This is a genomic window from Paenarthrobacter sp. CCNWLY172 (genome assembly GCF_037402035.1).
GTDB lineage: Bacteria > Actinomycetota > Actinomycetes > Actinomycetales > Micrococcaceae > Arthrobacter.
In genome coordinates this window covers 287,425-345,095 of sequence record NZ_JBBEGB010000006.1, presented here as the reverse complement: position 1 = coordinate 345,095, position 57,671 = coordinate 287,425, and the positions used below count along the sequence as shown (strand labels likewise).

Genomic DNA, 57,671 nt, shown 5'->3' with positions numbered 1-57,671 from the left:
TGCGACCAGGAGGAGCGCGGTGTTGGTGAGGGGATCGGCAAACGTGAGGAGTTCGATGTTGATGGCGATCAACGCCACTACCCCGAACAACAGGATGGCCGAGGCCACGCTCACTGGAATGAGGAAACGGTTGGTCACGGCCGCCGGATGGCGGCGCAGATAGATGAAGGCGGCCACGGACACCAGGCCCTGCAAGGCAACGATTCCGACGATCCCCGGAGTGTTCACCCAGATCAGGAGCTGCTTGTATGGGTCGGCGCCGGCGATCGCACAAATGATGATGACGACAGCGGCCAGGATGGTCTGGATCTGGCCGGCACGGTGCGGGGACTTGTACCTGGGGTGGGTCCTGCCCAGGAACGCCGGGAGCACACCGTCTTCAGCGAGCATGTACACGTAGCGGTTGATGGCGTTGTGGAAAGCCAGTTGTGATGCATAGACGCTGGTCACGATCAGGACGTACATCACCACCTCGGCCCACGGCCCCACGTACTGGTTGATGGTGGCGAAGAACATTCCGTCGGCCAGTTCACCGGCTGCGGTGACCACGTTCCCGTCGCCGAAGGCCTGAATGACTGTCCAGACAATGAAGGCATAAAACACGGACATGAATCCAACGGCGATGTACGTTGCACGCGGGACGGACTTGTCCGGGTTGCGGGCCTCGCGCCTATACAGCACGGTGGATTCGAAGCCCATGAATGCCGCGAAGCAAATAGCCAGAATCGCCAGGACACCCGGCGTGAAAGCGTGCTCGGGGGAGAAGGAGGCGAAACTGATGCCGGCAGCTCCGCCGCGGGCAAGGATCGCTGCGCCCATGATCCCCAGGATGGCGGTTTCGGCGATGAGCAGGACTCCGAGGACCTTGGCGCCGACGTCAATGCCGCGGAATCCAAGTAGCCAGACGGCAGCGATGGCAACCAACGCCACAACGGGCCATGGCACGTCCAGGCCAACGAGCGAGCGGAGCATGGCCTGGGTTTGGACGGCGAACAAACCGTAGACGCCGATCTGCAGGCAGTTGTAGGACACAATCGCCAGGATGGCCGCGGCCAGCCCGACTGTCCTGCCCATGGCAAGGCTGATGTACGTATAGAAACCGCCGGCAGCTTTGACGTGTTTGGTCATGGCCATGAAGGAAATGGCGAAAACCAGCAGGACTGCCCCGGCAATGACGTATCCCATGGGGGCGCCAATGCCCCCGATGCCGATAGCCACAGGGGCTACGCCGGCCATCACTGTCAGGGGGGCTGCTGCGGAGATCACCAGGAAGGCGATGCCGCCGGTGCCGATGGCATTCCGTTTGAGCCCATTTCCGGCATTTGCTGCTGGAGGTCGGGTTTCGAGGTCAGACATGGGGATCCTCAGGGGTATTGGGGGGAAGGAATGTTCAAGTAGTGAAAATCATTAAGCGAAAGGCTTTCGTTTAGCGTAGGGCCTGGTGATCCAGAGCACAACACCTCGGTGCAAAGTTCTGGCTAGAGTCGTAACAACAACCTTGAATGGAGACACCCGTATGGCACGCCCGCTGGTCCCACTGATATCCATCGATGCCCTCGTCACCGCAGCCCTGGAGTTGGTGGACGAAGCCGGGGACTTCAGCCTGCCCAAACTGGCCAAGCGGATCGGCGTCAGCCAGTCCTCCATCTACAACCATGTGAGCGGACGGGAGGAAATTCTTGAGCTGATGCGTGGCAGGATCATCGGCGAGAGTCCTTATGTCCTGGAGGACGAGCAGGACTGGGAGGCGTCCCTTCGCGCCATTGTCCGGAGTTATCGCGATGCCTTCGCCCGTCATCCGAAACTCGCACCCCTGCTGGTGCTCCAAACAGTTCAAGACGATAAAGTGATGGCCCTCTACGAGAACCTTGCGGTTGCCCTTGGAGCCGCCGGGTTCCGGGGCCGGGACGTGATGTCAGCGATTTCCACCATTGACAGCTTCGCCCTGGGTTTCGCCTTGGACCTGGCAGCGCCGGACGTCGTCTGGGCTCCACCTGCGCACGGGTACCCCGCCCTGACCAATGCCCTGGCACAGGCTGGACCTGCTGTGGAGCGTGGCGAGGCAGCTTTCGACTTTGGCCTTGAGATCCTCATCGCCGGGCTGCATTCCCGCCTTCAGTCGACACGGCTGTGAGGCCGTCGGTGGAGGGCATCCGGAAGGCGCCATGACCCTCTTTCAAACGTGGTGGGACGCGGTGGTCCGCGGTTTCACCGAAACGCACACCACTGCGGTGCCACTACCGGCCTTGCTGGGCATCCTTGCGTGTGCCGTTGTCCTCAGCATTCCGCGTGTGACCTGGCGCTGGTTCGGCCTGTACGTCACGTTCGTCCACGAGCTCGGCCACGCCTATGCGGCACTGATGACAGGACGTTTTGTGCACGGGCTCCGGATCGGGCTCGACCATTCGGGACGCCTTGTCAGCAGTGGCCGGAGTGCTTTTGGTGCGGCCTGGTCCGGGTTTTGGGGATACCCCGCACCAGCAGTGGTTGGCCTCGGGCTGATCGCCGCGTTTGCGGCAGGCCGTTCCGGCGCGGCGATGTCCGTCGGGGCCTTGATCCTGCTGGTGTCGCTCATTTTCCTGAGGAACCTCACCGGGATTCTCGTGGCCGTCGTGAGCGCTGCGGTAGCCCAGTTGCTGATCCTGTTCGCTGCGCCGGCAACAATGAACTATGTGGTCCTTGCCCTTGGCGTCGCCCTGTCAGTGGGCAGTGTCCGCGACCTCTTCAAACTGGCCAGTGTGCACACCAGCCGCCGGGACCGGATTGGGGCCTCCGACGCCTTCATCCTGGGCCGCACCACAGGCCTGCCGGCCTTCGTGTGGTTGACGGGGTTTACTGTGGTGATCCTCGGATGCGCAGCAGCATCTGCCTGGTTGCTGTGGGGGATGCTCGCCCTGTAGTTCGTAGTTCTTACCGCCACCAAGGACCCGACGGCGGTTGGCCGGTTTTGCTGGCTGCCAGCCCTTGCCCTGTGGTCACCTCAGGGTGTCCAATCCTGTTTAACGTTCGAACAGGATGTGTTCGGACTCCGTGCCGGGATCCAACACCAGGAGGTGCCCATGTCCGCGAAGGGCACGCGCGAAACGCCAAGGGGAGCCGGGCCCGGCATGACTGAAGCCCGACGGAGTGACAACGGCCCGGCCTTGGCACCAAGGGACCCCTCCCGAATCCGGAATGTTGCACTCGTGGGGCATTCTGGAGCCGGCAAGTCGATGCTGGTGGAAGCGCTGCTCGCTGCCACCGGAGCCATCACCAGGATGGGATCCATCAGCGAAGGCACCACTGTCAGCGATTCCGATCCTTCCGCAGTCCATCAGCAACGCTCGGTGACCATGTCTGTCGCGCCAATTCTGGTGGGTGATATCAAGGTCAACCTGATCGACACCCCGGGCTACACCGACTTCACCGGCGAATTGCGCGCTGGTCTAAGGGCCGCCGACGCGGCCCTTTTTGTTGTCTCGTCTGCCGACGGCATTGACGCTGCCACCATTGCGCTGTGGGGCGAGTGCGAGAAAGTCCGCATGCCCCGGGCGGTGGTGCTCAGCAAACTGGACCATCCGCGCGGCGACTTCAGTGCCGCCGTCGTGCGATGCCAGGAAGCTTTTGGTGAGTCGGTGCTCCCCTTGTACGTTCCGGCGGTGGGCAATACCGGCCTGGTCAGCATCCTCAATGGGCCGGCTGATGGGGATCCGTCATCGATGCCGGATGGTGAGGAGGCGCGGGGCAACTTGATCGAAGGGATCATTGCCGAGAGCGAAGACGAAACACTCATGGACCGGTACCTCGGTGGCGAGGAATTACCACTGGCAGACCTCATCAAGGACCTGGAAACCGCTGTGGCCAGGGGGAGCTTCTTTCCGGTCATTCCGACGTCGGCGGAAACCGGGGTGGGCCTTCCCGAGCTCATGGCCTTGTTGACCGATGCCTTGCCATCGCCAGTGGAACGCATCACCCCCGCGGTGATGAAACTGGACGGTTCGCCCATGAAACCGTTGGAATGTGATCCTGCGGGGCGTCTGGCCGCAGAAGTGGTGCGGACCACCGTGGATCCATTCCTTGGCCGCGTGTGCCTGGTCCGTGTCTTTTCCGGGACGTTGCGGGAGGATTCCGCCATCCATGTGGGCGGCAGGGGACTGGCGGACAGGGGCCATGAGGACCACGACGCCGATGAACGCGTCACCCACCTTTATTCGCCGGTGGGCTCCAGCTTGAAGGCCGTTCCACAGTGTATTGCCGGGGACATTTGCGCCATCAGCAAGCTCGCCAGCGCCGAGACCGGCGATACCGTGTCCGACAGGGAAGCGCCGCTGCTGATCGAAACGTGGAACATGCCCGAGCCACTGATGCCCATCGCCATCGAAGGTGCTTCACGGAGTGATGAAGACGCGCTGGCAAAAAGCATCGGGAAGGTCGCGGCCGCAGACCCGACGCTTCGATTGGAACGCAACCAGGACACCCACCAGCTCATCCTCTGGTGCATGGGAGAAGCCCACGCCGAGGTAGTCCTGGACAGGTTGCGCGGCCAGGGCGTCAAACTGCAGACCGTGGACGTTATTACTCCGCTCAGGGAGACTTTCGCCGGCAAAGCTGTGGGACACGGACGGCACGTCAAGCAATCCGGGGGCCATGGGCAGTTCGCCATCTGTGACATCGAGGTGGAGCCCCTCGCCAGAGGTGAAGGTTTCGCCTTCACTGACAGGATCGTGGGCGGGGCGATCCCTGCAACGTTCGTTACCAGCGTGGAAAAGGGCGTCCGTTCCCAAATGCTCAAGGGCGTATCCGCAGGATTCCCGGTGGTGGACATCAAAGTGACGTTGGTGGGCGGAAAAACCCATAGCGTGGACTCATCGGATGCGGCCTTCCAGGCAGCCGGGGCGCTGGCCCTTCGTGAAGCTGCGGCAGCCACCAAAATCCAGTTGTTGGAACCTGTCTCATCGGTGATTATCAGTGTCCCTGACGAGTACGTAGGTGCCGTGATGAGTGATCTTTCGGGCCGGCGCGGCCGGGTTACCGGCACTACCGCGACCGACGCCGAGGGAACGGACATCACTGCCGAAGTGCCGGACCAGGAACTTGTGCGCTACGCCATTGAACTGCGTGCCCTCACCGCCGGAACCGGTCGTTTCCGCCGGTCCTACCTCCGCCACGAGCCCCTGCCAAAGTAGTGCCCAGGGGACAGGCTTAGGAGTTGGCCCGCAGGAACGCAGCCACCACGGGCGCCAGCGACGCCCCGGTCTCAGCCGCCCCGCGTTTGACACCCTTGACCGCGAACGAATGGTCACCGCCTTCGCTCCACTGGAGCGTCGCCGTCGGGCCTATCTTGCCCACCACGGCCTCCAACAGTTCCGGTGTTGCGAACGTATCCCGCGTGCCTTGGAGGAAGAGCATGGGCGTCGTAACTCCGTAGAGGTGTTCGTCGCGCAGTTTCTCCGGCTTGCCGGGCGCATGCAGGGGGTAGCCGAGGTACACCAATCCGCTGGCAGGCATGCCGTCGGCCACTGCCATGGACGCCATCCGACCGCCGAAGGACTTGCCCGCCGCCCAGAGGGGCTCACCATCGCTCAATTCAGCGGCCTTGTCCATGACGGCGCGCCACGTGGCGATGGCCAGGGGAGGGCGGTCGGGGAATCGCCGGCCTGCCTCGCGATAGGGAAAATTGAAGCGGAAGGTAGCCACTCCTTCGCCCGCCATCGCCGCGGCGAAACCCTGCAGGAACGGATGTTCCATTCCAGCTCCGGCGCCGTGCGCCACCACCAACGTGGCAAACGGGCTCTCCGGCCTGATATGGAGGGCGGAAATGTTGGATTCACCAACCGTGACGGTGACAGGTGTTTCAGTGTTGGGCATGTAACCATCATTGCCCATAGCACCGAAAACGCCGTGGGTGCTGACGCGCAAGCCCTTTACGGGGTAGCTTGTGCCCATGGCGAGCGAAGCAACCACTGTCACTGTTCCCGGTCCCGACGGCCCCCGGGAGGTCCGCATTTCCAGTCCAAGCCGGGTGATGTGGCCCGAGGCGGGACTGACAAAACTGGACCTCGCCAACTATCTCATCGACGTCGGAGACGCGTTTGTGGCCGCCAACGGAGGCCGGCCCGTCAGCCTTCAACGCTATTCAGGCAATATTGAGGGCGAGATGTTCTTCTCGAAAAATCCGCCCAAGGGCGCGCCGGAGTACGTCCGTTCCGTCCCGGTGACCTATCCCAGTGCCCGGTCCCATCCGCAGCTGGTCATCGACGAGCCTGCGGCTGCTGTGTGGGCAGCACAGATGAACACCGTGGTGTTTCACCCATGGGCCTCGCGTGCCGGCGATCCCGATAACCCCGATCAACTGAGGATCGACCTCGATCCCCAACCGGGCACCGATTTCGACGACGCCATCCCCGCTGCACAGGAGCTCCGGTCAGTGCTGGAGGAAGCCGGGTTGACGGCGTTCATCAAGACATCGGGCAACAGGGGACTCCATGTCTACGCGCCCATCCACCCCAAGCATGAGTTCCTCGACGTACGCCATGCTGTGATTGCCGCAGGACGCGAGTTGGAGCGACGGCAGCCGGACAAGGTCACTACAGCCTGGTGGAAGGAGGAACGCGGGACCAGGATCTTCGTGGACTTCAACCAGGCAAACCGGGACCGAACCATCGCCGGGGCTTACAGCCCCCGCGCCGTACCCACGGCACAGGTGTCCTGCCCTCTGACGTGGGACGAGCTGGAAAGCTCAGATCCCGCGAAGTACACCATCACCACAGTCCCGGACCGTCTGGCGAAGACAGGCGACCCGTGGGCATCCATGCACGATCACCCCGGCGATATCGATGTGCTGCTCGAATGGTGGGGGCGGGACGTCAAGAACGGCCAGGGCGAGATGCCCTTCCCGCCTGAATTCCCCAAGATGCCGGGTGAACCCATGCGCGTGCAACCCAGCCGGGCCCGCAAGCCCGAGGAGTAAACCGGGAGTCTGCTTGCCGCGACGCCCAGGTCAGGGGGTAACGAGCCTCGCACTTGCGTGCGGGTTGCTTCTTTGTGGGTGCACCCGCACGCCGGACCCCTTGCCGACTCAGGCCACTACGCCGGCACTGCCTCCGGTGACGGCAACGGTGGCACCAACGACGACGGCCCCTCCTTTGGTGCCGGCGGTCACCCCAACACCAATCGCGCTGCCCACGGAGACCACCTTAGTTTCGCCGGCCTTCCAGGAGCTCCGGGCCACCTTGGAGCTCTTCTCCCGGGAGAAACTGGAGGAAGGAGCCTCAGCGGTGCTCATCAAGGCAAAAGTTGGCCGGCAGGAGTGGACCAGCGCAGCGGGAGTAAGGAGCCGGGAAGCGCGCACTGCTGTGCAGCCCAGCGACACTTTCCCTGTGGGCGGGCAACTCCGGACCATGCTGGCAGTGTCCATCTTCAAGCTCGCCGATGAGGGACTGCTGACGCTGGACGACGCCGTCACCACGTACCTGCCGGGTTCCGTTGCTGCGGGTAGCCCCCTCACCATTCGCCAACTCCTGGGAATCACCGCAGCTCTCCCGGACGTATCGCCTGCCCAGGCCGATGCCTTGCTGGGACGGGTGGTGGAGCAACTCCGTGGTTCCCCGTTGGAGGCCGTCCTGCGGGCCGACATCCTGACGCCCCTGGACCTCGGGGCCACCCAGCTGTTGGCTCCGGGCTCCACCGTGCCGGATGACCTTGTCCACGGTTACATGCAGGAGGGCGGGGAAACCGTGGACGTGACGTTTCCCTCAGCCCCACCAGGGGTTGCACCAGGTGGCCTGGTGTCCAGCATCGGGGACATCAGCGCCTTCCAGGACGCCTTGCTCAGGGGGCGGTTGTTGGCGCCGGCAAGCCTCATCGCCATGAAGGGCACAGTGTTCGCCGAGTACGGCCTTGGCCTGGACCATTGGGACGACCGCTGTACGAACGGCTCCTACTACGGCCATGCCGGAGATGTTCCAGGCTACGGAAGCGTTGCCCTCAGCAGTGCCGACGGCAACCGACAGTTGGCCATTTTTGTGGCCTATCCTCCGCAGCCCCTTATGACGCAACCGTCCGCACTTTCCCTGGAGATGACGGGTGTTGCGCAAGTGGCCTTGAACTCAGGCTGCCGTTTCCAGTTCCGCTGAACGTGCCTTCCAGGCATCCGCGCGGCTATTCGAAGCGCGAAGCATCGCCCATTCCGCGACGCACAACCTCGGCCACTCCGCTGGAGAAGTCGATCACGGTAGTGGGCTCTGAGCCAGTATCGCCGGCGTCGATGACGCCATCCACCTGGTTGTCCAGGAGCTCCTTGATTTCCCATCCCTGGGTCAAAGGTTCTTCCTCATCCGGCAGCAGCAGGGTGCTGGACAGCAAAGGCTCGCCGAGTTCGGCCAACAGCGCCTGGACTACCCTGTGATCGGGAATGCGCACCCCCACGGTCTTCTTCTTGGGGTGGAGCAGCCGCTTGGGGACTTCACGCGTGGCCGGGAGGATGAAGGTGTAGCTGCCGGGAGTGACGGCCTTGATGCTCCTGAAGATGTCGTTGTCCAGCATCACGAACTGGCCCATCTGGGCAAAGTCCTTGCACACCAGGGTGAAGTGGTGTTTGTCGTCCAACTGCCGGATGGTCCTGATCCGGTCCAGCGCTTCCCTGTTCCCGATCTGGGCCCCCAGAGCGTAGCAGGAGTCGGTGGGGTAGGCGATCAAGCCGCCGCCTTGGAGCATGCTCACCACTTGGCCGATGGCGCGTGGTTGTGGATCTTCCGGGTGCACGTCAAAGAATCTGGCCATGGGAAGAGCCTACGACAAAGCTAAGACAAGACGTCCTTGTTTGAGAATTTGGCGTAGGCCAGCGCGCCGCACACTGCCATGTACCCGGCCTGGAGAAGCGCGTTGTCGCCGAACGATGTCCAGGAGATGGGCTGCCGCAGAAGATCCGCGAAACCCAGCCAATGATGGCTGAAGAGCCAAGGGTGCAGCCATTCAAGTTGGGGGAGGTTGTCCAGAACTTGCGAGACCACCGACAGGACGATCGTGGCCGCCATGGCCCCCACCGGTACGTCCGTGAACGTCGAAATGAGCAGGCCGATCGCCGACAATCCCAGCAGCGACACAGTGATGTAGGCAGCGATCAACAGCGATCTCATGGCCGACTCGCCGACGCTGATGGTGTCACCGGACAGCAGGGTCACAGGCCCCACGGGAAAAAGTACGACGCCGGCCAGGGCGCCGGAGGCCGCGACAGTCGCCGTTGCGGCGAAACAGAAGGCAACGGCCCCGGCATACTTCACCAACAACAGCCGGATCCGTCCTGCGGGAGCCAGTAGAAGGTACCGCAGAGTTCCAGTGTTGGCTTCTCCTGCAATGGTGTCTCCGGCCACCACGCCAACGGTCAGTGGCAGGAACAGTGGAACGCACACCACTAACGCAGTCACAGCCACGAAGAGTCCGTTCTGGGTGATGCGGTCCAGGAAAAGCGGTCCCCGCCCGGGCGTCGTGGGCCGGGACGACAACTTCACCGCCACGGCAATCAGCACGGGAACTGCAGCCAAGGCGATCAGCATGGCCCACGTGCGGAGCCGGCGGAACAGCACGGACAGCTCAGAACCCAGCAGTGCCCATCCGGCTCCGGGCCGGCCGGCGGCCGAGGTAGCGGGCGCCGCAGGTTCAGCCGACAACGTCGAACCCCTCTCCGGTCAGTGACACAAAGCGATCTTCGAGGCTCGCGTTTTCCACGGCGAAACCGCGGACCCGGACACCCTCGGCAACCAGTGCGGTCACGATCGTTTCGGGTTCCAGTCCATTGAGCCCAGTGCCCAACAACGCTGTGGTTCCCCAGGGGCTGCCGGTACCAGGAGCCTGGCCGGGAACCAGTCCCAGGCGGGCCAGGACGCCGGCGGCACGTTCGACGTCGGGGGTGTGGACCACAACGTGGGCCTGGCCGGCGGAACGCAGCTCTTCCAGAGGACCTTGAGCAACCAGACGGCCGGCACTCATCACGGCCACGTGGGTGCACATCTGTTCCACCTCAGCCAGCAAGTGGCTGGAAACGAACACGGTGGTCCCGCCTGCGGCCAGGGCCCGAACCAGGCCACGCACCTCACGCGTGCCCTGCGGATCCAGTCCATTGGTTGGTTCGTCGAGGACCAGCAGTTTTCGTGGCCTCAGCATGGCGTTGGCCAGGCCAAGGCGCTGTTTCATACCCAGCGAATATGCCCGGACCTTCTTGCCTGCGGCGTGGCCAAGCCCCACCCGCTCCAAAGCGTCGTGGACACGTTGCCGTCTGGTGGACGAGGCAGCATGGCGGTCGGCGGTGTCCAGGCGCATCAGGTTGCCCGTACCGGAGAGAAACGGATAGAAGCCCGGCCCCTCCACCAAGGCCCCGACGTCCGGCAGGACGGACGCCAGCGACTGGGGCATCTCTTGGCCGAGCACCCGGATGTCCCCACTGCTTGCCGATGCCAAGCCCAGCAGCACCCGGATGGTGGTGGTTTTGCCTGAACCGTTGGGCCCAAGGAAGCCGAAGACAGAACCCCGGGGGACCGCGAGGTCTATTCCATCAACGGCGGGTCGGTGACCGAAGAGTTTGACCAGGCCACGCGTTTCTATGGCGAAGTCGGAGGGTAAGGATCCGCTCACTGGGCGGCAGCGGCTGACTGTAGCCGCTCCAGTGGCACCATGCCCGCGTAAACGCGGCCGTCGTCGAGAATCAAGACACTGACCAGCGACGTCGTTAACGCACGGCCACCGTCGACAGGTTGCAGTGCCTGGGACAGCTGGGGGTTGGACGTCAGCCCGGCCGGGGCAGAGCCTGCCGGCAAAGCTACAACCGACTCCCAACCCTCACCAGTGACGGTGGGGCGTGGGCGGTTAGCCTCAGGCGCGACCTCCGGTGTGGGTGTGCCGGGAGCGGCCATGGTGGGTACCGGCTTGGCAGGGAGTGTCTTCTCCGTCACGGTGGCGCCCGGTGGCGGGGTGAACTCGAACAACGCAGAATCCGGAGTGGACAGGTTCAACTCAGTGAAGCCCAGTGAATACGCGGGGTCGGTCTGGCCCTTGGCCCGCACTTCGACACCCAGGGGCAGGCCGGTTTCCGCATCAACATCGATCGCCACCGACTCAACCAAGGTCGCAGTGTTGCGGGGATGCAGGCTGATCCGGTACGCACTTCGGCCGGCAACCGAGGAGGAGTCGCCAACGGACACCTCGGTGGTGTCGTCGATTGCCGCCAGGAAACGGCTGGCCATTGCCTCGGGCGTCGGCAAATCCCGTGAGGACATGTCCGGTGAAGGCCGTTCCGGTGTGGAGGTGGGCGGAAGCGACGGCCTGGGGCCCGCGAAGGACGGGACCTCGGCTGGAGATGGCTGCGGCGCAATTAACCGCGTGGCGCTGTTGTCGGCCGAGTTGTAGAACCAGGCGTCCCGCCCGTTGATCACCACGTCACGCTCCGCCATGCGGTCCATGATCTGCAACCGGGCCTGGGACGGACCGTCGAGGTAAACCCTTGCTGTGTGGGAGCCGGTCAACAACTCCATCGCCGAGGCAGCCCCGGGGGCAATACCCGGGCCCGCAACGGGGATTTCCGGCAATCCCAAAGCAGCAGTTTGTTCTACGGTGCCGGACAACGCCCGGGCCTCTGTGCGGGCAATCATCGCGAGGATTTCGTCAGCGGTCTTGGCCGGGAGGGAAACGGTGGCACTCGCTTGCACCGAGGCGAACATGGCAGCCATCGCTACAACAAGGGCGATCACGCCGACAGGCAGCCATCGCTGCTTGTACCGCGCCATTGTTACCAACCACCGATCGTGAAAGGCATGAACCCAGACTACTCCGGTTACCTGCGCGGATCACCTGTCCGGGCATCAGTCCCTTATGAGTTGGCGTGCCAGTTCCACCGCCCCGTGGACCGGGGCTTGGGAGAGGATCCGGATCGATGACGGATCTTCCAAGGAGACCTTCCGGGCAACCGAGCCAGCGAGCTGGCTGTGGTTCACCAGTAAGCTGCCGGCCATGACCAGTGGCAGCTCGAGGCCGAGCTCTCCCAGTACCTGCCTGGCCAAACTTGCCAAATGATGGGCGGCCTCCGCCTGAATCCGCATGGCTGCCGAGTCGCCTTCGGCGGCGAGTTCCAGGACCAGCGGGGCGAGAGTCGCCCAGTGATCCGGCTCCGGCTTGGCGTAGAAGGCATCCATGAGCTGCAAGGCGTCCACATTGGCCGTTGCGGCCATCAGCGAGCGGACCAGCGTCCCGGGTTCCAGGCCTGCATAGTACTCCCGGAGGGCTTCACGCACGGCGTCCCGCACCACGGAGTAGCCACCGCCCTCGTCGCCAAGCAAGTAGCCATAGCCACCGCTGCGGGCTTCCGCCCCGTCTGCGTTCCGGCCCCAAGCTACCGAACCGGTGCCGGCAACCAGCACAACTCCGGCATCCAGGCCTGCTGCGGCGAGGACGATGCGCGTGTCATGGACCACCTCAACGCGGGCGCCCGGAAAGTGCTCAGTCAGGAGCGCGGACAGCACAGCCCGGCTGGCTGGGGTGTCGGCGCCGGCCGCGCCGGCACATACGGCTTCGATTCCGCTGCCCACACTCGCGGCAATCCTTCGCAGAACTGCGTCGGCTCCTTGGTGGCCCACTGAGGAAAGATTGGCGCTCGCTTCGGTGATGTCGACGCCCCCTCCCTCCGCGTGGGTTCCGTCCCAGCGAACGGCATGCGTCTTGGAGCCGCCGATGTGCAGGCCGAGAACCGCCGGCGTCATCGCCGGGCCGCCGTTTCATCTGCCCCGGTCAACGGGGCGACGGTGGTATTGGAGCTGGCCCCGGACCTCTTCCCGCCGTTTTCACGGAACTTATTTATATCCTCCAACTGATGTCCCTTCGTTTCCTGGCTTTGTCAGGTCAGCGTGGTCCACATGAGCCCAGTTCACATTGGCATAGACCAATTCCGTTGTCTACAAGTAGGATGTCCAATATGCCCACAGACGTCGCGCCGGCAACGCCGAAGTACTACTTCCTCAAGACTGAGGTTCTGGGGCTCATCGCGGGCCTCCAGCCAGGAACGCTGATCCCCACCGAACGTGCACTGGCCGGGAAGTACGCCACGTCCCGTACTACTGTCAGGCAGGCAATCAGCGAGCTGGTGGCCGAAGGAAAACTGGGACGCATCCAGGGGCATGGAACCTTTGTGGCCCCGCCCAAGGTGACGCATGTCAGGCAACTGACGTCCTTCTCCGATGACGCCCGCAACCAGGGGCTGCGGCCGGATTCCCGGCTGCTGGCCCTGGATGTGGTCGGCTCCGATGCCGGCGTCGCAGACCAGTTGGGACTTGCGCAGGGCGAACCTGTGACCCGGCTCGAGCGCATCCGGTTGATTGAAGGGGAGCCTCTGGCGCACGAGGTCGCCTGGCTTCCCGGCAGGCTGCCGCGCTTCAAGTCCAATCTGGCCAAAGCCGGTTCGCTGTACGCAGTACTGGCCGATGTCTACGGCCTCCGCGTCGCCGACGTTGAGGACACTGTGGAGACGGCCCTGGCTGGGCCGGAGGATGTCAGACTGCTGGGGATCGAGATGGGCGCGCCATTGTTGGTGGTCCACCGGCTGGCCCGTGACGCCAACGGCGCCCCGCTGGAATGGACCCGCAGTGCGTTTCGCGGCGACAGGTTCCGGTTCGTATCCCGCGTGAAGTCGGGAGGTTGAGGTGGCCAACTCGTCCTCTGGAGAGTCAATCATCCGGCGTCTGGTCCGGCTGGTGGGAGCGTTCGACGACGCCCACCTCACCATGAGCGTCGCCACCCTGGCCAGGCGCTCCGGGCTTCCGGTGACAACCACCTACCGTCTGGTGGACGAACTCTTGAATGAAGGTTTGCTCGAGCGCGGAGCCAACGGCGAGGTGCGGATCGGCACCCGGCTGTGGGAGCTGGTGTCCAGGAGCTCACGCATGGTGGGCCTCCGCGAAGCGGCCTTGCCCTTCATGGAGGATGTGCAGTCAGTGGTCCAGCACTCCACTACTTTGGGAATCCTGGATTCGGACGAAGTCCTGTACATCGAACGGATCGGCTCCAGGGATTCCCTGGTGGACATCACCAAAGTTGCCGGCCGCCTTCCGGTTCATGGAACCTCGTCAGGGCTGGTGCTGCTCGCCTATTCGCCCCCTGCTTACCAGGACCTGTTCCTGGCCCGCACGCTGGAGAAGTTTACCGATGCAACCCTGACCCAGCCCACTGACCTGCGACGTCACCTGGCCAACATCCGGCAACAGGGGTTTACTTCCATGCCCGGAATCATCGTGCCGGAATCCAGCGGAATCGCAGTCCCTGTCTTTGGCCGTGCGAATACGGTGGTCGCCGCCCTGAGCGTCGTGGTCCCCAGAAATGAAGAAAACGTCGCGGCCCGGGTTCCGGTCCTGATGACTGCTGCGCGCGGCATTTCACGGGCGCTCGGCTGGCGGGGCGAGCTCAAGGGCGCTGTCCGGCAAAGCAACGGAAGTATCTGATTCCCGTTCATCGGTAACCCTGTGGTTACACTCACAACCTCGCTGGCAGAGTAAAACCCAGCAGGGCATCACCGCCCAAATCTCCACCTCATCAGGGCCCCTGGGGCTCTGTTCCGTGCTGCCCTGCGTCGTACCTGGGTTTCAGCAGCCGCAACGCCGCGGCAGGAGGAGTTGGTCATGGAAACAGCAAAGCAGGCTGGGCAGGAGTCCGTCAGCGGGAGGGTGGCCGGCAAGGTCGCCGTGGTGACAGGAGGCAGGGGAGACCTTGGCGGTGCCACAGCCCGTCTGCTCGCCCAGCACGGAGCAAGTGTTGCCAGCCTGGACCGGGCGGGAACATCCACCACAGCAAGGCACCCGGGGATCACTGAATACGACGTCGATGTCACCAATGAAGCCAGTGTCGCGCAGGCCGTGCAGCAACTGACCGCTGAGCTCGGCGCACCGGACATCCTGGTCAACGCGGCAGGAATCATCGGCCCGGCAGGTGCCAGCCACACTGCCAGCGTGGACCAGTTCAACCTCGTCTTCGACGTCAATGTCAAAGGCGTGTGGCTCCTGACCAAACACGTTGTCCCGGCCATGATCGCCAAGCAGTCCGGCAGCATCATCAACTTTTCCTCCATCCACGGACTAACCGGCGGGCGCAACGTTCCCCTGTACCACGCCACCAAAGGAGCCGTCCGGCTCTTGAGCAAGTCTGACGCAGCGGCCTATGGCACCTACGGAGTCAGGGTGAACTCCATCCATCCCGGATCCATGAACACGCGGATGAGCAGGCACTCTGCAGAACAGTCGGACATCGGAGCGGAGGCCTACTACCAGCAACTGGTGGGCGGAAACCCGCTCCCGCGCCAAGGTGAACCGGACGAGATCGCCTACGGAGTGCTCTATCTGGCCTCCGATGAGTCCCGTTTCACCACCGGCTCCGAGTTGGTCATCGACGGCGGCTACACGGCCGTCTGACAGCCCCCAATCCATCACGCCCCTTGAGAGGTACCACCATGAAATACCTGAACGGCACACCCTCCACTGCCTACGACGTCGTCGTCGTCGGCTCCGGTGCCGGCGCTTTAACTGCAGCCGCCACGGCCGCGCGTGCCGGCAAGTCCGTCGTCGTGCTTGAAAAGACCCACTTGCTGGGTGGAACAACCGCCGTCTCGGGAGGCATGCTGTGGGTTGCTGACAACCATCATGCCCGCGAAGCCGGGCTGAGCGACTCCAAGGAAGCGGCAGCCCGGTACGTCCGCGCCGTTGCCCGGGGACGGAGCCGCGAAGAACTTCTGGAAGCGGCCCTGACCTACGGCGACACGATGCTTCGCTTCACTGAAGACGAATGCGGAGTCCGGTTGATCTTCCTGGACAACTTCCCGGACTATCGGCAGGACCTGCCCGGTTCCGTGGAAGGCGGCAGGACAGTTGAACCCGAGCTGTTCAACATTCGTGAAGCGCTCGGCGGCCTCGCCGCCCATGTCCGGTCCGATGGCCGGGCCCCGTTCACCATGCAGGAGTACGAGACCTGGGGCGCATTCACCAAGTTCCCGTGGGCGCAACTGAAGCAGCGGCAGGAGCAGGGGCTGGTTGCCAAAGGCCAGGCTCTGGTCTCCATGCTGCTGGCCAGCCTGGTGCGGGATGACGCTGCGCTGGTGGTTGGCGCCCGCGGGCATCGACTGCTGAACGACGGCGGCAGGGTAGTGGGCGTGCAGCTCACGTCAGGCGAAACCTTCCATGCCAACGACGGCGTGGTCCTCGCCACGGGCGGCTTCGAATGGGACAGGGCGCTGGCTGACTCGCTGCTGGCCTCACGCCTGTACATCATGTGCTCGCCGCCATCGAATACCGGCGATGGGCTCAAGATGGCCCAGCGGGTGGGGGCCCACACCCGGGGAACCCGGGAAGCCTGGTGGGCTCCCATGTCCATCACGGGAGACACCCGGGACGGTGAACCGGTTGGTACGCTTCTGCGTTTTGAGCGGCAAGGACCGGGATCGCTCATGGTCAACCGTCATGGCCGGCGGTTTGCCAACGAATCCCAGAACTACAACGACCTCGCCCGGTGCCTCCAATCGTGGGATTCACCCAACAACCAGACCCTGAACACTCCTGCCCATGTGGTGTTCGATCACAGCTACCTGGAGCGCTACGGTATCCTGGCCCACCGGGCGGGCCAACCGACGCCGGCTTACCTGACGGAAGCCCCCACGTTGGCCGAACTGGCCGCGAAGATCGGTGTCCCTGCCGATAACCTCGCGGCCACCGTTGAACGCTTCAACCACTATGCAGTCAAAGGCGAAGACCCGGATTTCGGCCGCGGCGAAAGCGCCTACGACAAGTACTGGGGTGACGACGACTGCCCTTGGCCCAACCCTTCCCTCGGTCCGCTGCAGTCCGGTCCGTTCTACGCGATGGAGGTGGTCAATGGCGCCTTCGGCAGCAACGGAGGTGTTGCCACGGACGCCTTGGCGCGGGTCCTGGACGTCGACGGAGAGCCCATCCCCGGCCTGTACGCCGCCGGAAACACAACGGAGAACGCCTACGCTGCGGGCTACCCTGGGGCCGGTGCCACCCTGGGGCCCATCATGACCATGGGCTACCTGGCAGGACGCACCATTGCAGGCGAGCCGGCGGAGTACACGCCCTCGGCATATAGGGGCGCAGCAGCAGGAGTTGAAGCATGATTCGCCACGTGGTGCTCTTCAAGTTCAAGGCCGGCTTTCCCGAGGCGGACAAGGCTGCCTGGCAGGAGGGCCTGGACAGGATGAAGGGCAATATTCCCGGCCTGCTGGAGCTCACGCACGGGCCGGATGTCCTCCACCAGGATCGGTCCTTCGACTACGCCATTGTGGCTGACTTCAGTACGGTCGAGGACCTCGAGGTCTATACCACGCACCCATTGCACGAGCCGCTGAAGAAGTACTCCTATCCCAACAGCGGGCAGATCATTGCCGTGGATTTCGCGCTCCAGCCTTGAGCCGTGCAGTCGCGCAGTGCTGAGCACGTCAGTGAAAGCACTGGAGTCCAGTCAGGCGATGGCAGCGCCTGCCGTTTCCTTCAAGGTCCGGCGAACGAACTCCGCACTGGGCTCCGCATAAGCGGCAACCGTCCGGCTGAACAGTGCCGAACCTTCGGCCCCGGGCCAGTCCTCCGGCAGAAATGCAGGAGGCAGCCCGGGGTCCAGATACGGGATGATCCGCCAGCGGTCGATGCACTGCACGTAGGTGGAAAAAGCTTCAGCAGAAGGCTCCACCGTCCGCACGGGAGACGCAGGAGCGCCATCAATGGTCGCGCCGGCCGAACCGTGCTCACGGATAAAGTCCCTGTGCAGCGCGGCCACTGCTTCCAGGTCCCACCACTTGGAGGCTGCGTCGCGAAGGCTGCCGCCAACCATGGGTGTTCCCGTGACGAAGATCGTCGCCATGTCCCGGAGCGACAAGTCCATCAGGATTTCCTCCACTTCGCCTCGCAGCGAATCAGGACAGATCCACAAACCCGCTGCCACGGTCCCGCAACCGATCCAGTGGAGCCGACGCCGCAGCTGGTGCCGCTTTTCGCGTTCCGTCTCAGGAATGGAGAAGGAGATCAGGCACCAGGGATCCTCCAGTGACATGCTCCGTGGGTTGTAGATCCGGCGGTCTCCGCGCGCCAACATGGTGGCGGCCCCGTCTGTAAGCGTGAAACCGGGGACCCCTGCGCGCGTCTCCTGAAGCACTACATCCTTTTTACGCAACCGGCCCAAGGCGGTCCGGGTTACTGTTCCTGTCGTGCCCAGGGCCTCCATGAGTGCCACGATGTCCTTGGCGGACATCCATCCGCCGGCGTCGCGCAGGTACAGGCCGATCACGGTACGCAGCAACGACGTTGTACTCCCTGGGCGGGAGTCCATGTCATCGAGGACAGCACTCATTTCCGGCTCACTGCGCTTGGGAGAGTGCGTCGCGGATGGCTGCCACTCCCAGTTCAACTTCGGCAAAGCTTGTGCTCAAGGGGGACAGGCCAATGCGCAGGCCGTGCGGGGGACGGAAATCGGGGATGACACCCTTTTCCCAAAGCCTCGCTGTGACATCTGCGAACAACGGGTGGTCCACGGTGATGTGGGAGCCGCGCTCGGCCACATTCCGGGGGCTCACGATTTCCGCGCCGAGAGGCACCAGGAGCTCCTCTGAGAGTGCGATTGCGTACTCCGTGAGCTTGATGGACTTTTCCCGGACCGCGTCCATCCCTACGGAGGCAATCAGTTCCAGCATGTCTTTCATGGGCTGCATGGCCAGCACGGGAGGAGTTCCCGTGATGAACCTGCGCATCCCTTGCGCGGGGCGGTAGGCGTCCGTCATGCCAAACGGGTTGTCGGCCCCCATCCAACCCCAGATGGGTTGCTGCAAACGGTCCTGCTGGGAAGCGTTGACGTAGGCGAAGGCGGGCGAACCGGGGCCACCATTGAGGTACTTGTAGGTGCAGCCGACTGCGATGTCCACGCCCCACTTGTCCAGCTCCATGGGCACGGAACCTACGGAGTGGCAAAGGTCCCAGAGCATCAGGGCACCTGCTTGATGAACCTTGGCAGTGATGCACTCGGCGTCGGCCAGGAAGCCTGACCGGTACGCAACGTGGCTGAGGACCACTACGGCGGTCCTTTCGCCCAGCAGTCCGTCCAGGTCCTCCGGGCGAACACCGCTGGCGGGGTTCGCAGCGATCCATTTGATAGTCGCCCCACGCTCGGCGGCGATGCCCTCGATGATGAACCGGTCGGTGGGGAAGTTGTCGCGGTCAATGATGATCTCATCCCGCCCCGGTTGGGCATCCACTGCGGCACGGATCATCTTGTAGAGCATCACGGAGGTGGAGTCGCCCACGGTGGTCTGCCCAGCGGCAGCGCCCAGGGTCACCTCGCCGATGCGGTCGCCAACGACCGTCGGCTCATCCATCCATTGCTCGTCCCAACCCCGGATCAGCCGGCTGCCCCAAGCCTCGTGCACAAACGAATCGAGGTTCCCTGCCGTGACTTTCAGCGGGCGGCCCAGTGAGTTGCCATCCAGATATGAGGTGAGTTGGGCGGCGTCGGGCGCGTAGAAGGCCTCGCGCTGGGCGGCGAGGGGATCAGCGGCATCCAGTTCGGCCGACGTTGGCCGTTGGGTTTGCTGTGCTGTGGACATGGTTCCTCCTGCGGAAGTGTTGGGCGGCAATGCTCGATGTTTGCCTGGGTGCTTAGTTGCCGATTTCGGTGCGTACGGCGTAGAGCTCGGGGAAGAAGGTCAGGTCCAAGGCGCGCTTCAGGAAGTCCACGCCCGAGGATCCTCCGGTGCCGACTTTGAAACCGATGGTTCGTTGAACCGTCCGCAAATGGCGGAAGCGCCATGCCTGGAAGTTGTCCTCAATGTCCACCAGGTCCTCGCACGCTTCGTAAAGGCCCCATGGGGTGTCATCGGATTCGTAGATCTTCTGGAAGATGGGGACCAGGTCCTTCCGGAAGGTCCACGGCTCGCTGGTGTCCCGCTCAAGGATGTCGGCGGGAATGTCATAGCCGGCGCGGGACAGCACTGCCAGGAAGGCGTCATACAGCGTGGGCTCCTCCAAGAGCTTGCTGAGCAAAGCGTGGGCCTCGGGTTCGCTTTCGAAAACGCGCAGCATCCCGCGGTTCTTGTTGCCCAGCAGGAACTCGACACCGCGGTACTGATAGGACTGGAAGCCGGACGAGCTGCCCAGGAACCCGCGGAACTGGGCGTATTCACGCGGCGTCAACGTTCCCAGGACCGACCATTGTTCCGTCATGGTGCGCTGGATGGCCTTGACGCGGGCGATGCACTTCAGTGCCTTGCCCAAATTGTCCGCGTCAAACAGCCTGCGGGCTTCCAAAAGTTCGTGAAGGACCAGCTTGAGCCAGAGCTCGCTGGTCTGGTGCTGGATGATGAACAGCAGTTCATCATGGTGTTCCGGCTCACTCAGGGGATGCTGGGAGCTGAGCAGGTGATCGAGGTCCAGATATCCGCCGTAGGACATCGCATGACGGAAATCGGTGCGGACGGTGTCCTCGATGTCCCGGACGCTGTGGGCGGAATGGACTGTGGGCTTTTCCATGGCTTGAGATTATCACTTCCATGACGCACGTCAAGGTATTGATTTCCGGTTCGCAGGGTCCCACCGTCACGTAGGCTGAAGCACGACCATTGGGGAAGGGGAGTGCGGATGGAAAGTGTGGAAAAGACTGCCGCGCCCGTGTCGATCTACCTCGACGTCGACGGCGTGGTGAACCCCTTCAGTCCGGTGGGAACCACTGATTGGGGTGGCGAATGGACCACCGCCGACGCGGGGATCCTGGAGGTTGCCTTCGCGCCGGAACTCGTGGCGGGACTTAATGACCTTGCCCGCCATCCAGCCGCGCGTTTCGTGTGGCTGACCACGTGGGAGCGCCTTGCACCCGAGTTCCTCTGCCCGGCTATCGGCCTCCAGGGGGAGGACTGGCCGGTACTGTCCAGCCAGGGCTGGGACCAAGGCCCGGAGTGGTGGAAACTTCTCGCCCTCCAAAAGGACCTGGCGGCTACGGGGAGCCGGCGGATCGTGTGGCTGGACGACCAGCTCAGCCGGGAATCCGACGCCCGCTCCTGGGCTGAATACCAACAGGACCGTGTGCTTTGCATCTCACCCGATCCCCGCAAGGGACTGTCCCCGAGCCACCTTGCAGCAGTAAGGGAGTATCTGGGCTGAGGGGAAGGCCGTGTACGTTTGTCCGCTCACTGGATGCCACGTAAGATTCTTAAGGTTTCAAGCCCGCCAGAGTGAATTCCGCAAGCCCGGTCAGTTGAACACTTGCTGAACTATGCTGTGGATGGCAGGTACGGGGAAGTGAAACTGCTGAACGTCGACGACTCTGCAGATTGGGCAACAGGTGGATATCACCTTCATGGTCGCGCTGGTAATAGCGTTGGCCCTTTTCTTTGACTTCACCAACGGGTTTCACGACACAGCGAATGCGATGGCCACGCCTATCGCCACGGGGGCGATCAAGCCCAAGACGGCCGTTGCCTTGGCCGCTGTGCTCAACCTCGTCGGCGCGTTCCTCTCCACGGAAGTGGCCAAGACCATTTCCGGTGGACTGATCCGGGAAGGCTCGGATGGTATCCACATCACTCCGGACATCATCTTTGCCGGACTCATGGGCGCAGTTCTCTGGAACATGGTCACGTGGCTCAAGGGCCTGCCATCGAGCTCCTCCCATGCCTTGTTCGGCGGCCTTATTGGCGCGGCAGTGGTGGGCATCGGGCTCCATTCCATCAACTTCGAGACCGTGCTGCAGAAGGTGATCCTGCCCGCGATCTTCGCGCCGCTGATCGCCGGCCTGGTGGCTTACATCTGCACCCGCCTCGCCTACGCACTGACCTCGCGCCACGATCCCGAAACCGGCGACAAGCTGACGCAGAAACGCGGCGGCTTCCGTACGGGACAGATCTTCACGTCCAGCCTGGTGGCGCTCGCGCACGGCACCAACGACGCCCAGAAGACCATGGGCATCATCACCTTGGTTCTTATCGCCGGTGGAACCCAGGCTCCGGGCAGCGGTCCGCAGTTCTGGGTAATCGCGGCCTGTGCCTTCGCCATCGCCATCGGAACCTACGCGGGCGGCTGGCGGATCATCCGCACCATGGGTTCCGGCCTGACCGAGGTCAAGCCCGCCCAGGGTTTCTCTGCCGAAACCAGCACGGCTTCGGCCATCCTCGCTTCGTCCCACCTCGGCTTCGCCCTGTCCACCACACAAGTCGCTTCGGGATCGGTCATCGGCTCGGGCCTGGGCCGTAAGGGCACCTCGGTTCGTTGGGGTACCGCAGGCAAGATCGCGTTGGGCTGGCTCTTTACCCTCCCGGCCTCGGCCATTGTCGGTGCACTGACGGCGCTCTTGGTGAGCATCGGCGTCGTGGGCGTCATTATCGCGGCAGTTGTTGGAACAGCAGCGGTGCTCTTCATGTTTGTTGTCTCGCGCAAATCGCATGTGGGCCACCACAACGCCGTCGAGGTTGAAGAAGCCGGCCATGCCGTCCGGTTCCGCAAGAAGAAGAAGACCCGTAAGACCACCCAGAATGAGGATGTGCGGCGATGAAATGGTTGGAATTGCTGCAGGTAGGAGGAGTCACCCTCGTGGCGGCCGTGACTTTGGTGGTCCTTTACTCCCTGGGGGTCCGCCTCACGGCCATCGCCGGTGACGCCCAGCAGAAGTCGCCTGTCCTGGTCCGGTCCCTGGCCTACGTTTGCTTCGGCGTGTGCGCCGCGGCCGTCCTGTTCGGGATCTACCTGATTGTTCCCTACTTCGGAAAGTAGCAGCCTCTCTGGCAGTCGGGGGCTTTCGGGAGAATAATCAGCAGTGTAGTTATGCACATAACTGCGTGGTTGTGATCCGGCAGATGCGGGGCTGTCATGAATTGCCCATCCCGAAGCCATCTCATCCGACTGGCTCTGGTTCCGGCCTTGATGCTGGGCCTCTCCGCGTGCCTTCCGCCCGCAGCTGAGGGCGGCGGATCATCGCCTCCGGTTTCCAACCCCTCCACTGCCGCCACCACTGGGCAACCAGTACCAAGCACGATCGCTCCTACAGCCACCCAACCGGTTGGTCCGGCAGGCCCCGGGGCGCCACAGGCGGATGCTCCAGTGGTTCGCTGGGTCCCCATCGGACCGATTGGCCCGAACGATCCCACCTCCGGCCAGCGATATCTTTTGCTCCAGCAGTTCCAATGCGATGCCTTGGTCCAGAGCGTGGAGGGTGCCGACGACGCGGCAGTCTGGCTGGCCGGCGCCGCCGTGTGCAAGGCACTTCAGAGCGGGAGTCAGCAGGATTGGCAGCGGGCTTCCATTGCAGTTGCTGCCACGCCGCGGATACCGCAAACCCAGTGCCTTGAATTCCGGGTCGCCGCCACTTCGGCGTCGCTGCTCGCCCAACACCGCAGCAATCCCGACGCTGTCTTCATCGTGGAGCCGGGACAGGGCGAAGCATGCCCGAGGCAGTTGGTTGGATTGACCGTGGTTGACGAAGAGCTCAGGCCGATCCCGGGGCTGGCACGCGCCTCCGGGCCCAGCAGTGGTGGCACGATTGTTCGCTTGGACGGCTACTACGTCCGGGTGGGCGATGTCCTGTTCGACGGCGTTCCCGTGGACGCTGAGTTTGTTGGCGCCAGGGACGACTACCAGCCCGTCTATCTCCGGATGCCCTCGTCAGCCGGCCGGGACTCGATCCGGATCTCCATCACGGACACCGTGGATATTGCCGGAACGGTGACCTTCTTCTACGACGACCACGGTACCGCCACAGGCTCCGTGCCACCCCCGGAGACCGCAAGCCCGGGCACAGGTTTGCCCGGCCAGAGTCCCTCCGCCACTCCACCCCCAACTGCGCCGCCGCCAGGCGCTGCCTCCCCAACGGCTGCCCCGTGAGCGATACACCGGATACCGAAGAAGGAGTCAACAACACACGCTGGCAGCGGACCCTCGAAGTCCTCTCGGTCATCGGCCCGCCGTTGACCATCGTCACGGCGCTGCTGGTCTATTTCGGTTGGGCCCGCACTGACGCGCAGGCCAAAGCCATGGGCCTCGATGTCAGCCTGTTCGGTTACACAGTCCAGGACTTTGTCCTGAGGAGTATCCAGTCGCTTTTCCAGCCGTTGGCATGGCTCGTGGTCATCGGTTTGCTGTGGTTCATGCTGGACCGCGCAGTATCGCGGCTTCTTGAAGCCGGGCGGCACAGAAAAGCCGTCCATCTGACCGCCACCCTTGTGATGTTGCTCGGCTTTGCCTATGCCGCGGCCATGTGGCTGGCCGTTTCCGCACGTCCCGGCCAGATCGTGCTGTACGCGCCCTTCCTGATCGCCGGGGGATTGGTGGTGGGGGCCTGGGGCCTGAGTGTGCGACGCCGGGCCGTTGAGCGCGGCCACCCTGCGCAGAGGACCACCCCAAGGGCCCTCGAGAGGTCCCTGGTGTTCGTGCTGGTCACGCTGCTGCTGTTTTGGGGTACGTCGGATTACGCGCAGGCACTGGGGCGCGGTGCTGCCCTCGACTACCAGGAACGTTCCAGCCTTTTGCCCACGGCGGTGGTCTACAGCAAGGAACGTCTTGCGGTCGGTGCCCCGAACGTCCGCGAGGAGTCTGCGGGCTCGGATACGGCGCCCCTGTATCGGTACACCGGGCTGCGGTTGCTGGTGGTCAGCGGCGGACGGATTTTCCTGCTCAACGAAGGCTGGTCCCTCGAGCGGGGCCGTGTGGTGGTGCTGCAGGACGACGGCAGTGTCCGCGTGGAGTATGGGAACCCCGCGTCGGACTGACTAGTCTGGGCCCATGTCGACGTTTCAGTACTACGTAGCTTGCACCATCGACGGCTTCATAGCCTCCCCGGACGACGACCTCGGCTGGCTCCTGCAGTTCGACCGGGTTGAGGGTGTGAACCAAGGCATTGAGTCCTTCATGGCGGGCGTCGGGTGCATCGTCATGGGCGGGGACACCTACCGCTGGCTGATGGAACACGAGCCCGGCCAATGGCCCTATCCGGACACTCCCTGCTGGGTGTTCACCCACCATGAGTACTCGGCTCCAGCCGGAGCGGACATCACCTTCGTCCGCGGAGACGTCCGCGAGTTCGCCCCGGACCTGCTCAAAGACGCTGGAGACAAGAACGTCTGGTTGGTGGGCGGAGGCGACCTCGTGGCCCAGTTCGCCAATGCCGGGCTGCTGGACGAGATGATCGTCACGATCGTTCCCGTGGTGCTGGGCGCGGGGAAGCGGCTGTTGCCGCTGAAAGGCCCGACGGCGCCACTTGAGCTGGTCTCGCACAAGATCATCGGCGGGGCCGCGGCCGAGCTTCACTACAGGCTGCCCAAGGGATCGGATTAGGTGGTCAGTGCCGGTTGTCCCGGATCATATTGGTGATCCGGGCGGTCGAAAGCCGCCGGCCCTTGTCATCGGTCATCACGATCTCATGGGTAGCAAGTGTGCCTCCCAGGTGAATCGCCGTGCACGTGCCCGTCACCAGGCCGCTGGCAACTGAACGGTGGTGTGTTGCGCCCACTTCGATGCCCACGGCATGGCGGCCCCGGCCGGCATGGAGGGACGCCGCGAACGATCCCAAGGTCTCGGCGAGGACAACGTGGGCCCCGCCGTGAAGGATGCCCGCTACCTGCGTGTTTCCTTCCACCGGCATGGTGGCGACCATTCGTTCAGCACTCATTTCCGTGAACCGGATCCCGAGCTTCACCACCAGTGCACCCACACCGTGTGCCGAGAGCCAATCGTGGAATTCTTCGGGCACCCCTGCCTCGGCGAGCTCATCGGCAAAGGGGTTCGGCGTGAAATTGTCCATCATGCCAACTAGGCTGGCACCTGTGAGTGAAACAACCAAACCGGACCAGGTTCCAACGGCCCAAGCTGCTGCCATTGCGACAGCCCCCACCCCCTCTGCCACAGTATCGGCCAGCACCGCGGGGGAGGGCCGGCCCAGGCTGTTGGTCCTTGACGGCCACTCCATGGCGTTCCGGGCTTTCTATGCGCTTCCGGCCGAGAATTTCTCCACTGCCAGGGGCCAGTACACCAACGCAGTCCATGGCTTCACCTCCATGTTGATCAACCTGATCAAGGACCAGAAGCCCACGCACGTCGCCGTAGCTTTTGACGTCTCTGACGACACCACGTTCCGCAAGGCCGAGTACAGCGAGTACAAGGGCGGGCGCAACGCGACGCCTGCAGAGTTCGCGGGCCAGATCGGTCTCATCGCCAAGGTCATGGAGGCCTGGGGCATCAAAACGATCGCCATGCCCGGATACGAGGCAGACGATGTCCTGGCCACGCTGGCCGCGCAGGGCGACGCCGCAGGCTTCGAAGTCCTTCTCGTTTCCGGCGACAGGGATGCGTTCCAGCTGATCAACGACAACGTCTTTGTGCTCTACCCCAAGCAGGGCGTGAGCAACATTCCCAGGATGGACGCTGCGGCGATTGAAGAGAAGTACTTCGTCAAGCCCGGCCTGTACTCGGACCTCGCCGCCCTCGTTGGCGAGACCGCTGACAACCTGCCCGGCGTCCCGGGCGTTGGCCCCAAGACAGCTGCAAAGTGGATCAACCTGTACGGCGGCCTCGAAGGCATCCTGGAAAACCTTGACTCCATCGGCGGCAAGGTGGGCGGTGCGCTGAAGGAGAACCTGGAGAACGTCAAGCGGAACCGCCGGCTGAACCAGTTGCTGACCGACCTCGACCTTCCCCTCACCTTGGCTGACTTGCACGAGCCACGTCCGGATCGCCAGGCGATCGAGGAACTCTTCGAGGAACTCGAGTTCAGGACCCTCCGTACGCGGCTGTTCGATCTCTACGGTGATGACACCGCAGGAGAGGCTCCGGACACCATTGAGGCCCCGGACTATTCGGTCCTCACGGACGCCGCGGGACTTGAGTCGTTCTTCGCCGCCGGATCCGGTGTGCGTTCGGCACTTGCAGTGCAGCTTGTCCCCGGACGCATCGGTGATGATGCGGGTGCCCTTGCTGTTGTCAGGAACAACGGAGCGGCCTATGTCGAACTGACGGGGCTGGACGCCGCAGCTGAGTCGGTCTTGGCCCGCTGGCTCAAGGACCCCGAAGAAGCCAAGGTGCTGCACGAGTTCAAGTCGGCACTCAAAGCTCTTCATAACCGTGGCCTCGGCCTGGAAGGCGTGGTGGATGACACCTCCATCTCCGGCTACCTGATCCAGCCGGACCGCCGCAGCTACGATCTCGCAGAACTCGCGCAAGTGCATCTGAAGATCTCACTTACCGCAGCCGCTGCCCAGTCCGGGCAGCTGGAGCTCGACCTCTCAGGTGAAACAGACCAAGCCGCCGCCGCAGCGCTCGTCCAGCATGCCGCCGTCGTACATTCCCTCAGCAAGCACTTCGAAACGGAACTGTCGGACATCAAGGCTGATGCCCTGTTGACCACGCTGGAACTTCCCGTTGCACGCGTGCTGGCGCAGATGGAACTCACAGGAATCTTTGTGTCCACGGACCGCATGGACGAGCAACTCGCGGACCTCACCAAGGTGATCGAGAACGCCCAGGAGCAGGCGTTCGCGGCGATCGGACACGAGGTCAACCTCGGATCACCCAAACAGCTCCAGACTGTTCTCTTCGAGGAACTCGGGCTGCCCAAGACCAAGAAGATCAAGTCCGGCTACACCACCGATGCCGCGTCCCTGAAGGGCCTGCTGGAAAAGACCGGCCACGAGTTCCTGGTCCAGCTCATGGCCCACCGTGAGTCCTCCAAGTTGGCCCAGATGGTGGAGACGCTCAAGAAGTCGGTCGCGGAGGATGGCCGTATCCACACCACGTACGCCCAGAACATCGCAGCCACCGGCCGCATCTCCTCCAACAATCCCAACCTGCAGAACATCCCGGTCCGCAGCGAAGAAGGCCGGCGCGTCCGCGGAATTTTTGTGGTCAGCGAAGGCTACGAGTGCCTGTTGTCGGCAGACTACTCGCAGATCGAAATGCGCATCATGGCGCACCTTTCCGGTGACGAAGCCCTGATCCAGGCGTACCGCGACGGAGAAGACCTGCACCGTTTCGTGGGTTCGCGGATCTTCAATGTAGACCCGTCCGAAGTCACCAGCGCCATGCGATCCAAAGTGAAGGCGATGTCTTATGGCCTCGCGTATGGACTCACGTCCTTCGGACTCTCCAAGCAGTTGGAGATCTCCGTGGACGAGGCACGGACTCTCATGAAGGACTACTTCGACCGCTTCGGCGGCGTGCGCGACTACCTGCGTGGTGTCGTCGACCAAGCACGGACTGACGGCTACACGGCCACCATCGAAGGCCGCCGCCGCTACCTCCCTGACCTGACCAGTACCAACCGCCAGGCGAGGGAAGCGGCAGAACGCATCGCCCTCAACTCGCCCATCCAGGGCTCCGCGGCAGACCTCATCAAGCGCGCCATGCTTGGCGTGTCCGCCGAGCTCGCCAGCCAGGGCCTGAAGTCACGGATGCTGCTGCAGGTCCACGACGAACTCGTACTGGAAGTGGCACCGGGAGAGCGCGAAGTCGTGGAGAAACTGGTCATCGAGCAGATGGGATCAGCTGCCGAGCTGTCCGTTCCCCTCGATGTCCAGATCGGCGTTGGCTCCAGCTGGTACGAGGCCGGACACTAGTCCGGTCCCGGAATTCCGGGTATCAACGCAGGACGCGCCGCCGGGATGGTGGCGCGACCTGCGGCGTCTGGCTAGGCTCGGGATCGTGGCTGATCCCAATGAACCAACCTCCCGGAAATATTCCGTCCAGCGTTTCCCCGCTGTGGCCGACAAGGACGACTCCGATGCCTACAGCCGCTGTGCCACCTGGGTGCAGGCTGTATCGCACGGATTTCACCAGCAACGTCGTGATGACGAGTACCTTGCAAAGACCCTCGCCGCCTACCAGGCGGACGGGCGTGAGCTGACAGGCGTCTACGTCAACGGAGTCGTACCAGAACACTCCCTCGAGGCGAATGTCCCGGTGGCAACCTACGCCACCATGCGCAAGGACCTGAATATCGGTTTTGGCCGGCAGCTTGAGTCCAACCTGGTGACGGCTGTAACGGTCCGCGGAACACACCGCCGCCAAGGAATCCTGCGTGGCATGATCACGGCCGACCTGGCGGGCGCCAAGGATGACGGCCTGGCCATGGCGGCACTGACGGCTTCCGAAGGATCCATCTATGGTCGTTTCGGTTTCGGCGTAGCTACCTTTGAGCGCAGCATCAAAGTCGACACCGGACCCCGCTTCCGGATGAAGGGGCAACCGGAGGGAACTGTGGAAGTCGCGGATCCTTCCGTGCTGCTTGACGTGGCGCCCCGGGTGTTCGAGCGCGTCCAGCGGCTGTCGCCGGGATCGGTGGACCGGCAGGAGTATTACCGGCTTGCTGCCTCCGGCTCCCTTGGGCAGGACGGCAAGCCCGACACCAGCGTCCGCTGTGCCCTGCATTACGACCTTTCCGGAGCGTTGGACGGCTACGTCTCATACCGGTTCAAGGGTTGGGACCACAAGCCGTACACCATGGAAATAGTGGACCTCGTTGCCGCTACCAACGCTGCCTACCTGGATCTGTGGCGTTTCCTGGGCAGCATTGACCTCATCGAGGACGTGACGTGGGCTGAAGCCCCTGTGGACGATCCCTTGGCATGGGCCTTGGAGGACCCACGGTGCATCGAGGCCTCCGAGGTCCGCGACATGCTCTGGCTCCGGATCCTGGATATCCCGGCCGCCTTGCAGGCACGCCGCTTCGCCTCCGCAGGACGCCTGGTCCTGGAAGTGACGGACTCACTGTCGCTGGCAGGCGGCACCTGGGTCCTGGAGTCCGACGGTGGGGCTGCGGCGGTCGTGACTGAAGCCTCGGGCGAATCAGCGGATCTGACGATGGACGTGGCCGACCTCGCGTCCATCTATCTTGGTGCGGTGTCTCCGGTAACCCTTGCTGCTGCGGGACGCGTCCGTGAGAAATCAGCCGGTGCCGCATTCCTGGCCCAGCAACTGTTCGCGGTGGAACGCCCGGCGCATTGCCTGACGCACTTCTAAACTGCACCACGTCATCAAAAGCACATAGACACACCTAGTTAAGGACATCCATGGGGGATTCCACGCGGCGGCCTGTGGCCGGCCGGCGATCAGTGCTGCTTGGAATGGCGGGCCTCGCATCAGCTGCGTTGGCGGCTTGCGCAGCGGTGGAGGGGCCGTCAGGAGCGGCATCACCATCGGTTGCGCCGCCGACAGGCCCGGCCACGCCGCCGCCGTCGATTGCTGCCACATCAAGCGAGCAGGCCGCTGCTGCCCTTGCGCCAGCGGCCATTGCCACAGTGCCCGACAAACAGCAGATCCTGGCCGAATTCGCTGGCAGGCGGCCCACCGAGTGGGGGCTGCACATTACGGGAGTGGTGAACAATTCGCCGTCGAAGCACGTGGCGTTGACATTCGATGCGTGCGGCGGCCCTGGGGGCACTGGTTGCGACCACGCCCTGCTGACGACACTCCGCCGGCTCAATGTCCCATCGACGCTCTTCATCAACAGCCGATGGCTCCACGCCAACCCAGCGCTGGCCGCCGAGCTGGCCGCCGACCCACTGTTCGAACTTGCCAACCATGGCACCCTTCATCAGCCGCTCTCAGTCAACGGGAGGTCTGCCTACGGGATCCCTGGGACGGCCAATGCCGCGGTTGCCTACGACGAGTTGATGGGAAACCAGGCGCTGATGCGTGAACTCGACGGCTCCGCTCCCAGGTTCTTCCGGCCGGGAACCGCCTTCTACGACGATGTCGCTGTGGAGATGACGCGCAGGCTTGGGATGCTGCCGGTCAACTTCACCATCAATGGGGACGGTGGGGCCACCTATCCGGCGGCCACCGTCGCAGCCGAGGTGGCTCGCGCAGCTGCCGGCGACATCGTTATTTCGCACTTCAACAGGCCGGCGGCGGGCACTGCCGAAGGCTATGCCCGGGCTCTGCCGGGGATGCTGGACCGGGGCGCCACGTTCGCCCGCCTGGGAGACGTGCTGACCACGTGACACTCCTTTTGACCCTGCTTTGCCAATGCGACTAGAATAAACGGGCGTGTACTACGTGCATGCATCCATTTTGTATTAATCCACAAATCAGGATGACCCGGTATTTTGCCGTGTTCTGCCGTCCGGACCCGGACGGCAGCGGTTTGCCTGACCGACTCACTATCCACAACGGAGCCCCTACTACATGACCATCACCTCCACCGAGAAGCCCGGTACCCCCGTAGTCGCTATTAACGACATCGGTACCGCTGAGGACTTCCTCGCAGCTGTCGACGCCACCATCAAGTACTTCAACGACGGAGACCTCGTCGAAGGTACCGTCGTCAAGGTCGACCGCGACGAAGTCCTGCTCGACATCGGTTACAAGACCGAAGGTGTCATCCCTTCCCGCGAGCTTTCCATCAAGCACGATGTTGATCCCGGTGACGTTGTCGCCGTTGGCGATCAGGTCGAAGCTTTGGTTCTCACCAAGGAAGACAAAGAAGGCCGTCTGATCCTCTCCAAGAAGCGTGCTCAGTACGAGCGCGCCTGGGGCGACATCGAGAAGGTCAAGGAAGAAGACGGTGTCGTCACCGGTACCGTCATCGAGGTTGTCAAGGGTGGCCTCATCCTGGACATCGGCCTGCGTGGCTTCCTGCCCGCATCCCTCGTCGAGATGCGCCGCGTCCGCGACCTCGCTCCGTACATCGGTCAGCAGATCGAAGCCAAGATCATCGAGCTGGACAAGAACCGCAACAACGTTGTGCTGTCCCGCCGTGCATGGCTCGAGCAGACCCAGTCCGAGGTTCGCTCCACGTTCCTCAACAAGCTGGAAAAGGGGCAGGTTCGTCCGGGCGTTGTTTCCTCCATCGTCAACTTCGGTGCCTTCGTGGACCTGGGCGGCGTAGACGGCCTCGTTCACGTTTCCGAGCTGTCCTGGAAGCACATCGACCACCCCTCCGAGGTTGTCGAGGTTGGCCAGGAAGTCACCGTCGAGGTCCTCGAAGTGGATCTGGACCGCGAGCGTGTCTCCCTGTCGCTCAAGGCTACGCAGGAAGATCCGTGGCAGACCTTCGCCCGCACCCACGCCCTCGGCCAGGTTGTTCCGGGTAAGGTCACCAAGCTGGTTCCGTTCGGTGCGTTCGTTCGCGTCGAAGACGGCATCGAAGGCCTCGTGCACATCTCCGAGCTGGCTGTCCGCCACGTGGAGCTCGCCGAGCAGGTTGTCTCCGTTGGCGACGAACTGTTCGTCAAGGTCATCGACATCGACCTCGAGCGTCGCCGTATCTCCCTCTCCCTCAAGCAGGCTAACGAGGGCGTTGACGCTGACAGCACCGAGTTCGATCCCGCTCTGTACGGCATGGCCGCTGAGTACGACGAAGAGGGCAACTACAAGTACCCTGAGGGCTTCGACCCCGAGTCGAACGAATGGCTCGAAGGCTACGAGACCCAGCGTGCAGCTTGGGAGCAGCAGTACGCTGACGCCCAGACCCGTTGGGAAGCCCACAAGAAGCAGGTTGCCCAGCACGCTGCTGACGACGCTGCTGCTGCAACGTCCGGTGAGAGCGATTCCGGCACCACGAGCTACTCCTCGGAGCCGGCTGCTGCTGAGTCCAACACCGGCGGCGGTACCCTGGCGTCCGACGAAGCACTCGCCGCACTGCGTGAGAAGCTGACCGGCAACTAATTCCGCCTCCCTCACGGGATGTGCTGAACAGCCAAAGAAGGACCCCTGCCTCCGGGCAGGGGTCCTTCTGCTTAAAGCCTTCGCGATGCGGGAACTGCTCAGCGGCGGACGTCTACCCACTCAGTTCCCAGGGGCCGCAGCTCAAGATGTCCAGCCGTGAGGGAAGCCAACCGCGCGCGTGCCTCGGAGATGGCCGTTGCCTCGTCGGGCAAGGCGAGGTGAAGCACCGTGTGCTGGGGTTCGTATCCGGTGTCCGCCATGACGTACCCGGCGCCGCGAAGCTCGTTTTCCAAGCGGCCGGCTTCGGCATGGGGGACGTCGATGGCGCACAGACGCAATCTTCGCCGGAGAACCAATGGAGCCTCGTCCAAACCAGCGGACACCGATTCGGAGTACGCGCGGACCAGTCCGCCCGCGCCCAGCAAAATCCCACCGAAATAGCGCACGACGACGACACTGACGTCGCTGAGGTCCGTCACCCTTGGTGAGGTCTCCCGTTTGATGAGCGCCTCCAGCATGGGGATACCCGCAGTTCCCGACGGTTCCCCGTCGTCGCTGGAACGTTGGATCATCCGATCCGGACCTATGACGAAGGCTGAGCAGTGGTGTCGGGCGTCGTGGAATTCACGCCGAAGATCACTGACCAGTGAGCGCGCGGTTTGCTCATCAGGTGAGCGCCGAAGGACTGTGATGAACCGGGACCGCCGGATCTCCAGTTCGTGGCGGAAATCCGGACCAACCGCGAGGGTCGTATACGTTGTCGCGCGGCTGTCATCCTCATTTTCCACCGCTTCAGTCTAGTGTTGGAGGGTGCTGAAGATTGGGTTGACGGGCGGCATCGCCTCGGGGAAATCGCTGGTGGCGTCCAGATTGCGGGAATTGGGTGCAATCGTTGTGGACGCTGACCTCCTTGCGCGGGAAGTGGTGGAACCTGGAACTCCTGGGCTGGCCCGCGTTGTGGAAGCATTCGGCCCTGGAATCCTCGACTCTGATGGAAGGCTTGATCGGCCCAAACTCGGAGCTATCGTGTTCCACGATCCTTCGCAGCGGGAGGTGCTCAATGGCATCATTCACCCGCTGGTCCGCGAAGCAGCAGGGGCGATCGTTTCAGCAGCCGGCCCCGGCGATATCGTTGTCCAGGACATTCCACTGCTGGTCGAGACCGGGCAGGGCAGCAACTTCCACTTGGTGGTGGTGGTGGATGCGCCGGAGCCGGTGCGCGTCCAACGCATGGTGGATTTCCGGGCGATGACTCCCGACGATGCCCGAGCCCGTATCGCGGCCCAGGCCACGCGGGAAGAACGCAACGCGGCTGCCGATGTTGTCCTGGTCAACGACGGTGACCGCGAAGAGCTCCTCGCGAAGGTTGAGGCGTTATGGACGGACAGGCTGTTGCCTTTTGCCAGGAATCTCAGCCAGGGAACAAGGGCTGAACGGCACGTAGGGCCGGTCATGACGCCATACAACAGCGACTGGAGCAGGCAGGCTGACCGCCTCGCCGCCCGTATTGCCGTTGCTGCCCCCCAGCAGATCCTCGCGGTGGACCACGTCGGCTCTACATCGGTGCCGGGACTGGCGGCCAAGGATGTGATCGACCTTCAGGTGGCGGTGGCCGATCTCGAGGCCGCCGATCTGATGGCGAATCAACTCGCTGCAGCAGGGTTCCCGGCAATTCCGGGAGTCAACCGGGACACACCAAAACCCGCCCGGCCCGATCCCGCAGAATGGCAGAAGCGGTTCCACGCCAACGCTGATCCCGGCCGGCCGGTGAATCTGCATGTCCGCGTGGCCGGGTCGCCGGGGTGGCGGTATGCCCTGCTGTTCCGTGACTGGTTGCGCTCTGAACCCTCCGCTACCGCGCTGTACGAGGCGCACAAGCGCACGTTGGCGGGCACGTTTGCGGGGGAGAGCGGCACCGCTGCCTACGCCGATGCCAAGGAGCCTTGGTTTACCGACGTTGCCTGGCCACTCATGGATGAGTGGGCCAAACGCACAGGCTGGCTGCCGCCGTCGTATTTGTCTTCAGCTGAAGGCAAACGCGGACAGTAGCTGTCCTGGGGCAGGGGTAGATTGGTTTTATGAGCCTTGCCCAGGAAATCAACCGTGTCGTCGCACCTTTCGAAGTAATCAGTGAGTTCAAGCCCGCCGGTGACCAGCCGACAGCCATTGCAGAACTGACGGAACGCATCAACAACGGTGAAAAAGACGTCGTCCTCCTCGGCGCCACGGGTACGGGTAAGAGTGCCACCACGGCGTGGCTCATCGAGCAGGTCCAGCGACCCACCTTGGTGATGGTCCAGAACAAGACACTCGCCGCGCAGCTGGCCAATGAGTTCAGGGAGCTGCTGCCCAACAACGCAGTGGAGTATTTTGTCTCCTACTACGACTACTACCAACCCGAAGCATATGTAGCACAGACGGATACCTTCATTGAGAAAGATTCCTCCATTAATGAGGAAGTGGAACGCCTCCGGCACTCAGCCACCAATGCCCTGCTGACCCGTCGCGACGTCATCGTGGTGGCCACGGTGTCCTGCATCTACGGTCTGGGCACGCCCGAAGAGTACATCGCCGGCATGGTGACGCTCCGCAAGGGGGCGGAAATGAATCGGGACCACCTCCTGCGCAAGTTCGTCTCCATGCAGTACGCCCGCAACGACATGGACTTCCACCGGGGTACGTTCCGCGTCCGTGGTGACACCGTGGAGATTATCCCCATGTACGAGGAACTGGCCATCAGGATCGAGTTCTTCGGTGACGAGATCGAGAACATCCAAACCCTCCATCCCCTGACCGGAGAGGTTCTCCGCGACGAAGAGGAGATGTACGTTTTCCCCGCATCGCACTACGTTGCCGGTCCGGAGCGCATGGCCCGTGCCATCAAGCGCATCGAAGATGAACTCGCTGACCGTTTGAAGGTCCTCGAAGGCCAGAACAAGCTGGTGGAGGCGCAGCGCCTCCGGATGCGCACCACGTACGATCTCGAGATGATGCAGCAGATGGGTTTCTGCAACGGCATTGAGAACTACTCCGTGCACATTGACGGCCGTAATCCCGGGACCGCCCCGCATTGCCTCATCGACTACTTCCCGGACGACTTCCTGCTGGTCGTCGACGAATCACATGTCACCATCCCGCAGATTGGTGCCATGTATGAGGGCGACATGTCACGCAAGCGGAACCTCGTGGACTTCGGCTTCCGCCTCCCATCCGCCATGGACAACAGGCCACTGAAGTGGGATGAGTTCCTGGAACGCATCGGCCAGACGGTGTACCTGTCCGCAACTCCCGGTAAGTATGAGCTCGGCAAAGCTGACGGTTATGTGCAGCAGATCATTCGTCCCACCGGCCTCATCGATCCCGAGGTAGTGGTCAAGCCCACCAAGGGTCAGATCGACGACCTGCTCGGTGAAATCAGGACCCGCACGGAAAAGAATGAACGCGTTCTGGTCACCACGTTGACCAAGCGCATGGCGGAGGATCTCACAGATTACCTGGTGGGCCACGGCGTCAAGGTGGAGTACTTGCACTCCGACGTCGACACCCTCCGGCGCGTGGAACTGCTCCGTGAGCTGCGAATGGGCGTGTTCGATGTCCTCGTAGGCATCAACCTCCTCCGCGAAGGCCTTGACCTGCCTGAGGTTTCCCTCGTGAGCATCCTCGACGCTGACAAGGAAGGTTTCCTGCGTTCTTCCACCTCGCTCATCCAGACCATCGGCCGCGCAGCGCGTAACGTTTCGGGCCAAGTCCACATGTACGCGGACCGGATTACCGACTCCATGGCCCACGCCATTGAAGAAACCAACCGGCGCCGTGCCATCCAGGTGCAGTACAACACGGACCATGGCATTGATCCGCAGCCGTTGCGGAAGAAAATTGCTGATATCACGGACCAGTTGGCCAAGGAAGACGCAGACACCCAGGAACTGCTCAACAACAACCGACTCGCCAAGGGCGGCAAACGCGGCAAGTCGGCAGCCAAGGGTGCGGCGACAGTTCGGCAGGATGGCCTTGCCGCCGCTCCCGCCGAGGACCTGGTGGGACTCATTGAGCAACTCACCGAACAGATGCACGGGGCGGCTGCTGAACTGCAGTTCGAAGTCGCTGCCCGCATCCGTGACGAAGTCAAGGAGTTGAAGCGCGAATTACGCCAGATGCAGTCCGCCGGGCACGCCTAAGGTAAGGTTTAGGTCACGTAGGGGAGTATCCCAAGCGCTACGTCCGTCAGCACGCAAGGCACAGATGCCTCGCCGGATCTAGCGGGCCGCCAATTCTTGCATTCACCGCACCCTGGCAGGCCGGAGAGACTTACACCGCTTTCCCGTACCCTGCGAAAGGCACCTTTAATGCAGCTTCCCGTCTGGTTTGAGATCGGCTCGTTTGTCGTTCTCGGAATCATCCTGCTGATCGACCTCCTGTTGGTCGTCAAGCGTCCCCATGAACCTTCCATGAAAGAAGCCGGCCTGTGGGTCGCCTTCTATGTAGGACTGGCACTGCTCTTTGCCGTGGCCATGTTCATCTTTGCCGGTGCAGAGTATGGCGGCCAGTTCGTCGCCGGCTGGGTCACTGAGTACAGCCTGAGCATCGATAACCTCTTCGTTTTCATCATCATCATGGCCCGTTTCTCGGTGCCCCGTAAGTACCAGCAGGAAGTGCTGATGGTGGGCATCATCATCGCCCTGATCCTCCGCGGTATCTTCATCGCGCTGGGTGCCGTGGTCATCGAGCAGTTCAGCTGGGTCTTCTACATCTTCGGCGCCTTCCTGCTGTGGACTGCCTGGAAGCAGGCGAAGGACTCCGGCGAAGACGAGGAAGACACCGAGAACCCGCTCATTGCCCGCCTTCGCAAGGTCCTGCCGATGTCCGAAAAGTTCGACGGCAACAAGATCCGCACCACCGTGGACGGCAAGAAGGTCTTCACCCCCATGCTGATCGTCTTCATCACGATCGGCCTGACAGACCTCCTCTTCGCAGTGGACTCCATCCCGGCGATCTTCGGCCTGACGCAGAGCGCGTTCATCGTGTTCACCGCAAACATCTTTGCACTCATGGGCCTGCGCCAGCTGTACTTCCTCCTCGGTGGCCTCATGACCCGCCTGGTGTACCTCAAGCACGCACTGTCCGTCATCCTGGCGTTCATTGGCGTCAAGCTCGTCCTGCACGCCATGCACGTCAACGAGCTTCCGTTCATCAACGGCGGACAGCACATCGAATGGGCACCGGAGATCCCCACCTACGTTTCCTTGGCGGTCATCGTTGGAACGATCGTCATTGCGGTTGTAGCCAGCCTCCTGAGCCCGGCAGCACGCCAGGCCAAGATCGATGCCCGGTTGGAAGAAGACGCACGAAAGAGCTTGAGCGAGGCAGAGTAACTCTCCTTGGAAAGTTGTAGTCTCGTGAAGTGACTACCACTTCAACTACGGCGCTGGACCCACAACGGGTTCAGCGCCGTACTGTTTTCCTGCTCAGTTCCGCACAACTTCTCAGCGGCGTCGGCAACGGAGCCACGCTCTCCATCGGATCGTTGCTGGCAGTGGACCTGTCAGGGTCAGAAGCGTGGGCCGGCTCCATCACCACAGTGCTGACACTGGCCGCAGCGATCGCGGCTCTTCCCCTGGCGCGGCTGGCAGAAACGCGGGGACGCCGGACAGGTTTGGTGACAGGACTGGTGGCCGCGATGATGGGGGCGCTCCTGGTTATTGCGTCCGTGGTGGGCCAGTCCTTCGTGCTGCTCTTGTTGGGCGCAGCTTTACTGGGTCTTGGAACCGCCGCGAACCTGCAGGCGAGGTTCGCCGCCGTCGACCTCGCTGACCCGGAGCACCGCGGACGGTCATTGTCCACCGTGGTCTGGGCCATCACCATTGGTGCTGTCGCCGGCCCCAACCTGATCCAGCCGGGTGCAGTGGTTGGGGAGGCACTCGGGCTGCCGCCCATTGCCGGCCCCTTCGTATTTTCTGCGGCCGGCCTGTTCCTTGCAGCCGTCCTGTTGTTCGCGGGCCTTCGCCCGGACCCCCTGGTGCTGTCCAGGCGGCTGGCATCCCAGGCAAACGGCGACGCAGGCGAGGGCGCGCTGCCCGTCAGGGGTACCATCCGTTCAGGATTGCGCGCCGTGCGCTCATCACCGTCGGCGATGCTGGCCCTGGCCGCCGTTGTGGCCGCGCACGGCGTCATGGTGGCCGTCATGTCCATGACGCCCCTGCACCTGCAGCAACTCGTCGGCGGTTCCCATGCAGGACACCATGGCGGAACCACGGACAGCGAGGATGCCTTGGTGATCATCGGCCTCACGATTTCGCTGCACATTGCCGGAATGTTTGCTTTGTCGCCTCTCTGGGGGTGGCTCACTGACAAGGCAGGGCGCCTGCAAACCATCGCCATGGGCCACGGCCTGCTGCTGGTTGCCGTGTTCATTGCCGGTTTTGGCCAGCACGAGCCTGGTCTCGTCACCGCTGGCCTGATCCTCCTGGGCCTGGGCTGGTCCGCCGCAACCATCTCCGGGTCAACGTTGCTGGCTGAAAGCGTTGCCCCCGATGCGCGCGTTACCGTTCAGGGCGTCTCTGACACCCTCATGGGTGGCGCCGGCGCCATTGGCGGCGCCACCTCCGGTCTGCTGCTCGCGTGGATCGGATACCAAGGCTTGAACATCGCCTCGGGCGCCCTGGCTGCCGTAGTGCTGGTTTTGACGCTCGTCATGGCCGTACGGTCAGCACGGGCCCAGGACGCGCCGTCGCACCAGCCGCCGGCCTAACGGACCGCCCGAACCATCCCAAGGAGACGTGCGAAGATTCCCTCGCCATCTTCCCCGATACCATCGTGGTGGAAATCCGCGGTGACCCATGGTTGAAGGCCCCGCACTGCAGCCGCAGTTTCCAGGGACAGGTCATGGTCCACATAGATATCGTCCTTATAGACGGCGGCCGCTACGGGGACAGTGTTTACCGCCAGCCGTTCGGGGCTGTACAGGGGCTTCCAGTCCTTCTTGGCCGCCAAATGCCCAGCCACGTCCCGCAGGGGAACCAAGGCCGGATCCTGTTCGAAATACCAGGGGTAGACCATCTCACCGGTGAGCAGTGGCTCGTTCGCGTCGGGTTTGAATTCCGGGTGGTCCTCCAGCACCCGCCACGCGGCCCAGTTGGTTGCCTCACCCTGTCCGTAAATCGACTCATGGACGACGGCGTACAGAGGGTTGGCCGCGCGACTCACGAGGCTCCGCACTTGTTCAAGGAACGCCTCGGACAAGCGTGGACCGGAGGGCGTGTCAATAAATGCATCCTCCAGGAGGTAGTGCAGCGCATCCACCCGGGTGTTGCCCCCGAGGAAGGACCCGACCATCTGGAAACGCTCGGTCGTGAGCCTTTCGCCGCTGGCGAGGAACTCATCATGCTGGTCCAGGTGGCGGGCGATCCGGGTGACGATGTCCCGGTCTTCCGGGTACCAGGAGAAGTATTCCGCGTTCCGCAAAGCGACACGGTGGAACGTGGCCTGGTACACGCGGTCCGCCGGACCGTGGAGCGGCGCCAGCCCACCAGTGATAAGGACCTCGCGGAGGCCCTCCGGCGCGAAGGAGAGGTACGTCAACGCGCAGAAGCCGCCGAAACTCTGGCCGAGGACAGACCATGGACCGGAACCGAGCACACGGCGGATGTACTCAGCGTCAGCCACGATCGAGTCGGCACGGAAGTGGGTCAGGTATTCGGCTTGTGCTGAAGGGTCGCCCCGGAGTTCGAGTGACTGTTGTTCAACGGGTGTGGACAAGCCTGTGCCGCGTTGGTCGAGCATCAGGATGCGGAATTCCTTCGCGGCCGCCTTCATCCAACCCGACAATGATGTGACCCGGTTGCCGCGGCCGCCCGGGCCGCCTTGCAGGAACAACAACCAGGGCAGCCTGGCGGCTTCCTCGGCCGTGTGGTCGGTGGATGAGTATTCCCTGGCAAAGACCGTGATGGTCTCGCCGGCGGTGGCTGATTCATCCGGTACGTGCACCAAGGGAACGGTGAAATAGTGCTCCGCCGTTCGCAGCCCGCGGAACTCGTGGCGTGCGTGGACACTGTGCACGCCGGCAGTGCTGCGGCCGGCGGTCTGTCCGGGGGACTGGTCAGCCACGGGCGAGAGCCTCGTTCGCCTGGCCCGCGTTCGTGCCGAAGGCCTCAAGGGCCTCGCCGGTCAGGCGGAACGTGGACCACTCTTCCATGGGGAAAGCGCCCAGGTTCTTGTAGAACGTGATGGAGGGTTCGTTCCAGTCAAGGACGCTCCACTCAACACGGGCGTAACCACGTTCGACGGCGGTGGCCGCCAGATGCTGCAACAGCGCCTTGCCATGGCCCTCGCCACGTGCTTCGGGGATCACGTAGAGGTCTTCCAGGTAGATGCCGTGGACGCCCTCCCACGTGGAGTAGTTCAGGAACCAGAGGGCAAACCCTTGAACTGCGCCGGCACTGTTTTCGGCCATGGTGGCGTAGACACGGGGGTTCTCGCCGAAAAGTACTTCGGTCAGCATGGCCGGGGTATTTTTGACTGCGTCCGGTTCCTTCTCGTAGATCGCAAGATCATGGATCATCCGGAGGATGGCAGGGACGTCGTCTACAGTGGCTGGGCGGATTACACTCATGGCTCCGAGCTTACTAGGGGAGCCGCGCCTGCCGCTCCCGGTTCTTCCTTACTGCCAAGCCAAGGCGGACGTTCCGTACTTCACCGGGGCCTTGCGGTATTGGAGGGGGACACCGTCCACGGTCAGGGGTGGCCCTACGAAGCGGAGTGGCCCGTAGGGGCTGTCCACCAGACGGAAGTCCGGGATGGGCATTCCGCCGACGCCGCTGGCGGGCCCGGGCACCGACAGGCGGAAGAGCGCCTCCGCCGTGCGGACCAGGGAAACGTGTGCCGATCCTCCTCGTCCAGTGTGGAGGCGCTCTGACAGGAGAGCCAGGGCGGCTGCAGCAACACCGTACCCCGTTGCGTGGTCCAGTGCCTGGACGGGCAGCGCGCCGGGTGTCCACCCGTCGTCGACGTTTCCGTATCGCTCCGCGATTCCGCAGGCTGCCTGTACCAGGCTGTCGAAGCCGCGCCGGCCATTCCACGGTCCTGAGTCGCCCCAGGCGCTTAATGTCACCACCACCAGATCAGGCCTGGCGGCCAGCATCCTGTCCGGGTTCACACCGAATCTGTCCAGTCCACCGTGACGGTAGCCGGTCACTGCGACGTCGGCCGCCGAAAGCAGGCGGTGCACCACGTCCAAAGCCTCGGCATTGTTGAGGTCGGCTTCGGCACTGCGCTTATCGAACCCGGAATCAACAAAGGCATCAGTGAGCTCAGGAAGACCCGGCGGATCGATCCGCAGGACATCCGCACCCAGGGCGCCCAGAAGTCGGGTGGCCGTGGGCCCCGCTATGACGCGGGTCAGGTCCAGGACCCTGAGTCCGGCCAGGGGACGGAATGGGTCTGTTGAGGGAACCCACGACGACGACCGCGGACTTTCAACCGGCGCTGCAGGAGACGTGAATCCAATCCACGGTCCCGTGCTTGCCGCGGTATGCATGGGTGTGGCAGTCCACTCTTCCCGGCTACGGACGGCCGCGGCCACACCCCTCCCGGCAATAATGGCTTCCTCTGCCTCCAGAGCGGTCATGGAAAGCAGCACTCGGTCAAGGCTCTCGGGCGTCGAAATCCGAAGCGTTTCCATCAGCCGCGCCGCATGGTGCGGATAGTTGGCATGCAGACGGATCCAGCCATCTGCGGTGGGACGGAACCCGGACATCGGAGCAAAACCCTGGGGTTTCCGGCCCGAGATCCTCAGGTGCCCCAAGGAATCAAAAGACGCTGCCGTCAATTCTGACGACACCGCGTAACGGCCCGTAGAACCCGTCAGGGATTCGAGTGCAGTGGCTGCTGCCTGGACGGACCCCAACGCGAGCCCTTCGACGTCCAGGCTGCCACCCCACCACCAGCGCGGACCGATGCAGGCTGCCGGCTCTGCAGTAGCGAAGGCGTCCAGCAACCGCAGGCTGCCGGTCAGGTCCGGGACCGGTTCCACAGCGGTTGGCCTAGAGCCTGCCGGCGTCTGTCACGCGAACCACGGCGGTACCGGTCTCGTCAGATGCGGCCAGGTCAACTTCGGCCGAGATTCCCCAGTCATGGTTGCCCGCGGGATCATCGAAGATCTGCCGCACTTTCCAGGTGCCGGGTTCCTCGGTGATGATGAGCAGTCCCGGGCCACGGGCATCAGGACCCGTGCCGATGTCGTCGTGTTCATCAAAGTAGTCATCCAGGACTTCTTCCCAGCGTTCTGCGTCCCAGCCGGCATCGCCATCCAGCTCGCCCAGTGCCGCTGAGTCCTCATCAGCAAAGAGTTCAACCCGGCGGAACATTTCGTTCCGGACCATCACACGGAAAGCCCGGATGTTGGACGTCAGGAGCGGGGGCGGGGGAGGGGGAGCGTCGTGCGGTGTGGGTGCAAGCCCCGAAGTGAGCTCTTCCCATTCATCCAGCAGGCTGGAGTCAACCTGGCGGACCAGTTCTCCCAGCCACGCAATCAGGTCTTCAAGGTCCTCCCGCAGCGAATCCTGGGGAACGGTCTGGCGCAGGGCGCGGAACCCGTCCGCCAGGTAGCGCAGGACGATGCCCTCCGAGCGGGCCAGGCCATAGAACTGCACGAACTCACCAAAATTCATGGCGCGCTCGTACATGTCCCGGATGATGGATTTCGGCGCAAGCTCAAAGTCGCCCACCCACGGCGCAGCCTTGCGGTAGACCTCAAAAGCTTCGCCGAGAATGTCCGCCAAAGGCATGGGGTACGTAACTTCGTCAAGCATGGCCATCCGCTGGTCGTACTCGATGCCATCGGCTTTCATCGCCGCAACGGCCTCGCCGCGTGCCTTCTTCTGCTGCGCCGAAAGAATCTGGCGGGGCTTCTCCAAGGTTGACTCGATCACGGAGACAACGTCCAGGGCGTAGGACGGCGACTCGGGATCAAGCAACTCCAAGGCGGCCAACGCGAAGGGGGAGAGCGGCTGGTTCAGGGCGAAGTTTGCCTGCAGGTGAACTGTCAGGCGTACGGAGCGCCCCTCAACTTCCTGCTCCTCCTCCGGGATGCGTTCAACCACACCTGCGGCCAGCAGCTCGCGGTAAATCCCCAAAGCTTTCTTCATGAGCTTGAGCTGGGAAGCGCGGTTCTCGTGGTTTTCGCTGAGCAAGCGCCTGGTGGCCTGGAACGGGTCACCCGGGCGCTCCATAAGGTTCAGGAGCATCGCGTGGGTCACAGTGAAACTGGACGTCAGCGGCTCAGGCACGGACTCAACCAGCCGCTTGAACGTGGGCTCACCCCAGGAGACAAATCCCTCAGGAGGCTTCTTCTTCACCACTTGCCGCAACTTCTTTTGGTCATCGCCGAACTTGGCGGTTGCCTTGGCCATCGCCTTGGTGTTTTCCACCACGTGGTCCGGCGCCTGGACGACCACCGTGCCGGCAGTGTCGTACCCCGCGCGTCCGGCGCGTCCGGCAATCTGGTGGAACTCACGTGAGTTAAGCGATCTGGTGCGTACGCCGTCGTACTTGCTCAGAGCAGTCAACAACACAGTCCGGATGGGCACGTTGATGCCCACCCCCAAAGTGTCGGTACCGCAGATGACTTTCAGCAGCCCGGCTTGGGCCAGTTGCTCCACCAAGCGGCGGTATTTGGGAAGCATGCCGGCGTGGTGGACACCGATACCGTGGCGGACCAGCCTGTTGAGGGTTTTTCCGAAACCGGCGGCGAACCGGAAACCTGCAATGAGCTCAGCGATCCGGTCTTTCTCCGCGCGGCTGCACATGTTGATGCTCATGAGGTTCTGGGCACGCTCAATGGCTTCGGCCTGGCTGAAGTGGACCACGTACACCGGGACCTGCTTGGTGGACAGCAGTTCTTCCAGGCTCTCGTGGACCGGGGTCAGGTGGTAGTAGTAGTGCAGCGGGATAGGACGTTCGGCTGAGCTCACTGTGGTGGTGGACCGGCCAGTGAGTTCGGTCAGACCGGTTTCGAAGCGTGTGACGTCTCCCAGGGTCGCGGACATCAGGAGGAACTGTGCCTGGGGGAGTTCCAGCAGGGGTACCTGCCACGCCCATCCGCGCTGGGGATCGGAGTAGAAGTGGAATTCGTCCATGACCACAGAGCCGAGCTCCGCCGTCGAGCCTTCGCGGAGGGCAATGTTGGCCAGGATTTCAGCGGTGCAGCAGATGATTGGGGCATCCTGGTTGACGCCGGAATCGCCCGTAATCATTCCCACGTTCTCCGCGCCGAAGATGTCGCAGAGGGCAAAGAACTTTTCGGACACCAATGCCTTGATCGGAGCCGTGTAGTAGCTGCGCTGGCCCCGTGCCATCGCCTCGAAGTGTGCCGCGATGGCCACCAACGATTTTCCGGAGCCCGTGGGGGTGGCGAGGATGACGTTGGCGCCGGAGGCAAGCTCCATGATCGCTTCGTCCTGGGCCGGATACAGCTGTAGCCCGCGGGTTTCCGTCCACTCCACGAACCGTGTGTAGATTTCGTCCGGGTCCAGGGGACCGGTGGCGGTGGAACCGGGAAGCTGCTCAAGAAGTTTCATTGGTTTCCAGCTTAGTGCCCGCACGGTTTAGGCTCGGCCCAGCAATGGTGGCAGATGCGAGGAGGCTTTGATGAAGTGGGATCCGTCCAAGTATGTGGAATTCGGAAACCATAGGGACCGTCCATTCCACGACCTCGTCGCGAGGGTCCAGGCCAGTGAACCCCGCACGGTAGTGGACCTCGGCTGTGGCCCCGGAAACCTTACTGCTACGCTCACCGAGCGCTGGCCAGGCGCCCGCATTGTTGGCCTGGACTCCTCTGCGGAGATGCTCGCTCAAGCAGGCGCCCTCACGCAGCAGTTCACGCATCTGGAATTTATGCAGCAGTTCACGCATCTGGAATTTATACAGGGTGATATCGCGAAATGGTCGCCCGACGCCGATACCGATGTAGTTGTCAGCAATGCGGCGCTCCAGTGGGTTCCCGGTCACCAGGACATGCTGGCCGGCTGGCTGCGGGCCCTGCAGCCCGGGGCATGGTTTGCCTTGCAGGTTCCCGGCAATTTCACCTCTCCTTCCCACACCCTGATGCGGCACCTCGCGGAATCGCCCCAGTGGTCGGCCCGGCTGGACGGCGTTCTTCGACATGACGGTGCAGTAGGGAGCCCGGCGGACTACTTGGGAATCATGCTCGACGCCGGATGCTCGGCCGACGCTTGGGAAACCACCTACCAGCAGGTACTGCCGGGCAGTGACCCGGTCCTGCAATGGGTCCGCGGCACAGGTCTCCGTCCCGTGTTGGCGGCATTGTCCTCTGAAGAAGCTGCCGACTTCGAGACGGAGTACGCCGCAATGCTGCGCGAGGCCTATCCCGCAACAAGCCATGGAACCGTCTATCCGTTTCGACGCATTTTTGCCGTGGCACGGAAGAACGCGTGACGCCGTTGGATTCCCCGGGAGGGGAGGCAGCGACCTTCTTGCGCCGTGAGCTGCATGGTGATCTGCCTGGTCCTCGATGTGGATGTGCCTGTCGTCATGGCTTGTCCACTGCCGTCGTCGCTGGTCTAATTCTCGGCATGGACCAAGGACGCTTCCGACATCAAACGCCCCGCCACATGCCGGCACCCGGGCGGAGGTCGTTGTGACTCCCACCGGCGATTTCCCGGGCACCTGGCGGCCCAACACCACCAGCGCTGTCGCCCTCTTTGAACAGTTAAGGTTGCGGATCATCGAGCTCGCTGACTCGGGAGTCCTGGCGGTTGGAGCGAAACTGCCACCCGTGCGCAATCTGGCCGGCGTACTGGACGTCGCACCCCACACCGTCGCCCGGGCTTACAAAGAACTGGAAGCCGCGGGCGTCGTGGCAACCCGCGGTCGGAACGGCACCGTGGTCTGTGCCCGGGACGATCGCTGGGGAGCGCTGGCCGAGGTGGCCGGGCAGTATGCGTCCGCTGCGAAGGCACAGGGCGCCTCTTTCGCCGAGGCAGTCCAGCTTCTCGCCGCAGCGTATGACGCGGATTGATACCGATCGGTAGCATGTGAGGCACGACATGGAAATTCGAAGAAGTTTTCGATTAGCATTGGTAAGTGCCCAAAGCCTTAGCTGAAGATACCGCCATCGAATCCCCGAACAGCATCCCTGTGGTTCCTGACTCCAAACCCGCGAGGCCAGACCTCTCGCGGCTGGTGGTCAAGGGTGCCCGGGAACATAACCTGCGCAACGTGGACGTCGACCTTCCGCGCGATGCCATGATCGTGTTCACGGGACTCTCGGGTTCCGGTAAGTCATCGTTGGCTTTCGACACCATCTTCGCCGAAGGGCAGCGCCGCTACGTAGAGTCGCTGTCCGCGTACGCGCGCCAGTTCCTGGGCCAGGTGGACAAACCTGATGTCGACTTCATTGAGGGATTGTCGCCCGCGGTCTCCATCGACCAGAAATCCACCAGCAAGAACCCCCGTTCCACCGTGGGTACCATCACGGAGATCTACGACTACATGCGGTTGCTGTGGGCCCGCGTTGGCCGCCCCCACTGCCCCGTGTGTGGCGAACCCATCGCCCGCCAGACACCGCAGCAGATTGTTGACCAGCTTCTGGAACTTGAGACAGGCACACGTTTCCAGGTCCTCGCCCCGGTGGTCCGCGGACGCAAGGGCGAATTCGTCGACCTGTTCAAGGAACTGACCGCCAAAGGCTATTCCCGTGCACGCGTTGACGGCGAGCTCGTCCAACTGAGCGATCCTCCCAAGCTGGGGAAGCAGTTCAAGCACACCATCGAAGTGGTGGTTGACCGCTTGGTGGTCAAGGAAGACATCAGCCAGCGGCTCACGGATTCCGTGGAGACCGCCCTGGGCCTGGCGGAGGGCCGTGTCCTGGTGGAGTTCGTGGATCTTGACGCCGCGGATCCCGGTCGTATCCGGGCTTTCTCCGAGAATCTTGCCTGCCCCAACGAGCACCCTTTGGCGATCGATGAAATCGAGCCCCGCTCGTTCTCCTTCAACAACCCCTTTGGTGCCTGCTCGGCATGCAGCGGCATCGGAACCAAGCTTGAAGTCGACGAAGAACTCATCGTCCCCAATCCTGAACTCTCCTTGGGTGAAGGCGCCATTGCCCCGTGGTCCTTGGGAACGGCAACCACTGAGTACTGGAACCGCCTCCTTGAGGGCCTGGCCCATGAGCTCGGTTTCTCCATGAAGACGCCCTGGGAGAAACTCTCCAAAGAAGTCCGGAACACCGTGCTGCATGGCAAGGACCACAAGGTTGTTGTCCAGTACAAGAACCGTTTTGGCCGTGAACGCAAGTACAGCACGGGCTTTGAAGGCGCTATCCAGTACGTCCACCGGAAGCACGGTGAAACCGATTCCGACTGGGCCCGTGACCGGTACGAAGAGTACATGCGCCAGATTCCCTGCCCTGAGTGCAATGGTGCACGCCTCAACCCGGCATCGTTGTCCGTGTTGATCAACGGCAAGTCGATCGCAGCGGTTGCTGCCATGCCCATGCGCGAATGCGCTGAGTTCCTGGGCAGCCTGACCCTCACCAGCAGGGAAGCGCAAATCGCCAATCAGGTGCTGAAGGAGATCCAGGCCCGCCTGACCTTCCTTCTGGACGTGGGGTTGGAATACCTCAATCTCGAGCGGCCGTCAGGAACCCTGTCCGGCGGGGAGGCCCAGCGCATCCGGCTGGCAACCCAGATCGGTTCCGGCCTGGTGGGCGTCCTGTATGTCCTTGACGAGCCGTCCATCGGCCTCCACCAGCGTGACAACCGTCGACTCATCGAGACCCTTACCCGTCTCCGGGACCTCGGCAACACGCTGATTGTGGTTGAGCATGACGAAGACACCATTCACGAGGCTGACTGGGTGGTGGACATCGGACCAGGCGCCGGTGAGCACGGAGGCCAGGTGGTGCACTCAGGTACCTACAAGGAGCTGTTGGAGAACACGGATTCCCTGACGGGTGACTACCTGTCAGGACGCCGGAAGATCGACATTCCCACCAAACGCCGTAAGTACGACAAGAAGCGTGAGCTCAAGGTTGTCGGTGCCCGTGAGAACAACCTGAACAATGTCGATGCCACGTTCCCGCTGGGGCTCTTTACTGCGGTGACCGGCGTCAGCGGTTCCGGTAAGTCCACGCTGGTCAACGAGATCCTGTACAAGGTCCTCGCCAATAAGCTCAACGGTGCCAAGCAAGTGGCAGGACGGCACCGGACGGTGGCCGGCCTGGAACACCTGGACAAGGTGGTCCATGTCGATCAGAGTCCCATCGGGCGTACTCCGCGCTCCAACCCCGCGACGTACACCGGGGTGTTCGACAACATCCGCAAGCTCTTCGCCGAGACCACCGAAGCCAAGGTCCGTGGATACCTGCCCGGACGGTTCTCCTTCAACGTCAAGGGCGGTCGCTGCGAGGCGTGTTCGGGCGACGGCACCTTGAAGATCGAGATGAACTTCCTGCCGGACGTCTATGTTCCTTGCGAGGTCTGCCATGGTGCCCGGTACAACCGGGAAACCCTTGAAGTCCACTACAAGGGCAAAACCATTGCTGATGTCCTCAACATGCCCATTGAGGAGGGTGCCGAGTTCTTTGCCGCCTTCACCCCCATTGCGCGCCACTTGACTACTCTGGTGGACGTTGGCCTTGGCTACGTGCGTCTGGGACAGCCGGCAACCACGCTGTCCGGTGGCGAGGCCCAGCGCGTGAAGCTTGCCGCAGAGCTGCAGAAGCGCTCCAACGGACGCAGCATCTATGTCTTGGACGAGCCCACCACGGGCCTGCACTTCGAGGACATCCGTAAGCTCCTGATGGTGCTTCAGGGCCTGGTGGACAAAGGCAATACGGTCATCACCATCGAGCACAACCTCGACGTCATCAAGTCCGCGGACTGGATTGTGGATCTGGGCCCCAACGGTGGCTCGGGTGGCGGAAAGATTGTTGCCACCGGAACACCCGAACAGGTGGCAAAATCCACGGAGAGCCACACAGCAACGTTCCTAGCCGAGATTCTCGGATAGGCGCCAGAAGTATTCCGGTAGCGGCATGCGAGTTTCTGGCATGCCGCTACTCGTGAGAAACTAACCCGGTGACTCAAACAACGGTGCCCGTAATATTCGATCTGGACGGCACCCTTGTCGATCCAGCCGGCGGTATCACGGGAGGAATCTCCGCGGCCCTCCGTGAATTGAACCTTCCCGTTCCTGGGCAGGCCGTGCTGAATTCCATGGTGGGTCCCAAGCTCAGCGATTCCCTGTTGCATTTGGCCAACGTCCCGGAAACCCTGGTCAATGAAACCATTGAGCGTTACCGGCGCCATTACAAGGAAACGGGTATCGGGCAGAGCAAGCTTTACCCCGGGATCTTCGAACTTCTTGAGTACTTTGCTGAATCCGGCCGGGCTGTAGCAGTTGCTACTCAGAAGCCGCAGTCCATTGCGAGGCTCGTCCTCGAACACCATAAAATTGCTGATTTCTTCGTGTCCATACGCGGGGCGGCTGACAACGAGTCCCTGGAAGCGAATACGGCATCCGGCAAAGTCGAGATTGTTGGGGCAGCCTTGGCTGACCTGCATTCACAGCCGGCAGTGATGGTGGGAGACAGGCATCAGGACGTCGCAGGAGCCATGGCAAACGGCCTGGATTGCATCGGGGTGGCCTGGGGATTCGCCCCGGACGGTGAACTCGAAGAAGCCGGCGCTGTGGCCGTAGTGCAAACCGCAGCCGAATTGCGGATCAAAATTGAAGAACTTGACGCTGTCCGTGCGGCAGCCCTGAGCGAGGTACAAAACGATGGCAGTCTTTGATGCGATCCGGTGGACAACCCGTGGACTGATTTCCTCCACGTGCCGGCCTACTGTCATTGGTTTGGAGAACGTTCCCAAAGAGGGGCCCTTCATTGTGGCCCCCAACCACCTTTCCTTCCTTGACAGCGTGATCGTCCAGGCTCTGATGCCGCGTCCGGTCGCCTTTTTTGCCAAGGCCGAATACTTCACCACCAAGGGCGTCAAAGGTGCCGTCATGAAGTCCTTCTTCGAAGCCGTGGGATCCATTCCGGTGGAACGAGGTGAGCAGGCTGCCAGCGTGCAGGCGCTCAAGACCCTGCTGGACATCCTCGAGTCAGGCAAGGGCATCGGCATCTACCCCGAGGGCACCAGATCGCGCGATGGCATCCTCTACCGTGGGCGTACGGGCGTGGGGTGGCTTGCCCTGACCACAGGCGCGCCTGTCATTCCCGTGGGCCTGATCGGGACCGAAAGGCTGCAGCCTGCGGACAAGAACGCAGTAAGGCCACAGCACTTCACCATGAAGGTGGGCGAGCCGCTCTATTTCGAGAAGACCGGGCCGGACCACTCGCTTCCGGCGCGGCGTGAAGTCACCGACAGGATCATGGACGCCATCGCCCTGCTCAGCGGCCAGGAACGCTCTGCAAGCTACAACCAGAGCAAATCCGTCGACTAGCAGCAGCTGCCGGGGGATGACGTGGCAATGGTTGTCGTTCCGGTTCACTAGACTGGAAACGTGGCAGATCCAGCAAGTTACCGGCCCCAAACAGGTGAGATTCCGACCACCCCGGGCGTCTATCGATTCCGCGACCCCCATGGCCGGGTCATCTATGTAGGCAAGGCAAAGAATCTCAGGTCCAGGCTTAATTCCTACTTTGCCAACCCTGCAGGACTGCTTCCCAAGACCCACGCCATGGTGCATGCGGCCAGCAGCGTCGAATGGACCGTGGTGGGCAGCGAGCTGGAATCGTTGCAGCTGGAATACACGTGGATCAAAGAGTTCAAGCCGCGCTTCAACGTAGTTTTCCGCGACGACAAAACCTATCCCTACCTTGCCGTCACCATGGGGGAGAAGTACCCCCGGGTGCAGGTCATGCGAGGTGAGCGCAGGAAGGGCACCAAGTACTTCGGGCCCTACACCGCCGGCGCCATCCGCGAAACGATGGATACCCTGCTGAGGGTTTTCCCGGTCCGCAGCTGCAGCGCGGGCGTCTTCAAGCGCGCGGAATCCAGTGGGCGTCCTTGCCTGCTCGGCTACATCGACAAATGTTCGGCCCCTTGCGTCGGCCGGGTGAGTCCGGATGAACACCGCAACCTCGCCGAGGATTTCTGTTCCTTCATGGGCGGCGAAGCGAAACGCTTTATAAGCCGCCTGGAAAAGGACATGGCAGCAGCCGTGGCCGAACTCGACTACGAGCGGGCTGCCGGGCTCAGGGACGACATCATCGCGCTCCGGAAGGTTTTTGAGCGCAATGCCGTGGTCCTCGCCGAAGATACCGACGCTGACGTCTTCGCGCTCCACGACGACGAACTGGAGGCTTCCGTGCAGGTCTTCCACGTCCGCGGTGGCCGGGTCCGCGGACAGCGTGGCTGGGTGGTCGAGAAGGTTGAAGATGCCACGACCCCAGAGTTGATCGAACATTTGCTGCAGCAGGTCTACGGCGAGGACAGCGAGGTCCAGGGCCGGATTCCCCGCGAAGTCCTGGTGCCGGAAGCACCCAGCAACCATGCCGAACTCACTGAGTGGCTGGGCGGACTGCGTGGTGCCAAGGTGGACATCCGCGTGCCCCAGCGTGGTGACAAGGCCGCCCTGATGTCCACGGTGCGCGAGAACGCGGAGCAAGCCCTCAAATTGCACAAGACCCGCAGGGCCGGCGACATCACTGTCCGCTCCGTGGCGCTTCAGGAATTGCAGGAAGCCCTGGAAATTCCGGTTCCCTTGCTGCGGATAGAGTGCTTCGATATCTCGCACGTGCAGGGCACCAACGTGGTGGCCTCCATGGTGGTGGTGGAGGACGGTCTGCCCAAGAAAGCGGACTACCGCAAGTTCTCCATCACGGGCGCAGCGGCAGCTGACGACACCGCGGCGATGCATGACGTCCTGACCCGGCGGTTCCGGCATTACCTTACGGACAAGGCTGCCCAGGTCCCCGTGATATCCGGCGAGATCGTCAACCCGACGCGTGCGGGGGCCAAGAGCAACACTGAAGCCCCGCCGTCGGACCCCACGATGCCGGCCCCCAAGGCCAAGTTCGCGTACCCGCCCAACCTGGTGGTGGTGGACGGCGGGCAGCCGCAGGTCAACGCCGCCAAGCGTGCGCTGGCGGAGCTCGGCATCGACGACGTCTACGTGGTGGGCCTTGCCAAGCGCCTGGAAGAAGTCTGGCTGCCTGACAGCGACTTCCCGGTCATCCTGCCGAGGACATCGCAAGGACTGTATCTACTTCAACGGATCCGTGACGAAGCCCACCGCTTCGCCATCACTTTCCATCGGCAGAAGCGCGGGAAGGCCATGACGGTATCCGTCCTGGACGGGGTGCCGGGCCTTGGTGAAGCCAAGCGCAAGGCTTTGGTGGCGCACTTCGGCTCGCTGAAAAAGATCAAAGCGGCTTCCGTTGAAGAGCTCACGTCTGCCAAAGGTATCGGCCCTGCGCTGGCAGCTGCCGTGGTTCAACACCTGGGTAACACGGAAGACTCCGCCGGGGCAGTCCCGGCGATCAACATGACCACCGGCGAAATCCTTGAATCTTAGCTAGGGTTAGAACCTGGCCGATGGCCGCATCAGCGGCCACCGGCCCTTGAACATGTCGAGGGTGCGTTGACCCAAGGGGAGCGCACCTCAGGCCGTAAACACCACTTCGGACGAAACGGGGAACAACTCATGGATGAGGCAACGGCAGGGTCCGGAACGGAGCAGGACGGCCTCACGCCCGTCAAGCCCCCGGAGGCGGAACTGCTGGTCGTCACCGGCATGTCAGGGGCAGGACGCAGTACGGCCTCGGATGCCCTGGAAGACCACGGCTGGTATGTGGTGGACAACCTCCCACCGCAGATGCTGGGAACCCTGGCCGAAATTGTCTCGCATGCTCCCAAATCCATTCCCAAGCTGGCGGTGGTGGTGGATGTCCGCAGCAAGGACCTCTTCACTGACATCCAGACGGCGCTGGGCGCGCTCAGCGCCAGCGGCATCACCTTCCGGGTGCTCTTCCTGGACGCCAATGATGACGTCCTGGTCCGCCGTTTCGAGCAAGGACGCCGTCCGCATCCCCTGCAGGGCGGCGGCAGGATCCTTGATGGCATCGGGGTCGAGCGCGAGGTCCTGCGGGAACTGCGCGAGCATGCCGACGTCGTGCTGGACACCTCCGACTTCAATGTCCACGGCCTGGCAACAGCCATCACCGAACTGTTCAGCGACACAGGCCCGGTGACCCTGCGCCTGAACGTCATGAGCTTTGGATTCAAGTACGGACTCCCCGTGGATGCCAACTTCGTGGCTGATGCCCGTTTCATTCCCAACCCGCACTGGGTTCCCAAGCTTCGGCCCCATACAGGGCTGGATGAGGACGTCAGCAATTACGTGCTGGCTGCCGATGGCGTGCACGAGTTCGTGGACAGGTACGTACGGGCCCTGGAGCCTGTCCTGGACGGCTACCGCCAGGAGAACAAGCACTACGCCACCTTGGCTGTTGGCTGCACTGGAGGCAAGCACCGATCGGTGGCGGTCGCCGTCGAACTTTCGAAGCGTTTGGCGCAGTATCCCCGTGTCACAGTCACCACCACCCACCGAGACCTGGGACGCGAGTAGTGGGCGTCCTCACCGGCCCACTGCCCCTGATCCCGCCCAAAGGCGTCCCCGGCAGCCAGCAAAAGAAAAGTCCGTCAGTGGTTGCCCTGGGTGGCGGCCACGGACTGGCGGCGTCGCTGTCGGCACTGCGCCTGCTCACCTCCGAGCTGACGGCAATCGTCACAGTAGCGGACGACGGCGGCTCGTCCGGGCGTCTTCGCGAGGAGTACGGCGTCCTTCCGCCCGGCGACCTGCGGATGGCGCTCAGCGCCCTGTGCGACGATACCGACTGGGGCCGGACCTGGCGGGACGTCATGCAGCACCGTTTCAATGCCGGGTCCGCCAAAGGCGGCTCACTGGACCATCACGCCATGGGCAATCTGCTGATCGTGACCCTGTGGGAGCTCTTGGGAGATACGGTTGCCGGCCTGAAGTGGGCCGGCGCCCTGCTGGGAGCCAGGGGCCAGGTGCTGCCCATGTCCAGCGTTCCCCTCACCATTGAGGGCCAGGCCCACATTGACCTTCCGGGAGGTGGCCAGGAACTGCGTACGGTCCGGGGCCAGGCAAAATGCGCTGTGGCGGGCAAGCTTGAAGACGTCAGGCTGCTGCCTGAGGATGCTCCGGCCTGCACAGAAGCCCTGACGGCCATCGAACTGGCTGACTGGGTCATCCTTGGACCCGGTTCCTGGTACACCTCGGTCCTGCCGCATCTGCTGCTGCCTGAGCTGCGCCAAGCCCTGGGCGACACCGCTGCGAAGCGCTGCCTCACCATGAACCTTGACGTCGAAACCAAGGAAACCTCGGGCATGACGGCCGCGGACCATCTGGACGTCCTGCGCCGCTATGCACCTGAATTCAGCGTCGATGTGGTCCTTGCGGATCCTGCTGCAATCCAGGACCTCAAAGCCTTCGAGAAGGCCGCGGGGATGATCGGGGCTGAAGTGGTGTTGGGTAGAGTGGGGGCGTCGAGGCGCCGCCCCGTCCATGATCCACTGCTGCTGGCAGCGGCGTACCACGATATTTTCGGGAACAGTTAGGAATACGCGATGGCACTTACTGCGTCGGTCAAGGACGAACTGTCCCGGCTGGACATCAAAAAGTCTTCAGTCCGCAAGGCTGAAGTTTCGGCAATGCTGCGCTTCGCGGGTGGCCTGCACATCATTTCGGGCAGGATCGTCATCGAGGCTGAAGTCGACCTCGCTTCCACGGCACGCCGCCTCCGGGCCGCGATCGCGGAAGTGTACGGCCACCAGAGCGAAATCATCGTCGTTTCCGGTGGCGGCCTGCGCCGGGGAAGCCGCTATGTTGTCCGTGTGGTCCGGGACGGTGAAGCACTCGCCCGCCAAACGGGCCTGCTGGACGGACGCGGACGTCCTGTGCGAGGGCTGCCCTCGGTGGTGGTCAACGGCTCGGCTGCAGACGCCGAGGCTGTCTGGCGGGGAGCGTTCCTCGCCCACGGTTCACTCACTGAGCCGGGTCGTTCTTCCTCGCTGGAAGTCACGTGCCCCGGCCCCGAATCCGCGCTGGCACTCGTTGGGGCTGCCAGGCGGCTCGGCATCCAGGCCAAGGCCCGTGAGGTGCGCGGAGTGGATCGCGTAGTCATCCGAGACGGAGACACCATTGCTGCCCTCCTGACCCGCATGGGTGCGCATGACGCGCTGATGGTGTGGGAAGAACGGCGCATGCGCAAGGAAGTCCGGGCGACGGCCAACAGGCTTGCCAACTTTGACGACGCCAACCTGCGCCGGTCTGCCCAGGCAGCAGTGGCCGCGGGTGCCAGGGTGGACCGTGCCCTGGAAATCCTGGGAGACGACGTACCGGACCATCTCAAGTACGCCGGGGAGCTCCGTGTTGCCCACAAGCAGGCCAGCCTGGATGAACTCGGACGCCTGGCGGATCCGCCCATGACCAAGGACGCCATTGCGGGTCGCATCCGCCGCCTCCTCGCCATGGCGGATAAGCGGGCCCTCGACCTGGGCATCCCGGGTACTGAGGCAAATGTGACTCCGGAAATGATGGACGAGTAGTCCGCACCCATAGAATCGAAAATGCGTGGAGGAAATACTGCGAGGCCACCCGGGGTTGTTCCCGATGGAGGCAAGAGCAGGCTTCTTCGCCAAGGATTTCCGGCCAGCATGCTGGCCGGATGACATAACGAGAGTTACCAACCCGGACGTCAGTCCATTACATTGGAGGATTTCGTGACAGAGTACGTTCTGCCCGAGCTCGGCTATGACTATGCAGCACTCGAGCCGCACATTTCGGCAAAGATCATGGAGCTGCACCACAGCAAGCACCATGCTGCTTACGTTGCAGGCGCCAACAATGCCCTCTCCCAGCTGGCCGATGCCCGCGAGAAGGGTGACTACGCCAACATCAACCGTCTCTCCAAGGACCTCGCGTTCCACACCGGCGGACACATCAACCACTCCGTTTTCTGGAACAACATTTCCCCGGACGGCGGCGACAAGCCCGAAGGTGAGCTCGCAGCAGCCATCGATGACGCCTTTGGTTCGTTCGACGCTTTCCGTGCGCAATTCAGCGCTGCCGCACTTGGCTTGCAGGGTTCCGGCTGGGCTTTCCTGGCCTACGAGCCCATCGGTGGCAACCTGCTCATCGAGCAGCTCTACGATCAGCAGGGCAACGTTGCAGTAGGTACCACGCCGCTCCTGATGCTGGACATGTGGGAGCACGCCTTCTACCTGGACTACGTCAACGTCAAGGCTGACTACGTCAAGGCCTTCTGGAACATCGTCAACTGGGCGGACGTTGCAAAGCGCTTCGAAGCCGCGCGCGCCAACGCCACGGGCCTCATCGTCCTTTAGTTGGTGAGCCCCGGTTCACGCCGATGTAACAAAAGTCACTTTTTGCGTGAATTGGGGCCAAATGCTGGAAAGCCTGCCTCCGCAGTTGCGGGGGCAGGCTTAGTTAAACGTAAGATGGATCACGGAAGGCGGTTAGCCTTCAGCAACGTGGCTGGTCGCCCTCCGATCTGATAATCACCTCTGCCCAAAGACGTGCGGGGTCTGTTGGTTGGAAATAATAAATCCGACTCACTAGGCGTGCTTGCAAGAGCACCAAGGAGATTGACACATAGTGACCACCCGTATTGGTATCAACGGCTTCGGCCGCATCGGCCGTAACTACTTCCGCGCAGCACTGGCCCAGGGCGCAGACCTTGAGATCGTCGCCGTCAACGACCTCACCAGCCCCGAGACTCTCGCCCACCTCCTGAAGTACGACTCCGTCGGTGGACGCCTCGCCCAGACCGTGGAAGTTGTCGATGGAAACCTGGTAGTCGATGGCAAGTCCATCAAGGTCCTGGCTGAGCGCGATCCCGCCAACCTTCCGTGGGGCGAATTGGGCGTTGACATTGTCATCGAGTCCACCGGCTTCTTCACCAAGGCCGCAGCAGCCCAGAAGCACATTGATGCCGGCGCCAAGAAGGTCCTCATCTCGGCT

General features: G+C 62.9%; 52 protein-coding genes (2 of these 52 only partly in view). 35 read left to right on the top strand and 17 right to left on the bottom strand.

The genetic code is table 11. The annotated features are described in order from the left end of the window. Positions 1 to 1,356, bottom strand: the 5' portion of a protein-coding gene (locus WBN73_RS12165) for an APC family permease (RefSeq protein WP_207597386.1). Its footprint begins 102 nt before the window's first position; 1,356 of the gene's 1,458 nt are visible here — the first part of the coding sequence; it begins with the start codon at positions 1,354 to 1,356; its stop codon lies beyond the left edge, outside the window. A gap of 160 nt (positions 1,357 to 1,516) precedes the next feature. Between WBN73_RS12165 and WBN73_RS12160 the strand changes: the two genes are divergently transcribed. From WBN73_RS12160 to WBN73_RS12150, 3 genes are all read left to right on the top strand, one after another. Then, positions 1,517 to 2,134: a TetR/AcrR family transcriptional regulator C-terminal domain-containing protein gene (locus tag WBN73_RS12160; protein ID WP_207597387.1), complete on the top strand. Its 618-nt coding sequence runs from the start codon at positions 1,517 to 1,519 to the stop codon at positions 2,132 to 2,134. Positions 2,135 to 2,165: 31 nt separating this feature from the next. Then, positions 2,166 to 2,900: a M50 family metallopeptidase gene (locus WBN73_RS12155; protein ID WP_337340364.1), complete on the top strand. Its 735-nt coding sequence runs from the start codon at positions 2,166 to 2,168 to the stop codon at positions 2,898 to 2,900. A 159-nt stretch (positions 2,901 to 3,059) separates the two neighbouring features. Then, positions 3,060 to 5,165 (top strand): elongation factor G-like protein EF-G2, encoded by a 2,106-nt coding sequence (locus WBN73_RS12150; protein ID WP_337340363.1) that lies wholly within the window; start codon positions 3,060 to 3,062, stop codon positions 5,163 to 5,165. A 16-nt stretch (positions 5,166 to 5,181) separates the two neighbouring features. Here WBN73_RS12150 and WBN73_RS12145 read toward each other — a convergent pair whose 3' ends face one another. Next, a complete protein-coding gene (locus WBN73_RS12145) occupies positions 5,182 to 5,847 on the bottom strand; it encodes an alpha/beta hydrolase family protein (protein ID WP_337340362.1) in 666 nt (221 codons plus the stop codon). Positions 5,848 to 5,923: 76 nt separating this feature from the next. Here WBN73_RS12145 and ligD point away from each other — a divergent pair, with 76 nt between their 5' ends. Further along, positions 5,924 to 6,949 (top strand): non-homologous end-joining DNA ligase, encoded by a 1,026-nt coding sequence (gene ligD / locus WBN73_RS12140; RefSeq protein ID WP_337340361.1) that lies wholly within the window; start codon positions 5,924 to 5,926, stop codon positions 6,947 to 6,949. Positions 6,950 to 7,057: 108 nt separating this feature from the next. Here the strand turns inward: ligD and WBN73_RS12135 are convergent, their stop codons facing one another. Continuing rightward, positions 7,058 to 7,264, bottom strand: a complete 207-nt coding sequence (locus WBN73_RS12135; RefSeq protein WP_337340360.1) for a hypothetical protein — start codon at positions 7,262 to 7,264, stop codon at positions 7,058 to 7,060. Between WBN73_RS12135 and WBN73_RS12130 the strand changes: the two genes are divergently transcribed. After that, a complete protein-coding gene (locus tag WBN73_RS12130) occupies positions 7,257 to 8,114 on the top strand; it encodes a serine hydrolase domain-containing protein (protein WP_337340359.1) in 858 nt (285 codons plus the stop codon). The two genes, WBN73_RS12135 and WBN73_RS12130, sit on opposite strands and share 8 nt — an antisense overlap. A gap of 25 nt (positions 8,115 to 8,139) precedes the next feature. Here WBN73_RS12130 and WBN73_RS12125 read toward each other — a convergent pair whose 3' ends face one another. The 5 genes from WBN73_RS12125 to WBN73_RS12105 form a co-directional block, all read right to left on the bottom strand. Continuing rightward, a complete protein-coding gene (locus WBN73_RS12125; protein WP_337340358.1) occupies positions 8,140 to 8,760 on the bottom strand; it encodes an L-threonylcarbamoyladenylate synthase in 621 nt (206 codons plus the stop codon). Between the two features lie 20 nt (positions 8,761 to 8,780). Beyond that, the gene (locus WBN73_RS12120; RefSeq protein WP_280627901.1) at positions 8,781 to 9,647 is read right to left on the bottom strand and encodes an ABC transporter permease; all 867 of its coding nucleotides are present in this window, start codon (positions 9,645 to 9,647) and stop codon (positions 8,781 to 8,783) included. Beyond that, positions 9,637 to 10,608 (bottom strand): ABC transporter ATP-binding protein, encoded by a 972-nt coding sequence (locus tag WBN73_RS12115; RefSeq protein ID WP_207597395.1) that lies wholly within the window; start codon positions 10,606 to 10,608, stop codon positions 9,637 to 9,639. The genes WBN73_RS12120 and WBN73_RS12115 overlap by 11 nt, the downstream gene beginning before the upstream one ends. Then, positions 10,605 to 11,756, bottom strand: a complete 1,152-nt coding sequence (locus WBN73_RS12110) for a LolA family protein (protein WP_337340357.1) — start codon at positions 11,754 to 11,756, stop codon at positions 10,605 to 10,607. Before WBN73_RS12110 ends, WBN73_RS12115 begins: the two co-directional genes overlap by 4 nt. A gap of 75 nt (positions 11,757 to 11,831) precedes the next feature. Beyond that, a complete protein-coding gene (locus tag WBN73_RS12105) occupies positions 11,832 to 12,725 on the bottom strand; it encodes an N-acetylglucosamine kinase (RefSeq protein ID WP_337340356.1) in 894 nt (297 codons plus the stop codon). Between the two features lie 212 nt (positions 12,726 to 12,937). Between WBN73_RS12105 and WBN73_RS12100 the strand changes: the two genes are divergently transcribed. The 5 genes from WBN73_RS12100 (at position 12,938) to WBN73_RS12080 (ending at position 17,424) form a co-directional block, all read left to right on the top strand. Continuing rightward, positions 12,938 to 13,660, top strand: a complete 723-nt coding sequence (locus tag WBN73_RS12100) for a GntR family transcriptional regulator (RefSeq protein WP_369746573.1) — start codon at positions 12,938 to 12,940, stop codon at positions 13,658 to 13,660. Position 13,661: 1 nt separating this feature from the next. Then, positions 13,662 to 14,456 carry an IclR family transcriptional regulator gene (locus WBN73_RS12095; RefSeq protein ID WP_207597399.1) on the top strand — a complete coding sequence of 265 codons (795 nt, stop codon included), beginning with the start codon at positions 13,662 to 13,664 and terminating at the stop codon, positions 14,454 to 14,456. Positions 14,457 to 14,633: 177 nt separating this feature from the next. Further along, complete coding sequence (locus WBN73_RS12090; protein ID WP_280627905.1) at positions 14,634 to 15,419, top strand: SDR family NAD(P)-dependent oxidoreductase; 786 nt, start codon at positions 14,634 to 14,636, stop codon at positions 15,417 to 15,419. Positions 15,420 to 15,457: 38 nt separating this feature from the next. Further along, complete coding sequence (locus tag WBN73_RS12085) at positions 15,458 to 17,131, top strand: FAD-dependent oxidoreductase (RefSeq protein WP_207597401.1); 1,674 nt, start codon at positions 15,458 to 15,460, stop codon at positions 17,129 to 17,131. After that, positions 17,128 to 17,424 carry a Dabb family protein gene (locus WBN73_RS12080; RefSeq protein ID WP_207597402.1) on the top strand — a complete coding sequence of 99 codons (297 nt, stop codon included), beginning with the start codon at positions 17,128 to 17,130 and terminating at the stop codon, positions 17,422 to 17,424. Before WBN73_RS12085 ends, WBN73_RS12080 begins: the two co-directional genes overlap by 4 nt. A 51-nt stretch (positions 17,425 to 17,475) precedes the next feature. On the opposite strand, the gene WBN73_RS12075 is transcribed toward WBN73_RS12080, so the two are convergent. From WBN73_RS12075 to kynA, 3 genes are read right to left on the bottom strand one after another with little or no spacing between them, the layout of a single operon-like run. Next, complete coding sequence (locus tag WBN73_RS12075; RefSeq protein WP_207597403.1) at positions 17,476 to 18,357, bottom strand: PaaX family transcriptional regulator; 882 nt, start codon at positions 18,355 to 18,357, stop codon at positions 17,476 to 17,478. A 7-nt stretch (positions 18,358 to 18,364) separates the two neighbouring features. Continuing rightward, on the bottom strand, positions 18,365 to 19,603 hold the full coding sequence (locus tag WBN73_RS12070; RefSeq protein ID WP_337340355.1) for a kynureninase: 1,239 nt from the start codon (positions 19,601 to 19,603) through the stop codon (positions 18,365 to 18,367). A gap of 52 nt (positions 19,604 to 19,655) precedes the next feature. Continuing rightward, complete coding sequence (gene kynA, locus WBN73_RS12065; RefSeq protein WP_207593486.1) at positions 19,656 to 20,525, bottom strand: tryptophan 2,3-dioxygenase; 870 nt, start codon at positions 20,523 to 20,525, stop codon at positions 19,656 to 19,658. A gap of 108 nt (positions 20,526 to 20,633) precedes the next feature. Here kynA and WBN73_RS12060 point away from each other — a divergent pair, with 108 nt between their 5' ends. The 6 genes from WBN73_RS12060 to WBN73_RS12035 all read left to right on the top strand — a co-directional run bounded on the left by WBN73_RS12060 (position 20,634) and on the right by WBN73_RS12035 (position 25,313). Beyond that, positions 20,634 to 21,152 (top strand): HAD domain-containing protein, encoded by a 519-nt coding sequence (locus WBN73_RS12060; RefSeq protein WP_337340354.1) that lies wholly within the window; start codon positions 20,634 to 20,636, stop codon positions 21,150 to 21,152. 181 nt (positions 21,153 to 21,333) lie between these two features. Then, a complete protein-coding gene (locus tag WBN73_RS12055; RefSeq protein WP_207593488.1) occupies positions 21,334 to 22,539 on the top strand; it encodes an inorganic phosphate transporter in 1,206 nt (401 codons plus the stop codon). Then, positions 22,536 to 22,757: a hypothetical protein gene (locus tag WBN73_RS12050; protein ID WP_089595031.1), complete on the top strand. Its 222-nt coding sequence runs from the start codon at positions 22,536 to 22,538 to the stop codon at positions 22,755 to 22,757. The genes WBN73_RS12055 and WBN73_RS12050 overlap by 4 nt, the downstream gene beginning before the upstream one ends. 327 nt (positions 22,758 to 23,084) lie before the next feature. After that, complete coding sequence (locus tag WBN73_RS12045) at positions 23,085 to 23,864, top strand: hypothetical protein (RefSeq protein WP_337340353.1); 780 nt, start codon at positions 23,085 to 23,087, stop codon at positions 23,862 to 23,864. Further along, positions 23,861 to 24,748, top strand: coding sequence for a hypothetical protein (locus tag WBN73_RS12040; protein WP_242703301.1), 888 nt, complete (start codon positions 23,861 to 23,863; stop codon positions 24,746 to 24,748). Before WBN73_RS12045 ends, WBN73_RS12040 begins: the two co-directional genes overlap by 4 nt. Before the next feature lie 13 nt (positions 24,749 to 24,761). Beyond that, entirely contained in the window at positions 24,762 to 25,313 is a 552-nt protein-coding gene (locus tag WBN73_RS12035) for a dihydrofolate reductase family protein (protein ID WP_207593490.1), read from the top strand. 4 nt (positions 25,314 to 25,317) lie between these two features. On the opposite strand, the gene WBN73_RS12030 is transcribed toward WBN73_RS12035, so the two are convergent. Continuing rightward, a complete protein-coding gene (locus tag WBN73_RS12030) occupies positions 25,318 to 25,782 on the bottom strand; it encodes a hotdog fold thioesterase (protein WP_280627914.1) in 465 nt (154 codons plus the stop codon). 160 nt (positions 25,783 to 25,942) lie between these two features. Between WBN73_RS12030 and polA the strand changes: the two genes are divergently transcribed. The 4 genes from polA (at position 25,943) to rpsA (ending at position 32,636) form a co-directional block, all read left to right on the top strand. Then, a complete protein-coding gene (gene polA, locus WBN73_RS12025) occupies positions 25,943 to 28,585 on the top strand; it encodes a DNA polymerase I (protein WP_337340373.1) in 2,643 nt (880 codons plus the stop codon). A gap of 85 nt (positions 28,586 to 28,670) precedes the next feature. Further along, complete coding sequence (locus tag WBN73_RS12020; protein WP_337340352.1) at positions 28,671 to 29,987, top strand: GNAT family N-acetyltransferase; 1,317 nt, start codon at positions 28,671 to 28,673, stop codon at positions 29,985 to 29,987. 50 nt (positions 29,988 to 30,037) lie between these two features. Next, positions 30,038 to 30,970, top strand: a complete 933-nt coding sequence (locus tag WBN73_RS12015) for a polysaccharide deacetylase family protein (protein ID WP_337340351.1) — start codon at positions 30,038 to 30,040, stop codon at positions 30,968 to 30,970. Positions 30,971 to 31,154: 184 nt separating this feature from the next. Then, positions 31,155 to 32,636: a 30S ribosomal protein S1 gene (gene rpsA, locus WBN73_RS12010; RefSeq protein ID WP_026540604.1), complete on the top strand. Its 1,482-nt coding sequence runs from the start codon at positions 31,155 to 31,157 to the stop codon at positions 32,634 to 32,636. 98 nt (positions 32,637 to 32,734) lie between these two features. Here rpsA and WBN73_RS12005 read toward each other — a convergent pair whose 3' ends face one another. After that, on the bottom strand, positions 32,735 to 33,424 hold the full coding sequence (locus tag WBN73_RS12005; RefSeq protein ID WP_337340350.1) for an IMPACT family protein: 690 nt from the start codon (positions 33,422 to 33,424) through the stop codon (positions 32,735 to 32,737). Positions 33,425 to 33,446: 22 nt separating this feature from the next. On the opposite strand from WBN73_RS12005, the gene coaE reads away from it, so the two are divergent. The 4 genes from coaE (at position 33,447) to WBN73_RS11985 (ending at position 39,384) form a co-directional block, all read left to right on the top strand. Beyond that, positions 33,447 to 34,685, top strand: coding sequence for a dephospho-CoA kinase (coaE, locus tag WBN73_RS12000; RefSeq protein ID WP_337340349.1), 1,239 nt, complete (start codon positions 33,447 to 33,449; stop codon positions 34,683 to 34,685). Between the two features lie 29 nt (positions 34,686 to 34,714). Beyond that, complete coding sequence (gene uvrB / locus WBN73_RS11995) at positions 34,715 to 36,814, top strand: excinuclease ABC subunit UvrB (RefSeq protein WP_011774759.1); 2,100 nt, start codon at positions 34,715 to 34,717, stop codon at positions 36,812 to 36,814. Positions 36,815 to 36,982: 168 nt separating this feature from the next. Beyond that, complete coding sequence (locus WBN73_RS11990) at positions 36,983 to 38,008, top strand: TerC family protein (RefSeq protein WP_337340348.1); 1,026 nt, start codon at positions 36,983 to 36,985, stop codon at positions 38,006 to 38,008. Between the two features lie 29 nt (positions 38,009 to 38,037). Next, the gene (locus tag WBN73_RS11985; protein WP_207593498.1) at positions 38,038 to 39,384 is read left to right on the top strand and encodes an MFS transporter; all 1,347 of its coding nucleotides are present in this window, start codon (positions 38,038 to 38,040) and stop codon (positions 39,382 to 39,384) included. On the opposite strand, the gene WBN73_RS11980 is transcribed toward WBN73_RS11985, so the two are convergent. From WBN73_RS11980 to WBN73_RS11965, 4 genes are read right to left on the bottom strand one after another with little or no spacing between them, the layout of a single operon-like run. Next, positions 39,381 to 40,739, bottom strand: coding sequence for an alpha/beta fold hydrolase (locus tag WBN73_RS11980; protein ID WP_337340347.1), 1,359 nt, complete (start codon positions 40,737 to 40,739; stop codon positions 39,381 to 39,383). The two genes, WBN73_RS11985 and WBN73_RS11980, sit on opposite strands and share 4 nt — an antisense overlap. Further along, a complete protein-coding gene (locus WBN73_RS11975; RefSeq protein WP_207593500.1) occupies positions 40,732 to 41,244 on the bottom strand; it encodes a GNAT family N-acetyltransferase in 513 nt (170 codons plus the stop codon). Before WBN73_RS11975 ends, WBN73_RS11980 begins: the two co-directional genes overlap by 8 nt. Positions 41,245 to 41,292: 48 nt before the next feature. Further along, positions 41,293 to 42,663: a CoA transferase gene (locus WBN73_RS11970; protein WP_337340346.1), complete on the bottom strand. Its 1,371-nt coding sequence runs from the start codon at positions 42,661 to 42,663 to the stop codon at positions 41,293 to 41,295. 10 nt (positions 42,664 to 42,673) lie between these two features. Then, positions 42,674 to 45,208, bottom strand: a complete 2,535-nt coding sequence (locus WBN73_RS11965) for a DEAD/DEAH box helicase (protein ID WP_337340345.1) — start codon at positions 45,206 to 45,208, stop codon at positions 42,674 to 42,676. Between the two features lie 70 nt (positions 45,209 to 45,278). Here WBN73_RS11965 and WBN73_RS11960 point away from each other — a divergent pair, with 70 nt between their 5' ends. The 11 genes from WBN73_RS11960 to gap all read left to right on the top strand — a co-directional run. Beyond that, entirely contained in the window at positions 45,279 to 46,085 is an 807-nt protein-coding gene (locus WBN73_RS11960; protein WP_337340344.1) for a trans-aconitate 2-methyltransferase, read from the top strand. 202 nt (positions 46,086 to 46,287) lie between these two features. Further along, positions 46,288 to 46,668 carry a GntR family transcriptional regulator gene (locus tag WBN73_RS11955; protein WP_207593504.1) on the top strand — a complete coding sequence of 127 codons (381 nt, stop codon included), beginning with the start codon at positions 46,288 to 46,290 and terminating at the stop codon, positions 46,666 to 46,668. A gap of 65 nt (positions 46,669 to 46,733) precedes the next feature. After that, positions 46,734 to 49,661, top strand: a complete 2,928-nt coding sequence (gene uvrA, locus WBN73_RS11950; protein ID WP_337340343.1) for an excinuclease ABC subunit UvrA — start codon at positions 46,734 to 46,736, stop codon at positions 49,659 to 49,661. A gap of 68 nt (positions 49,662 to 49,729) precedes the next feature. Continuing rightward, positions 49,730 to 50,446 (top strand): HAD hydrolase-like protein, encoded by a 717-nt coding sequence (locus tag WBN73_RS11945; protein ID WP_280627925.1) that lies wholly within the window; start codon positions 49,730 to 49,732, stop codon positions 50,444 to 50,446. Continuing rightward, positions 50,433 to 51,101 carry a lysophospholipid acyltransferase family protein gene (locus WBN73_RS11940; RefSeq protein WP_207593507.1) on the top strand — a complete coding sequence of 223 codons (669 nt, stop codon included), beginning with the start codon at positions 50,433 to 50,435 and terminating at the stop codon, positions 51,099 to 51,101. The genes WBN73_RS11945 and WBN73_RS11940 overlap by 14 nt, the downstream gene beginning before the upstream one ends. Positions 51,102 to 51,161: 60 nt before the next feature. Next, positions 51,162 to 53,177, top strand: a complete 2,016-nt coding sequence (uvrC, locus tag WBN73_RS11935; protein ID WP_280627926.1) for an excinuclease ABC subunit UvrC — start codon at positions 51,162 to 51,164, stop codon at positions 53,175 to 53,177. Positions 53,178 to 53,306: 129 nt separating this feature from the next. Continuing rightward, entirely contained in the window at positions 53,307 to 54,230 is a 924-nt protein-coding gene (gene rapZ / locus WBN73_RS11930; protein ID WP_089595052.1) for an RNase adapter RapZ, read from the top strand. Further along, entirely contained in the window at positions 54,230 to 55,246 is a 1,017-nt protein-coding gene (locus WBN73_RS11925) for a gluconeogenesis factor YvcK family protein (protein WP_207593509.1), read from the top strand. Before rapZ ends, WBN73_RS11925 begins: the two co-directional genes overlap by 1 nt. A 9-nt stretch (positions 55,247 to 55,255) precedes the next feature. After that, positions 55,256 to 56,236, top strand: a complete 981-nt coding sequence (whiA, locus tag WBN73_RS11920) for a DNA-binding protein WhiA (RefSeq protein WP_018777554.1) — start codon at positions 55,256 to 55,258, stop codon at positions 56,234 to 56,236. Positions 56,237 to 56,410: 174 nt separating this feature from the next. Next, positions 56,411 to 57,034 carry a superoxide dismutase gene (locus tag WBN73_RS11915; RefSeq protein WP_089595054.1) on the top strand — a complete coding sequence of 208 codons (624 nt, stop codon included), beginning with the start codon at positions 56,411 to 56,413 and terminating at the stop codon, positions 57,032 to 57,034. 271 nt (positions 57,035 to 57,305) lie between these two features. Continuing rightward, positions 57,306 to 57,671, top strand: partial view of a type I glyceraldehyde-3-phosphate dehydrogenase gene (gap, locus tag WBN73_RS11910; protein WP_089595055.1) — the beginning only. Its footprint extends 645 nt past the window's final position; only the first 366 of its 1,011 coding nucleotides appear in the window; the start codon lies at positions 57,306 to 57,308; the stop codon falls past the right edge of the window.

What these genes read in the sequence shown, in the direction of transcription:
- WBN73_RS12100 (WP_369746573.1), top strand. Translation starts at nt 12,938, where the DNA reads ATGCCCACAGACGTCGCGCCGGCAACGCCGAAGTACTACTTCCTCAAG.
- WBN73_RS12135 (WP_337340360.1), bottom strand. Translation starts at nt 7,264, where the DNA reads ATGAGCACCGCTGAGGCTCCTTCCTCCAGTTTCTCCCGGGAGAAGAGC.
- WBN73_RS12125 (WP_337340358.1), bottom strand. Translation starts at nt 8,760, where the DNA reads ATGGCCAGATTCTTTGACGTGCACCCGGAAGATCCACAACCACGCGCC.
- WBN73_RS12075 (WP_207597403.1), bottom strand. Translation starts at nt 18,357, where the DNA reads ATGAGTGCTGTCCTCGATGACATGGACTCCCGCCCAGGGAGTACAACG.
- WBN73_RS12070 (WP_337340355.1), bottom strand. Translation starts at nt 19,603, where the DNA reads ATGTCCACAGCACAGCAAACCCAACGGCCAACGTCGGCCGAACTGGAT.
- WBN73_RS12080 (WP_207597402.1), top strand. Translation starts at nt 17,128, where the DNA reads ATGATTCGCCACGTGGTGCTCTTCAAGTTCAAGGCCGGCTTTCCCGAG.
- rpsA (WP_026540604.1), top strand. Translation starts at nt 31,155, where the DNA reads ATGACCATCACCTCCACCGAGAAGCCCGGTACCCCCGTAGTCGCTATT.
- kynA (WP_207593486.1), bottom strand. Translation starts at nt 20,525, where the DNA reads ATGGAAAAGCCCACAGTCCATTCCGCCCACAGCGTCCGGGACATCGAG.
- WBN73_RS12105 (WP_337340356.1), bottom strand. Translation starts at nt 12,725, where the DNA reads ATGACGCCGGCGGTTCTCGGCCTGCACATCGGCGGCTCCAAGACGCAT.
- WBN73_RS12160 (WP_207597387.1), top strand. Translation starts at nt 1,517, where the DNA reads ATGGCACGCCCGCTGGTCCCACTGATATCCATCGATGCCCTCGTCACC.
- WBN73_RS12015 (WP_337340351.1), top strand. Translation starts at nt 30,038, where the DNA reads ATGGGGGATTCCACGCGGCGGCCTGTGGCCGGCCGGCGATCAGTGCTG.
- WBN73_RS12110 (WP_337340357.1), bottom strand. Translation starts at nt 11,756, where the DNA reads ATGGCGCGGTACAAGCAGCGATGGCTGCCTGTCGGCGTGATCGCCCTT.
- WBN73_RS12145 (WP_337340362.1), bottom strand. Translation starts at nt 5,847, where the DNA reads ATGCCCAACACTGAAACACCTGTCACCGTCACGGTTGGTGAATCCAAC.
- WBN73_RS11965 (WP_337340345.1), bottom strand. Translation starts at nt 45,208, where the DNA reads ATGAAACTTCTTGAGCAGCTTCCCGGTTCCACCGCCACCGGTCCCCTG.
- WBN73_RS11960 (WP_337340344.1), top strand. Translation starts at nt 45,279, where the DNA reads ATGAAGTGGGATCCGTCCAAGTATGTGGAATTCGGAAACCATAGGGAC.
- WBN73_RS12090 (WP_280627905.1), top strand. Translation starts at nt 14,634, where the DNA reads ATGGAAACAGCAAAGCAGGCTGGGCAGGAGTCCGTCAGCGGGAGGGTG.
- polA (WP_337340373.1), top strand. Translation starts at nt 25,943, where the DNA reads ATGGCGTTCCGGGCTTTCTATGCGCTTCCGGCCGAGAATTTCTCCACT.
- WBN73_RS12050 (WP_089595031.1), top strand. Translation starts at nt 22,536, where the DNA reads ATGAAATGGTTGGAATTGCTGCAGGTAGGAGGAGTCACCCTCGTGGCG.
- WBN73_RS11990 (WP_337340348.1), top strand. Translation starts at nt 36,983, where the DNA reads ATGCAGCTTCCCGTCTGGTTTGAGATCGGCTCGTTTGTCGTTCTCGGA.
- WBN73_RS12085 (WP_207597401.1), top strand. Translation starts at nt 15,458, where the DNA reads ATGAAATACCTGAACGGCACACCCTCCACTGCCTACGACGTCGTCGTC.
- ligD (WP_337340361.1), top strand. Translation starts at nt 5,924, where the DNA reads ATGGCGAGCGAAGCAACCACTGTCACTGTTCCCGGTCCCGACGGCCCC.
- uvrB (WP_011774759.1), top strand. Translation starts at nt 34,715, where the DNA reads ATGAGCCTTGCCCAGGAAATCAACCGTGTCGTCGCACCTTTCGAAGTA.
- whiA (WP_018777554.1), top strand. Translation starts at nt 55,256, where the DNA reads ATGGCACTTACTGCGTCGGTCAAGGACGAACTGTCCCGGCTGGACATC.
- WBN73_RS11940 (WP_207593507.1), top strand. Translation starts at nt 50,433, where the DNA reads ATGGCAGTCTTTGATGCGATCCGGTGGACAACCCGTGGACTGATTTCC.
- WBN73_RS12030 (WP_280627914.1), bottom strand. Translation starts at nt 25,782, where the DNA reads ATGATGGACAATTTCACGCCGAACCCCTTTGCCGATGAGCTCGCCGAG.
- rapZ (WP_089595052.1), top strand. Translation starts at nt 53,307, where the DNA reads ATGGATGAGGCAACGGCAGGGTCCGGAACGGAGCAGGACGGCCTCACG.
- WBN73_RS12150 (WP_337340363.1), top strand. Translation starts at nt 3,060, where the DNA reads ATGTCCGCGAAGGGCACGCGCGAAACGCCAAGGGGAGCCGGGCCCGGC.
- WBN73_RS12060 (WP_337340354.1), top strand. Translation starts at nt 20,634, where the DNA reads ATGGAAAGTGTGGAAAAGACTGCCGCGCCCGTGTCGATCTACCTCGAC.
- WBN73_RS12035 (WP_207593490.1), top strand. Translation starts at nt 24,762, where the DNA reads ATGTCGACGTTTCAGTACTACGTAGCTTGCACCATCGACGGCTTCATA.
- WBN73_RS12155 (WP_337340364.1), top strand. Translation starts at nt 2,166, where the DNA reads ATGACCCTCTTTCAAACGTGGTGGGACGCGGTGGTCCGCGGTTTCACC.
- WBN73_RS11975 (WP_207593500.1), bottom strand. Translation starts at nt 41,244, where the DNA reads ATGAGTGTAATCCGCCCAGCCACTGTAGACGACGTCCCTGCCATCCTC.